This is a genomic window from Exiguobacterium sp. Leaf187, assembly GCF_001423925.1.
GTDB lineage: Bacteria > Bacillota > Bacilli > Exiguobacteriales > Exiguobacteriaceae > Exiguobacterium_A > Exiguobacterium_A indicum.
The window spans coordinates 346-58,016 of record NZ_LMPR01000014.1 but is presented as its reverse complement, the minus strand read 5'-3'; the positions used below and the strand labels follow the sequence as shown (position 1 = coordinate 58,016).

At 48.0% G+C, this 57,671-nt stretch carries 57 protein-coding genes and 1 pseudogene (1 of these 58 running past the window's edge); 13 read left to right on the top strand and 45 right to left on the bottom strand.

The window, feature by feature from the left end; genetic code table 11:
• The 9 genes from ASF99_RS16675 to ASF99_RS16635 all read right to left on the bottom strand — a co-directional run.
• Window positions 1–851: the 5' portion of a 3-hydroxyacyl-CoA dehydrogenase gene (locus tag ASF99_RS16675; RefSeq protein WP_055970167.1), read on the bottom strand. The gene continues 16 nt to the left of window position 1, outside the view; 851 of the gene's 867 nt are visible here — the first part of the coding sequence; it begins with the start codon at window positions 849–851; the stop codon falls past the left edge of the window.
• A 75-nt stretch (window positions 852–926) separates the two neighbouring features.
• Window positions 927–2,435, bottom strand: a complete 1,509-nt coding sequence (locus ASF99_RS16670) for an aldehyde dehydrogenase family protein (RefSeq protein WP_055970164.1) — start codon at window positions 2,433–2,435, stop codon at window positions 927–929.
• 5 nt (window positions 2,436–2,440) lie between these two features.
• Window positions 2,441–3,220, bottom strand: a complete 780-nt coding sequence (locus ASF99_RS16665) for an enoyl-CoA hydratase/isomerase family protein (RefSeq protein WP_023466997.1) — start codon at window positions 3,218–3,220, stop codon at window positions 2,441–2,443.
• Complete coding sequence (locus tag ASF99_RS16660) at window positions 3,198–3,521, bottom strand: EthD family reductase (RefSeq protein ID WP_023466996.1); 324 nt, start codon at window positions 3,519–3,521, stop codon at window positions 3,198–3,200. Before ASF99_RS16660 ends, ASF99_RS16665 begins: the two co-directional genes overlap by 23 nt.
• A 15-nt stretch (window positions 3,522–3,536) precedes the next feature.
• On the bottom strand, window positions 3,537–4,031 hold the full coding sequence (paaD, locus tag ASF99_RS16655) for a 1,2-phenylacetyl-CoA epoxidase subunit PaaD (RefSeq protein WP_035399031.1): 495 nt from the start codon (window positions 4,029–4,031) through the stop codon (window positions 3,537–3,539).
• Window positions 4,032–4,045: 14 nt separating this feature from the next.
• Window positions 4,046–4,831 (bottom strand): 1,2-phenylacetyl-CoA epoxidase subunit PaaC, encoded by a 786-nt coding sequence (gene paaC / locus ASF99_RS16650; RefSeq protein ID WP_055970161.1) that lies wholly within the window; start codon window positions 4,829–4,831, stop codon window positions 4,046–4,048.
• Complete coding sequence (gene paaB / locus ASF99_RS16645; protein ID WP_023466991.1) at window positions 4,828–5,172, bottom strand: 1,2-phenylacetyl-CoA epoxidase subunit PaaB; 345 nt, start codon at window positions 5,170–5,172, stop codon at window positions 4,828–4,830. Before paaB ends, paaC begins: the two co-directional genes overlap by 4 nt.
• Window positions 5,173–5,186: 14 nt before the next feature.
• Complete coding sequence (gene paaA, locus ASF99_RS16640; protein WP_023466990.1) at window positions 5,187–6,158, bottom strand: 1,2-phenylacetyl-CoA epoxidase subunit PaaA; 972 nt, start codon at window positions 6,156–6,158, stop codon at window positions 5,187–5,189.
• An 18-nt stretch (window positions 6,159–6,176) separates the two neighbouring features.
• Window positions 6,177–7,454 carry a phenylacetate--CoA ligase family protein gene (locus tag ASF99_RS16635; protein ID WP_055970158.1) on the bottom strand — a complete coding sequence of 426 codons (1,278 nt, stop codon included), beginning with the start codon at window positions 7,452–7,454 and terminating at the stop codon, window positions 6,177–6,179.
• 331 nt (window positions 7,455–7,785) lie between these two features.
• Between ASF99_RS16635 and ASF99_RS16630 the strand changes: the two genes are divergently transcribed.
• The 7 genes from ASF99_RS16630 to ASF99_RS16600 all read left to right on the top strand — a co-directional run bounded on the left by ASF99_RS16630 (window position 7,786) and on the right by ASF99_RS16600 (window position 14,639).
• A complete protein-coding gene (locus tag ASF99_RS16630) occupies window positions 7,786–8,187 on the top strand; it encodes a thioesterase family protein (protein ID WP_023466986.1) in 402 nt (133 codons plus the stop codon).
• A 37-nt stretch (window positions 8,188–8,224) separates the two neighbouring features.
• The gene (locus ASF99_RS16625; protein WP_055970155.1) at window positions 8,225–9,367 is read left to right on the top strand and encodes a Glu/Leu/Phe/Val family dehydrogenase; all 1,143 of its coding nucleotides are present in this window, start codon (window positions 8,225–8,227) and stop codon (window positions 9,365–9,367) included.
• Between the two features lie 13 nt (window positions 9,368–9,380).
• Window positions 9,381–10,430 carry a pyruvate dehydrogenase (acetyl-transferring) E1 component subunit alpha gene (gene pdhA / locus ASF99_RS16620; RefSeq protein ID WP_055970153.1) on the top strand — a complete coding sequence of 350 codons (1,050 nt, stop codon included), beginning with the start codon at window positions 9,381–9,383 and terminating at the stop codon, window positions 10,428–10,430.
• Between the two features lies 1 nt (window position 10,431).
• Window positions 10,432–11,430 carry an alpha-ketoacid dehydrogenase subunit beta gene (locus tag ASF99_RS16615; RefSeq protein ID WP_055970149.1) on the top strand — a complete coding sequence of 333 codons (999 nt, stop codon included), beginning with the start codon at window positions 10,432–10,434 and terminating at the stop codon, window positions 11,428–11,430.
• A gap of 13 nt (window positions 11,431–11,443) precedes the next feature.
• The gene (locus tag ASF99_RS16610; RefSeq protein WP_200934670.1) at window positions 11,444–12,661 is read left to right on the top strand and encodes a dihydrolipoamide acetyltransferase family protein; all 1,218 of its coding nucleotides are present in this window, start codon (window positions 11,444–11,446) and stop codon (window positions 12,659–12,661) included.
• Between the two features lies 1 nt (window position 12,662).
• Window positions 12,663–14,060: a dihydrolipoyl dehydrogenase family protein gene (locus ASF99_RS16605; RefSeq protein ID WP_055970146.1), complete on the top strand. Its 1,398-nt coding sequence runs from the start codon at window positions 12,663–12,665 to the stop codon at window positions 14,058–14,060.
• A gap of 78 nt (window positions 14,061–14,138) precedes the next feature.
• Complete coding sequence (locus ASF99_RS16600; protein WP_055970144.1) at window positions 14,139–14,639, top strand: methylated-DNA--[protein]-cysteine S-methyltransferase; 501 nt, start codon at window positions 14,139–14,141, stop codon at window positions 14,637–14,639.
• On the opposite strand, the gene ASF99_RS16595 is transcribed toward ASF99_RS16600, so the two are convergent.
• From ASF99_RS16595 to ASF99_RS16520, 17 genes are all read right to left on the bottom strand, one after another.
• Window positions 14,613–15,023 (bottom strand): VOC family protein, encoded by a 411-nt coding sequence (locus tag ASF99_RS16595; RefSeq protein ID WP_055970142.1) that lies wholly within the window; start codon window positions 15,021–15,023, stop codon window positions 14,613–14,615. The genes ASF99_RS16600 and ASF99_RS16595 overlap by 27 nt on opposite strands.
• 130 nt (window positions 15,024–15,153) lie before the next feature.
• A complete protein-coding gene (locus tag ASF99_RS16590; RefSeq protein WP_055970140.1) occupies window positions 15,154–16,158 on the bottom strand; it encodes an aldose epimerase family protein in 1,005 nt (334 codons plus the stop codon).
• Window positions 16,155–17,651 (bottom strand): UDP-glucose--hexose-1-phosphate uridylyltransferase, encoded by a 1,497-nt coding sequence (locus tag ASF99_RS16585; RefSeq protein WP_055970138.1) that lies wholly within the window; start codon window positions 17,649–17,651, stop codon window positions 16,155–16,157. Before ASF99_RS16585 ends, ASF99_RS16590 begins: the two co-directional genes overlap by 4 nt.
• A 30-nt stretch (window positions 17,652–17,681) precedes the next feature.
• Entirely contained in the window at window positions 17,682–18,680 is a 999-nt protein-coding gene (gene galE, locus ASF99_RS16580) for a UDP-glucose 4-epimerase GalE (protein ID WP_055970135.1), read from the bottom strand.
• Entirely contained in the window at window positions 18,681–19,853 is a 1,173-nt protein-coding gene (locus ASF99_RS16575; protein ID WP_055970133.1) for a galactokinase, read from the bottom strand.
• Window positions 19,850–21,973, bottom strand: a complete 2,124-nt coding sequence (locus ASF99_RS16570; RefSeq protein ID WP_055970131.1) for an alpha-galactosidase — start codon at window positions 21,971–21,973, stop codon at window positions 19,850–19,852. Before ASF99_RS16570 ends, ASF99_RS16575 begins: the two co-directional genes overlap by 4 nt.
• 14 nt (window positions 21,974–21,987) lie before the next feature.
• Complete coding sequence (locus ASF99_RS16565) at window positions 21,988–23,982, bottom strand: beta-galactosidase (protein WP_055970129.1); 1,995 nt, start codon at window positions 23,980–23,982, stop codon at window positions 21,988–21,990.
• Between the two features lie 25 nt (window positions 23,983–24,007).
• On the bottom strand, window positions 24,008–24,793 hold the full coding sequence (locus ASF99_RS16560; protein ID WP_023466970.1) for a carbohydrate ABC transporter permease: 786 nt from the start codon (window positions 24,791–24,793) through the stop codon (window positions 24,008–24,010).
• 13 nt (window positions 24,794–24,806) lie between these two features.
• Complete coding sequence (locus ASF99_RS16555; protein ID WP_055970127.1) at window positions 24,807–25,769, bottom strand: carbohydrate ABC transporter permease; 963 nt, start codon at window positions 25,767–25,769, stop codon at window positions 24,807–24,809.
• 72 nt (window positions 25,770–25,841) lie between these two features.
• Window positions 25,842–27,152, bottom strand: a complete 1,311-nt coding sequence (locus ASF99_RS16550) for an ABC transporter substrate-binding protein (protein WP_035399053.1) — start codon at window positions 27,150–27,152, stop codon at window positions 25,842–25,844.
• Between the two features lie 29 nt (window positions 27,153–27,181).
• Window positions 27,182–27,664, bottom strand: coding sequence for a hypothetical protein (locus ASF99_RS16545; protein WP_055970124.1), 483 nt, complete (start codon window positions 27,662–27,664; stop codon window positions 27,182–27,184).
• Between the two features lie 221 nt (window positions 27,665–27,885).
• Complete coding sequence (locus tag ASF99_RS16540; RefSeq protein WP_023466966.1) at window positions 27,886–29,046, bottom strand: ROK family transcriptional regulator; 1,161 nt, start codon at window positions 29,044–29,046, stop codon at window positions 27,886–27,888.
• A 110-nt stretch (window positions 29,047–29,156) separates the two neighbouring features.
• Window positions 29,157–29,861, bottom strand: a complete 705-nt coding sequence (locus tag ASF99_RS16535) for a hypothetical protein (protein ID WP_035399056.1) — start codon at window positions 29,859–29,861, stop codon at window positions 29,157–29,159.
• A 110-nt stretch (window positions 29,862–29,971) separates the two neighbouring features.
• A complete protein-coding gene (locus tag ASF99_RS17730) occupies window positions 29,972–30,097 on the bottom strand; it encodes a hypothetical protein (protein WP_268761044.1) in 126 nt (41 codons plus the stop codon).
• A gap of 77 nt (window positions 30,098–30,174) precedes the next feature.
• Window positions 30,175–31,023 carry an MBL fold metallo-hydrolase gene (locus ASF99_RS16530; RefSeq protein ID WP_055970121.1) on the bottom strand — a complete coding sequence of 283 codons (849 nt, stop codon included), beginning with the start codon at window positions 31,021–31,023 and terminating at the stop codon, window positions 30,175–30,177.
• 84 nt (window positions 31,024–31,107) lie between these two features.
• Window positions 31,108–33,774 (bottom strand): MMPL family transporter, encoded by a 2,667-nt coding sequence (locus tag ASF99_RS16525; RefSeq protein WP_055970118.1) that lies wholly within the window; start codon window positions 33,772–33,774, stop codon window positions 31,108–31,110.
• Window positions 33,775–33,805: 31 nt separating this feature from the next.
• On the bottom strand, window positions 33,806–34,249 hold the full coding sequence (locus tag ASF99_RS16520; protein WP_023466958.1) for a MarR family winged helix-turn-helix transcriptional regulator: 444 nt from the start codon (window positions 34,247–34,249) through the stop codon (window positions 33,806–33,808).
• Between the two features lie 128 nt (window positions 34,250–34,377).
• On the opposite strand from ASF99_RS16520, the gene ASF99_RS16515 reads away from it, so the two are divergent.
• Window positions 34,378–34,575, top strand: a complete 198-nt coding sequence (locus ASF99_RS16515) for a hypothetical protein (protein ID WP_023466956.1) — start codon at window positions 34,378–34,380, stop codon at window positions 34,573–34,575.
• Window positions 34,576–34,615: 40 nt separating this feature from the next.
• Here ASF99_RS16515 and ASF99_RS16510 read toward each other — a convergent pair whose 3' ends face one another.
• The 3 genes from ASF99_RS16510 to ASF99_RS16500 all read right to left on the bottom strand — a co-directional run bounded on the left by ASF99_RS16510 (window position 34,616) and on the right by ASF99_RS16500 (window position 36,342).
• Window positions 34,616–35,065 (bottom strand): universal stress protein, encoded by a 450-nt coding sequence (locus ASF99_RS16510; protein ID WP_023466954.1) that lies wholly within the window; start codon window positions 35,063–35,065, stop codon window positions 34,616–34,618.
• Window positions 35,066–35,093: 28 nt separating this feature from the next.
• Window positions 35,094–35,543, bottom strand: coding sequence for a general stress protein (locus ASF99_RS16505; protein ID WP_023466953.1), 450 nt, complete (start codon window positions 35,541–35,543; stop codon window positions 35,094–35,096).
• A 64-nt stretch (window positions 35,544–35,607) separates the two neighbouring features.
• The gene (locus ASF99_RS16500) at window positions 35,608–36,342 is read right to left on the bottom strand and encodes a hypothetical protein (protein WP_023466952.1); all 735 of its coding nucleotides are present in this window, start codon (window positions 36,340–36,342) and stop codon (window positions 35,608–35,610) included.
• A 123-nt stretch (window positions 36,343–36,465) separates the two neighbouring features.
• On the opposite strand from ASF99_RS16500, the gene ASF99_RS16495 reads away from it, so the two are divergent.
• Window positions 36,466–37,104, top strand: coding sequence for a FusB/FusC family EF-G-binding protein (locus tag ASF99_RS16495; RefSeq protein ID WP_023466951.1), 639 nt, complete (start codon window positions 36,466–36,468; stop codon window positions 37,102–37,104).
• A gap of 78 nt (window positions 37,105–37,182) precedes the next feature.
• On the opposite strand, the gene ASF99_RS16490 is transcribed toward ASF99_RS16495, so the two are convergent.
• The 12 genes from ASF99_RS16490 to ASF99_RS16435 form a co-directional block, all read right to left on the bottom strand.
• Entirely contained in the window at window positions 37,183–38,721 is a 1,539-nt protein-coding gene (locus ASF99_RS16490) for a GGDEF domain-containing protein (protein WP_055970116.1), read from the bottom strand.
• 192 nt (window positions 38,722–38,913) lie between these two features.
• Window positions 38,914–41,484, bottom strand: coding sequence for a HAMP domain-containing sensor histidine kinase (locus ASF99_RS16485; protein ID WP_055970112.1), 2,571 nt, complete (start codon window positions 41,482–41,484; stop codon window positions 38,914–38,916).
• A gap of 145 nt (window positions 41,485–41,629) precedes the next feature.
• The gene (locus ASF99_RS16480) at window positions 41,630–44,476 is read right to left on the bottom strand and encodes a S8 family peptidase (RefSeq protein WP_055970109.1); all 2,847 of its coding nucleotides are present in this window, start codon (window positions 44,474–44,476) and stop codon (window positions 41,630–41,632) included.
• A 145-nt stretch (window positions 44,477–44,621) separates the two neighbouring features.
• Window positions 44,622–45,722, bottom strand: coding sequence for a peptide-methionine (R)-S-oxide reductase MsrB (gene msrB, locus ASF99_RS16475; protein WP_023466947.1), 1,101 nt, complete (start codon window positions 45,720–45,722; stop codon window positions 44,622–44,624).
• Window positions 45,723–45,908: 186 nt separating this feature from the next.
• Window positions 45,909–46,136 carry a sulfurtransferase TusA family protein gene (locus tag ASF99_RS16470; RefSeq protein WP_023466945.1) on the bottom strand — a complete coding sequence of 76 codons (228 nt, stop codon included), beginning with the start codon at window positions 46,134–46,136 and terminating at the stop codon, window positions 45,909–45,911.
• Between the two features lie 43 nt (window positions 46,137–46,179).
• Window positions 46,180–47,316: an MBL fold metallo-hydrolase gene (locus ASF99_RS16465; protein ID WP_055970106.1), complete on the bottom strand. Its 1,137-nt coding sequence runs from the start codon at window positions 47,314–47,316 to the stop codon at window positions 46,180–46,182.
• 35 nt (window positions 47,317–47,351) lie between these two features.
• Window positions 47,352–47,927 carry a sulfurtransferase TusA family protein gene (locus tag ASF99_RS16460; protein ID WP_055970103.1) on the bottom strand — a complete coding sequence of 192 codons (576 nt, stop codon included), beginning with the start codon at window positions 47,925–47,927 and terminating at the stop codon, window positions 47,352–47,354.
• 28 nt (window positions 47,928–47,955) lie between these two features.
• Complete coding sequence (locus ASF99_RS16455) at window positions 47,956–48,252, bottom strand: rhodanese-like domain-containing protein (RefSeq protein WP_023466941.1); 297 nt, start codon at window positions 48,250–48,252, stop codon at window positions 47,956–47,958.
• A gap of 25 nt (window positions 48,253–48,277) precedes the next feature.
• A complete protein-coding gene (locus ASF99_RS16450; protein ID WP_055970100.1) occupies window positions 48,278–48,637 on the bottom strand; it encodes a rhodanese-like domain-containing protein in 360 nt (119 codons plus the stop codon).
• Between the two features lie 22 nt (window positions 48,638–48,659).
• The gene (locus ASF99_RS16445; RefSeq protein WP_055970097.1) at window positions 48,660–49,139 is read right to left on the bottom strand and encodes a DsrE/DsrF/DrsH-like family protein; all 480 of its coding nucleotides are present in this window, start codon (window positions 49,137–49,139) and stop codon (window positions 48,660–48,662) included.
• Between the two features lie 56 nt (window positions 49,140–49,195).
• Window positions 49,196–49,459, bottom strand: coding sequence for a metal-sensitive transcriptional regulator (locus ASF99_RS16440; protein WP_023466936.1), 264 nt, complete (start codon window positions 49,457–49,459; stop codon window positions 49,196–49,198).
• A gap of 144 nt (window positions 49,460–49,603) precedes the next feature.
• The gene (locus ASF99_RS16435; RefSeq protein WP_035399074.1) at window positions 49,604–50,452 is read right to left on the bottom strand and encodes a LysR family transcriptional regulator; all 849 of its coding nucleotides are present in this window, start codon (window positions 50,450–50,452) and stop codon (window positions 49,604–49,606) included.
• Window positions 50,453–50,567: 115 nt separating this feature from the next.
• On the opposite strand from ASF99_RS16435, the gene ASF99_RS16430 reads away from it, so the two are divergent.
• A complete protein-coding gene (locus ASF99_RS16430; protein WP_035399075.1) occupies window positions 50,568–51,416 on the top strand; it encodes a sulfite exporter TauE/SafE family protein in 849 nt (282 codons plus the stop codon).
• A 50-nt stretch (window positions 51,417–51,466) separates the two neighbouring features.
• On the opposite strand, the gene ASF99_RS16425 is transcribed toward ASF99_RS16430, so the two are convergent.
• Window positions 51,467–52,324 (bottom strand): YihY/virulence factor BrkB family protein, encoded by an 858-nt coding sequence (locus tag ASF99_RS16425; RefSeq protein WP_023466934.1) that lies wholly within the window; start codon window positions 52,322–52,324, stop codon window positions 51,467–51,469.
• A 187-nt stretch (window positions 52,325–52,511) separates the two neighbouring features.
• Between ASF99_RS16425 and ASF99_RS16420 the strand changes: the two genes are divergently transcribed.
• The 3 genes from ASF99_RS16420 (at window position 52,512) to ASF99_RS16410 (ending at window position 54,796) form a co-directional block, all read left to right on the top strand.
• Complete coding sequence (locus ASF99_RS16420) at window positions 52,512–53,606, top strand: nitric oxide synthase oxygenase (protein WP_055970227.1); 1,095 nt, start codon at window positions 52,512–52,514, stop codon at window positions 53,604–53,606.
• Window positions 53,603–54,049 carry an NUDIX hydrolase gene (locus tag ASF99_RS16415; RefSeq protein ID WP_055970095.1) on the top strand — a complete coding sequence of 149 codons (447 nt, stop codon included), beginning with the start codon at window positions 53,603–53,605 and terminating at the stop codon, window positions 54,047–54,049. The genes ASF99_RS16420 and ASF99_RS16415 overlap by 4 nt, the downstream gene beginning before the upstream one ends.
• Before the next feature lie 66 nt (window positions 54,050–54,115).
• The gene (locus ASF99_RS16410; protein WP_055970092.1) at window positions 54,116–54,796 is read left to right on the top strand and encodes a hypothetical protein; all 681 of its coding nucleotides are present in this window, start codon (window positions 54,116–54,118) and stop codon (window positions 54,794–54,796) included.
• A 94-nt stretch (window positions 54,797–54,890) separates the two neighbouring features.
• Here ASF99_RS16410 and ASF99_RS16405 read toward each other — a convergent pair whose 3' ends face one another.
• From ASF99_RS16405 to ASF99_RS17690, 3 genes and pseudogenes are all read right to left on the bottom strand, one after another.
• Entirely contained in the window at window positions 54,891–55,673 is a 783-nt protein-coding gene (locus ASF99_RS16405) for a GNAT family N-acetyltransferase (protein WP_162236816.1), read from the bottom strand.
• Between the two features lie 93 nt (window positions 55,674–55,766).
• Window positions 55,767–57,155: an amino acid permease gene (locus ASF99_RS16400; protein ID WP_055970087.1), complete on the bottom strand. Its 1,389-nt coding sequence runs from the start codon at window positions 57,153–57,155 to the stop codon at window positions 55,767–55,769.
• Between the two features lie 216 nt (window positions 57,156–57,371).
• Window positions 57,372–57,671 (bottom strand): annotated as a pseudogene (locus tag ASF99_RS17690) (mechanosensitive ion channel); the annotation flags it as partial.

Below are 57,671 nucleotides of genomic sequence, written 5' to 3'. Positions count from 1 at the left end.
CGATTCGTATAGTCATAGACGCCACGACCGGTTTTACGTCCGAGTCGTCCGGCTTTGACATACTGTTCGAGCAGTGGTGCCGGACGGTATTTTTCGCCGAGCTTCTCATGCAGATACTTTAAGTTATGGAGCCGAGTATCGAGTCCGACTAAGTCCCCGAGTTCGAATGGTCCCATTGGATAGTTTAAGCCGAGTTTGATTGCTTTATCGATCTCTTCTGCTGTCCCGAGTCCTTCTTGTAACATGTAGAACGCTTCGTTTCCGACGAGCGCACTGATCCGCGAAGTCACGAACCCCGGAAACTCGCGGATGACGACCGTTTCCTTCTGCATCTGACGCGCCACCTGCTCAAGAGCTGCGACCGTCTCATCCGACGTCTCAAGACCACGAACGAGCTCGATCAGTGGCATCAGATGGACCGGATTGAAGAAATGCATCGCCATGACCCGGTCTGCCCGGTTCGTAAAGGACGCAATTTCCGTTGGACTCATCGTCGACGTGTTCGTCGCGAAATAACAGTCCGGACGTGCATTCGCTTCTAGCGTTTCAAAGACTTGCTGTTTGATGCTAAGTTGTTCCGGTACTGCTTCAATGACCAGATCCGCTTGTTGTGCCGCCTCAGCTAGGTCGGTCGACAGATGCAGTCGATCGAACAATCCCTCGACCTCATTCGCGGACATCTTCCCTCGCGTGATTCCTTTCTCTGCGATGCGCTCGAGTTCTCGATAGGCACTTTCGACATATTCTTCTTTAATATCAACGAGTGTCACCTGAAATCCGCGGTGTGCGGCAACGTACGCAATGCCACGTCCCATGACACCGGATCCGACGACGACGATTTGTTCTACCATCTGAATTCCCCCTTATCCCCTGTGCTGTTAAAAAAAGGCTGGACTTCCCGACGGAACTCCAGCCTTCCCTCTTGCTTATAGTCCGAACGGATTGAGTGGACGACTGCCGTAGTACGACAAGATACTTTTTGTTTCCGTGTACAGATCAAGCGTCTCGATACAGAGTTCTCGACCGAAGCCCGATTGTTTATAGCCACCAAACGGTGTACCCGGGAAGGCAGAGAACGGACAGTTGACCATGACGATGCCGGCTTTGATTTGATTTGCGACACGTGTCGCTTTCGCGCCGTCTTTTGTCCAAACGGCTGATCCGAGTCCAAACGATGTATCGTTTGCTAGACGAACTGCTTCTTTTTCATCTTTGAACGGCATGACGACGACAACCGGTCCAAAGATTTCTTCATTGACCGCTTTCATCTCGTGTGTGACGTCCGTGATGATCGTCGGTGCGTACCAAAATCCTTTTTCGTATCCTTCTGGTGCTGTCGCGTGACCTCCTGTGACGATCGTTGCGCCATCCGCTTTCGCCGACTGGACATATCCATCGATGACGTCGACTTGTTGTTGGTCGATGATCGCTCCAACGTGTGTTCCTTTATCGAATGGGTTACCGAGGACGAGTTGTTTTGTCTTCGCGACGAACTGTTCCATGAACGCTTCGTAGATCTCTTCGTGGACATACAGGCGCGAGCGCGCTTCACACGATTGACCGCTGTTATAGAAGATCCCGAATAACGAACCATCAACGGCTGCTGTCACATCCGCGTCTTCAAAGACGATGTTCGGTGATTTCCCACCGAGTTCGAGTGTGACTCGTTTTAGCGTCTCGGACGCACGTCCCATGATGTCTTTACCGACTGGCGTCGAGCCCGTAAAGGCGACTTTATCGACGTGAGGATGCTCGACGAGATGGTTGCCGATTTCGCGTCCGGATCCCGGGATGACGTTGACGACACCTGCTGGTACACCAGCTTCTAGACAAATCTCACCGAGAATGATCGCTGTCAACGGTGTCAATGTCGCTGGTTTGACGACGACCGAGCAACCGACTGCGATTGCTGGTGCGACTTTCCAAGCTGCCATCATTAACGGATAGTTCCACGGAATGATTTGTGCACAGACACCGACCGCTTCTTTTTCCGTGTAGTTATGGAATTGTCCCGGTACGTTATTGACGACACCACGGTGACCGACGATCGCACCCGCATAGAACTCAAAGTCTTCAATCGCTTGCGTGACTTGTCCTTGCGCCGCTGCCAGTGATTTCCCTGTATCAAGAATCTCCAGTTCGACGATTTCGTTGAAGCGGGAACGCATGATGCTCGCAACCTTATTCAAGACTTGTGCCCGACGCCCGACCGGCCACATCTTCCACTTCCCGTGATCAAACGCATCGCGTGCCGCTTGAACGGCGCGATCGGCGTCTTCTTTCGATGCTTTTGCGACTTCCGCGATCACTTCGCCTGTTGCCGGATTGTATGTTTTGAACGTCTCGCCTGTTGCACCCTCGACTTGTTCGCCGTTGATGAGCAAATGATAGACGGACCGTTTCATTTCAAGTGTTTTTTCATGTACTGTCGACATTGTATTCACTCCTGTTCCTGTTGATTGAAAATCGGTGATCGTTTTTCGAGAAATGCTTGCATGCCTTCTGTTTGATCGGCTGTCGCGAACAAGAGATAGAAGTTACGGCGTTCGTGCTCCATCCCATCCTGTAACGATAAATCAACGGCTTTGTTTGCTGCGTCCTTGATCAGTCGCAACGCCATGCTCGGTTGATTCGATAACCGCTCTGCCATCGCCAGCACCGTCGCTTCGACATCAGCCGTCACCCGGTTGATGATACCGAGTCGTTCCGCTTCCTCTGCCTTCATCCGGTCTCCGGTGAAGAGCCACTCGAGCGCTCGCGTCCGACCGATGCATTTCGTCAAGCGCTGCGTCCCGCCTGCTCCTGGCATGACGCCGAGTCCGACTTCCGGAAATCCGAACTGTGTCTCGGGATCGGCGTAGATTAAATCACAAGCGAGTGCCAGTTCAAAGCCGCCGCCAAGGACGAAACCGTGGACACCCGCGATGATCGGCTTTTTGATTCGACTGATCCGGTCCCAGTCTGCGAACGGATCGAGGAGTTCCATCGAGATCGGTGTCGCCTCGAGCATCTCCTCGATATCGGCGCCCGCTGAGAACGATTTTCCGTTTCCGGTCAAGACGATGACCGTCACCCGTTCGTCTCGGTCGAATGTCTCCATCGCCTCGACGATTTCCCGGACCATCGTTCGGTTCAGCGCATTGTATCGTGCCGTTCGGTCGAGTCGAATCCGACCGATCCGATCGACCATTTCCGTCTTAACGTACTGTTGTGTCGGCATGGACATCTTCACCAATCATCAATGTGACGAGATCCCCCGCAAAGCTCATCAAGTCTTTCCCGGACGCTTTTCCTTCGAGCGAACGCATGCCTGCTTGCATCGCTTCCTGACTTTCATAGACCATCTCGCACATCAAGTAATACTTTCCGTCCCCGCCCATCGGTGAGCCGACGATTTTCGTGACATTCATTTCTTGTAGTCCTGGAATTTTTGCTGTCAATGGACCATGGACCTCAAAGTAGTGCTGATCGAATGCTTCCTTGTTTTCTGGGTGTTTGTACAGTGCGATTAATTTTGCCATCTTGATTACCTTCCTTCACATGAGAGTAGAGACGGGTTTCATCGCCTCGAATGGATTTTTACACGATTTACAGTAGAGAATACTTCGACATGCTGTCGGTCCGAATAAGTTTTCCATCGTCACATACGTCGATCCACAATACGGACAGTCAATCTCCCACTTCCCTTGCTCAAACCGAGGAGGAGCGATACCGAATTCCTTCAATCCTTGCATGCCTTGTTCCGTGATCCGGTCTGATGTCCACGGTGGATCAAACCGGAACTGGACGTCGACCTGTTCGACATTTGGAATCACCTGCAAGGCAGATTCGGTGTTTTTTTTAATGATTTCAAGCGCCGGGCAACCGAGGAACGTCGGGAGAAGCGTGACGCGCACCAGGTAACCATGCTCCGTCGCTTCCGCGTCCATCGTCTCGACCATACCAAGATCTAAAATACTGACGCTATCAATTTCCGGATCCTTCACCCCGTTCAGGGCTTCCCGGATTGCATCCTGGAGTGTCGTCGTCATGCTTCCCTCTCCTTTCACCACGTCGCGGTCTGATCAATCAAGTAAACTTCTCCGAGTGTCGCAAGCGCGTCATTCAAATCTTCCGTATGATCGCCGTCCCGCCCGTTACGCGTCATCTGCATTTCCGGAAGCGTCACGTTCAATTCGACGAGTAACGGTGTGATCGTCTGATACCAACGATCGAGTAAAATACCTTGCCCTTCGATCAACCGCATCTCTTCGATCAATTGACCGTGTTCGCCATAATCGAACATGTCACCGAAGTCATAGAGGACTTTTTCTAAGGCTGCATCCATCTTCTGTCGCGCCGTCTCCGTCGATTGATAAAGCTGGGTAAACCACGTTTGCCAGTGCAGCAAATGATAGTACAGCTCCATGTTGATCTTGATGGCAGCCGTAGCGAGTGGCTCATAACTGCTCGACTTCAAAGCATCAATCCGGATCTTTTTCGCGACCGTGTAGCAATAGTTCCGTACGACGGCGAATGCCCAGTCATATTCAGGCTTCTCCATGTAGTAGCCAGGTCCGTTGACACGTTCGACGAGAATCGAATTCTTTCGTTCATGCGCCAGTCGGACATGAGCTAATGCATCAGCATTTCCTTCGCCAAGTTCTTCGAGAAGTTGGTAATACATCGCCGCGTGTCCCATCGAATCTTGCGCAATCGACGACGAAGCGACGTCCTCTTCGATATGCGGTGCGAGTCCGAGCCATTCCGAACCACGATACGCGTAAAGGAAATCATCATCCGCGAGTTGATAGAGTAAGGAAGCGAGTACCGTCCGTTCTTGTTCAGTCATTTGGAATCGCCTCCTTGCCAAGACATGATCTCTTTTTCATCGAGCATCTGTTGCTCGTAATGACGCCATTTTTTCTTCAAGTAGCCGTACCCTTTCGTCGTCCGGTAGTCCTTATTATCAAGGCGTTGTAACATCTGCTTCTCATCGGGTGATAAACCACGGATATCTTCGCGTTTAACGACCCAGATGTCGACGACCGGTTCCCGGCGCATGAAGTTTTCTTGCGCCATCAACAGTGCCATCTCCTTGTTCGGAGCGAGCAAGCTGAATTGATGGGTGAACGCCGCGTTCGGCGTCCGTTTGCTAAAGACTTCGAATTCGTGATAAAACGTCTCGTTCATCGTGCTTTCCCCTCTCATGCCTTCGTTTCAGCGAGTGCATCCCGTACCCAGGCGTTATTTTCATAAGATGTCCGGCGCAGATCCAGTCGCTCTTTCGAACGTGGTCCTCCCCCTTGGATGATTGTCTTGAATTTTGTCCAGTCTGGCTGCGCATATTCCCATTGCCCTGTCTCTTCATCAAAACGTAACGTCGGGTCTGGAATGACGAGTCCGAGTGAACGAATCCGTGGCACGTACTTCGTAAAGAAGTTTTGTCGGAGCTCTTCATTCGTTTTCGTCCGAATCTTATAAGCGATCGTCACGTCCTGTTTTGATGTCCCGGTCGTCTCTTTCGAGGCTGGTCCAAAGAACATCAACAAGGATTCCCACCACTCATCCAGTGATTCCTGAATCATCGCCCGCTGTTCCGGTGTTCCTTCCGCGAGTGCCATGATGATCGACTCTCCGTGTTGCGCATGGAAGACCTCTTCCGCACAGATTCGTTGCAAAGCCCGTGCGTAAGGACCGTACGAAGCCCCGAGCATGTTTGTCTGCGTGATGATCGCCGCACCATCGACGAGCCAACCGATCATCCCGGCATCGGCCCATGATCGCGTCGGCATGTGGAAGACGTTGTGGAACTTCAATCGTCCTGTGAACAAATCATCCATCAAATCCCCGCGTGTCTTGCCATACGGTTTCATCAAATCCTCGACGACACGAAGCAACAGTTGTCCATGCCCCATCTCATCCTGGACCTTCGCCATGATGCCGAGCTTCCGGCGAAGTGATGGTGCTTTTGGAACCCATTCTTTTTCCGGAAGCGCACCCATGATTTCACTGATACCATGCATCGAAATCAATTTAATTAGCGTGTCCCGGTAAAAATCAGGCATCCAGTCATCGGCTTCGATCTTTTCACCTTGCTCGATTCGTTCCTTAAAGCGTGCTAATTTTTCTTCTTCCGTCAGTTGGACGGGTTCGAACAGTTGTGTTGCATCATACATGCTAGTTCCTCCTTTGAATCAGACGAGTGATGTCGAGCGTCGATCAACGATCCGAACGGCTTTCCCTTCCGATCGTGGTAACCCTTGGTGCGGGTGACAGACGAGATCAATGGAAATGAGGCATTCCGACTTGATGGCGTCACATATCGAACGCATTTGTCGCTCCGAGATGTTTTCGAATTCGATATGTAGCTCAACGGCATCGAGTCCTGCTTTACGCACGAGATGAATTTGATAATGCGGTGTCACGTCCGGCTGTTGGAGTAAAACCCGCTCGATTTCTGACGGGAAGACGTTGACCCCTCGGATAATCAGCATGTCGTCCGTTCGCCCTTTGACACGTGACATCCGTGTCGTCGTCCGACCACAAGCACACGCTTCGTGCGTGATCGATGCTAAGTCACCTGTCCGGTAACGAATGATTGGAAGCGCTTTCTTTTTCAAGCTTGTAAAAACGAGTTCCCCGACCATGCCATCTGGTACCGGTTCCCCCGTAACGGGATCGACGACTTCCGTAATGAATAAGTCATCCATGATATGCAGACCTGCCTGCTCCTGACATTCCATCGCGACACCTGGTCCCATGATTTCACTGAGTCCATAAATATCGAATGCCTGTAGATCAAAGGTCTGTTCGAGTGTCTGACGCATCTCTTCCGACCATGGTTCAGCTCCGAAGATGCCGTAACGCATGCTTGTCTTTCGTGGATCGATGCCCCGTTCGATCATGCGCTCTGCTAATCGCAAGATATAAGAAGGTGTCCCACAGATGCCATCCGGTCGGAAATCCTCGATCAATGTGATTTGGCGATCCGTATTACCGCCGGAAATCGGCAAGATTGTCATACCTAGTTTTTCAGCACCTGCATGAAGACCGAGTCCACCTGTGAACAGTCCGTAGCCGTATGCATTGTGCAACAAGTCGGCTGATGATCCACCGGCTAAGACTAAGCTACGTGCCACGGCACCTGCCCAGTCGTCTAAATCTTCTTGCGTATACCCGACGACGGTCGGTTTACCACTCGTACCAGACGAGGCGTGAATTCGGGTGACCTGTTCTCGTTCGACGGCAAATAGCCCGAACGGATAATGATCGCGTAAATCTTGCTTGCATGTGAACGGAAATTTTCGTAGATCTTCGATCGTTTGAAAATCATGTGCCGTCATCTGCAATGTCTGCAGACGTTCTTGATAGAACGGGACGCGCGTGACGTGTTCCATCGTTTGACGTAATTGCTCCATCTGCAGCTGCTCCCGCGTTTGCGCATTCATCGTTTCGTGATGTTGATCGTACATACCTGCACCTCCTCATCATGTATACAATAATTAAACGGTCGTTTATTTTTAGTTATACGTTTAACGTACGATACGTTCACAATGTTGTCAATCTTGTTTTGTTAAATGCCCCCAAACGATTCTCACTTTATCACTTCAACGCACTTTATCAGTAAATCAATTGGCTTATAAAGCTATTTTTCATGATCGAGAGTCTTTTTTTGGAAAATATTTCTGAAATGATTTGCTCATTTTGTAACGGGTTGATAAAATATCGTGTGACAAGTGTTATACTATTTTTGGTAAGACCACTTGATTGAATAAAGATTCGGTGTTGTGAAAGGGGATCACGATGAAACTAGGATTAGCTGTCGGGGATACAGCAGAGATTCAAGCGGTCGTCTCAGAAGATATGTTTGCACGATTTGAAGGTCAGCTCGTTCATCCTGCATACTCCACCGTTTCGATGGTTTATCACATGGAATGGGCAGCACGTCAACTGATTTTGCCTTACTTAGAAGCTGGTGAAGAAGGTGTCGGGGGTGCAGTTTCACTGAAGCATCTTGGTATGGCAGCTGAAGGAACACGATTGATCGTTACCGCTACAGTAACTGCGATGACATCACGTCGCGTTGATGCTAGCATCGAAGTCCGAGACGGACAAACGATCATCGGTACAGGGGAAGTCACACAATTCATTTTAGAAAAAAGCCGGATTCAAGAAAAATTACAAAATAACGTTCCAACAAAATGAAAGCGCTTACTTATATTTGATAGAGGAGGACTCTACTATGAACATGTTAAATCCATCTACAAATCCAACGCTCTCGATCATGGAAAAAATCGCGGGTCACGAACAAGTCGTCTTTTGCAACGATCCTGTCTCGGGGTTACAAGCCATCATCGCGATTCACGATACGACGCTCGGTCCTGCTCTCGGCGGATGTCGAATGGCGCCTTACGCTTCTGTTGATGAAGCACTCGACGATGTGCTGCGTTTGTCACGCGGTATGACGTATAAATGCGCTGCCGCTGACGTTGATTTCGGTGGTGGTAAAGCTGTCATCATCGGTAATCCAGCGACGGATAAATCACCGGAGCTTTTCCGTGCTTTCGGTCGCTTCGTCGATTCGCTTGGTGGTCGGTTCTACACGGGAACAGACATGGGCACGACGATGGATGATTTCGTCCATGCTAGCCGAGAAACATCACGGATCGTCGGCATTCCGGAAGCATTTGGTGGTAGTGGTGATTCATCGATTCCGACGGCTGAAGGTGTCGTTTACGGGCTTCGAGCGACGATCGAGACGCTCTTCGGTTCAGACGACTTAAGTCGGGCAACCTATGCGATCCAAGGACTCGGAAAAGTCGGCTTTAAGGTCGCAGAACAACTGTTGCTCGCAGGGGCGACGATTTATGTCTCTGACGTCAATGAAGCCGCACTCGCAGCAATCGTAACCCAAGCTGAAATGGCTTCTGGCACGGTTCGCGTCGTCTCGCCTCACGAAATCCATCTGACGGATGCTGATATTTTTGTTCCGTGTGCATACGGTGGTGTCATTCACGCCCAAAATATTGCTCTCTTACCGTGCAAAGCCATCTGTGGTTCGGCGAACAACCAACTCGCGGAAGAACAACTTGCTCACGTCTTGATGGATCGCGGCATCTTATATGCCCCAGACTATATCGTCAATGGTGGTGGTCTGATCCAAGTAGCAGACGAACTCTATGGAGCGAATCATGAACGGGTTCTCTTAAAGACACGCCACATCTACGACGCAGTGCTCGAAGTCTTCAAGGAGTCGCAAGCAGAAAACATCACAACGGTCGAAGCGGCGAACCGGATGTGTGAAAAACGGATGCAGATCCGAGCGAAGCATAACAACATTTTCACGAACACGACAAAACCAAAATGGGATATCCGTAACCACTGAAGGAGGGACTGACATGGAGCAACATTTTCCGATTCAACGCATCATCGATGAAGAAGGTCGTCTCATCGACGCATCAAAAGAACACGATCTGACAAAAGAGCTCGCCCTCACCCTGTATGAACAGATGCACCGAATTCGGACGTTCGACCGGAAAGCGATTAACCTACAACGTCAAGGTCGCCTCGGCACTTATGCACCGTTCGAAGGACAAGAAGCCGCTCAAGTCGGTAGTGCACTCGCGTTGTCCGATCAAGACTGGTTATTTCCGACGTACCGGGATCATGGTGCGACATTGACGTTTGGCGCTGACATGGTTCGGACGCTGCTCTACTGGAACGGTCGTGTCGAAGGTTGCGTGCCATCTGAGAAACACATCTTCCCTCCTGCCGTTCCGATTGCGACGCAAATTCCGCATGCCGTCGGCGCCGCGTGGGCGGAAAAACGAAAAGGTACGACGAACGTTGCGGTCGCCTACTTTGGTGACGGGGCGACGTCTGAAGGTGACTTCCACGAAGGGATGAACTTCGCCAGTGTCTTCCAAGCACCGGTTATCCTCTTCAACCAAAACAATCAATTCGCGATTTCTGTTCCGATCGAAAAACAGATGCATTCCGAGACGATTGCACAAAAAGCGATCGCCTACGGGATGCCAAGCGTCCGGATCGATGGGAACGATGCATTTGCCGTCTATTTCACGATGCAAGCAGCCGTTGCGCGTGCCCGTTCTGGCGGTGGACCAACATTGATTGAAGCCGTCACATGGCGATTTGGTGCGCATACGACAGCAGACGATCCAACGAAATACCGGGATCAAGCTCGCTCGCGTGACCGGGTCGATCCGCTCGATCGACTTGAACAGTTCTTAAAACATCAAGGCTACTTTGACGAAACCTGGATGCAACAGCTACAGGAACGGCACCAGGCAGAAGTCGAAGCGGCAGTAACTGCGATGGAGCAATTCAAGGCACCAGACGTCAATGATCTGTTCGACCATACGTACGCGACCTTACCGGTTGATGTCCAGCAACAAAAAGAAGCGTATCTGCTAGCAAGGGGGAAATGAGATGGCAACACCAATCAATCGTCAAACAGAGATGACACTCGTTCAAGCTGTCACGGATGCCCTGCGGACAAAATTGTCGGAGGATGAGACGACACTCGTCCTTGGAGAAGACGTCGGAAAAAACGGTGGTGTCTTCCGAGCGACGGACGGCTTACAGGAAGAGTTTGGGGAAGACCGGATCGTTGATACACCGCTCAGTGAAGCCGGCATCGTCGGTACGTCGATCGGTCTTGCCATCAATGGCTTTAAACCAATCGTCGAGATTCAATTTCTTGGCTTCATCTACCCTGCCTATGAACAAATCATGACGCACGTCTCCCGGATCCGGATGCGGACGATGGGACGGTACAGTGTACCGATGGTCATTCGTGCGCCTTATGGTGCCGGCATCCGGGCACCGGAAATCCATTCCGACAGCACGGAAGCACTCTTTACATCGATGCCTGGTCTCAAGGTCGTCTGTCCGGCGACGCCATACGATGCAAAAGGGTTATTGATTGCTGCGATTGAAGATCCAGATCCCGTGTTGTTCCTTGAGTCGATGCGCAGTTATCGCTCATTCAAAGAAGTCGTACCGAGCGAATCGTATACCGTTGAGATTGGAAAAGCACGCTACGTCAGCGAAGGAACAGACGTGACGTTGATCGCCTGGGGGGCAATGGTTCAAGTAGCTCAAAAGGCAGCAACGGCTGCACAGGAACGCGGCATCTCTTGCGAAGTCCTCGACTTACGGACGCTCTATCCGCTCGACCGGGAAACGATCGCTACTTCCGTTCAAAAGACAGGTCGTGCCGTCATCGTGCATGAAGCCGCAGCGATGGGTGGTCTCGGTAATGATCTCGTGACGTTGATCAACGATACGGCGTTTCTTTATTTACGGGCACCGATTGCCCGCGTGACCGGTTTTGATGTTCCGGTCCCGCTGTTCGCCCTCGAAGACCATTACATTCCGACGCCAGAACGTGTCCTTGCGACGATTCAGCGTACGGTCGAGTTTTAAGGAGCTGAATGCCATGATCGAAGTTAAATTACATGATGTCGGTGAAGGAATGACAGAAGGTGAAATCGCCCATTACCTCGTTCAAGTCGGAGACCATGTCACGACGGATCAACCGGTCGTCGAGGTCGCGACCGATAAGATGGTCGCCGAACTACCGGCTCCCGTCTCCGGAATCGTCAAGGAAATCATCATCCCGGTCGGTCAGACGGTGCAAGTCGGTACGACGTTATTGCACATCGAAGCAAGTAACGCTTCCGACATGCCAGTCGCGGTAACACCTGAAGCGTCGCCCGCTCCCGAACCAGCATCGGTTGCTGTCACCGCCCCACCTGTTCAAGTTTCTCCAGCAAAACGGGTCCTTGCGACACCATATACACGAAAAATCGCTCGTGATCACGGGATTGATATCGAAACTGTCATGGCTTCCGATCCATCAGGTCGCGTCTCCGAGGACGATGTGCTTCGCTTCGTCCAGACTGCTACTGCTCCACAAGAGACAGCTTCGCCGATCATTAAAGAGGTCACGTACCAACAAACCTTACCGGAAACGATTCCGTTCCGCGGCATTCGCAAGCAAATCGCGAAAAAGATGACCCAGTCGCTGTACACGATTCCCCATGTCACTCACTTCGAGGAAGTCGACATGACGCGTTTGCTCGCACTACGTGCCGAATGGAAAACAGCTGGACGAAACATCAACGTCAACGCCTTCTTCATTAAAGCCTTGATTGTTGCCTTAAAAGAGTATCCTGTCTTTCATGCCAAACTCGATGAAGCAAATGCATGTATTCGATTAGAGCAGGATTTCCACTTTGGCATGGCAACCGAAACACCGGACGGGTTGATGGTTCCGGTCATCCGTCATGCCGATCAGCTCTCACTGACGGAACTGCATGAACAATTGGTCGCGTTGCAACAACGTGCTCAAAACGGTGCCTTGCGCGCAGCGGACTTAAAACCAAGCACTTTTACGATGAGTAATGTCGGTCCGCTCGGCAGTACGGGAGCAACACCAATCATCAACTATCCGGAGACAGCACTGATTGCCTTCCATAAGACGAAAAAACGAGCCTGTGTCGATGAGAATGATCAAATCGTCGTTCGCTCGATGATGAATTTGTCGATGTCGTTCGATCATCGTGTCGCAGACGGGGCAACGGCTGTTGCCTTTACGAACCGATTCGTGTCACTGATTGAACATCCGACTACCCTACTTCTGGAGTTGATCTAACATGGTTGTTGGCGAACTTACACAAGAACGGGATCTTCTGATCATCGGTGGAGGTCCCGCAGGTTATACGGCAGCGATCCGTGCTGCACAAGGCGGTCGAAACGTTACATTGATTGAACAAGCTGAACTCGGTGGACTTTGTCTGAACCGAGGCTGTATCCCGTCCAAGGTCTATGCGCATGCGGCAGAAGAGATGTTACGCTTGCCGCATCTTGAAGACCTTGGATTCACCGCCCCTGCTGTCCATGATTTCAGTAAACTGAGTGCTTACCGGAATCGTGTCGTGCAACAATTACGTCAAGGAGTGGTCGCCCTCTGTCAGGCGAACCAGATTGAGCATATCACTGGTGCAGCCTCCTTCCTGTCAGAGGACCGGATCGGCGTCGAGTCGGGACATCAGTTCGATACGTACCGGTTCCAGGACGTCATCATTGCGACCGGCAGTCACAGCATCCAACACGAGGAATCGTGCCGCTTGAATGCCGAACAGCTTTATCAACTCGAGCAACTACCAGAGAGCTTATTGATCATTGGATCTGACACGCTAGCACTCGAAGCGGCCGCCTGTTTCCATGCACTTGGGACAGAGGTGACGTTGTTCGCGGATCAATTGCCACTCGAACCAAGCCTTGAAAAGGAACTGAAGCGGACATTCAAAAAACAAAAAATCCGTCTCGTGTCGGATGTCGTGACACGTATCGAGGCTTCATCGGACGCGACCGTCACCGTCATGAAAAACGGAGAAGAAGTCGCCTATCAGGGTGCCTATCTGTTCCAGTCCCTTTCCCGGATCCCGAACAGTTTGACACTCGGTCTCGAACGGATTGGTGTGACGCTTGCAGAAGACGGGACGATTCTAGTTGACGTAAATGGACGAACGAATCAACCCCACATTTACGCAATCGGTGATGTCACACCGGGTCCACAGCTCGCCATCCGTGCGATTCATGAAGCGAAGCGAACGGCAGCCCACTTGTCTGGTCAAGACGTCGATCCGACGACACCGTATTATCCGACGGTTCTACGAACCTTCCCACCGATTGCTTCGATCGGGATGACGGAACAAGAAGCGGTCGAAGCCGGACATGCTGTTCAGAGCGGACAGTTCCCGCTGAATGCAAACGGAGCGACGACGATCGAAGGTGGTAGTGGATTCGTCAAGGTCATCGCTGACGAGCAAACATCACTGATCCTTGGTATTCACATGATTGGGGACGATGCTCATCGTCTCGTCGGACAATTCACCCAAGCACTGGAACTGACAGCAAAACGGGAAGATCTCCTCTTCCCTGTCATGGCACATCCGAGTCGAAGCGAAGCCTTGACGGAATCGATGGAAGCCTTATTTGGTCAATCGATCCATCTTCCACCACGTCAACAGGTCGGATCGCGCGCGTAATCCAAAAAAGGTGCCTCTGCGTCAGAAGCACCTCTTTTGGATTCATCACTTCATTTCGCGTAGAAAGGAAAACATGTCATGGAACTGTACTTCACTCGTTTGCACTGGAATACGCATACGTTTCCGGTCGCTGCTACAGCAGATGGTCTCTGTTATGTTGGCGCTTGGGATGAACCGGAGGATGTATTCGACGACTGGTCGCGGAAACACTTCCCCCGAGCCGATCGGATTGCTTCTGATACCGCGCTTGCCCCGTATACGGAACAGCTACTGGCTTATCTGAATCAACAGTCGACGACACTGTCCTTTCCAATCGCACCAGTCGGTACCCCGTTCCAACTTGAAGTCTGGCATGCTCTACGCGCGGTACCGTACGGTCAAACCGCCACCTACTCCGATATCGCGGAACGTCTCTTTCGACCGAACGCGACTCGCGCGATTGGCACAGCAATCGGGAAAAATCGATTACTGCTCGCGATTCCGTGTCACCGGATCATTGGCAAAAAAGGCGATCTACTCGGCTATCATGGCGGTCTGAATATGAAGCGGACACTACTCGCGCTCGAGCAACGCCTCTGATTCTCGTCCCTCTTCGCTGAAAGATAGAGCGAACAGAATCCCGAACGGGTCGCGGACTTGCGCATACCAACCTCCAAAGTCTGCTACCGCAAGGGGTGTGACGATTTGACCGTCTGTCGTTAATTGCAGATACACTTGCTCGAGCTCTTCAAGCGACGTAAAAGTCAACAACAGATGGAGCGAAGAAGAGGTATTCGGTGCGTCACTCTCGTCCCAGAGCATCAATTCAAACGCCCCATTGGATAAATGCGCGTGGTAGACGGTATCTCCTGCTTCATCCATTATGATACGCCGACGTGTCATCGCAAATATGTTTTCGTAGTACACGATCGCCTGCTTGGCTTGTCCCGAAAAAACGAGACAAGGAGTAGCGGCATACTGCATGGAAAGCCCTCCTTTCATTATGGTTTAGTATCACCTTTCGCACTTTTCTTCCCGATTTCCTTCTATACACAAAAAGCCCCACTTTCCTGTCCAACCGAACATGGAAAATGGGGCTTCTTCTTCGAATCCATTAAGACACTACACCAAAGCGATAAGCTGTTTTCCAGTGATAGGTCTCACCTGGTGACAACAAGATTGATGGAAAATCAGATTCATGGACTGCATTCGGATGCACTTGTGCTTCAAGGCATAAACCAAGTGATGGTCGAGCAGTAACACCATGAACCGTATAATCGGTCAGCAGTTGCGTTCCGGTATAGAGTACGACTGCAGGTTGATTCGTTGTCACGTCGACGAAACGACCGGATACCGGATCTTCAAGTCGAAGTGTGTCATCCCGCAATACGAAGGGATGATCATAGCCATTTCCAACAGCAATCGTCTCGGGATGATCAAGCGTAATCCCATCACGAATCGACTGACCGTTACGGAAATCAAACGGGGTTCCGGAGACATCCCGTTGTTCCCCTGTCGGTAAGCCGTCTGGCTGGACCGGTAAGTAGCAGTCGCTTGGTAACGTCAAGACGTGATCTAGCACGTCTCGCTTTGCATTTCCCGATAAGTTGAAGTACGTATGGTTCGTTAGATTGAGGGGTGTCGTCTGATCCGTCACGGCTGTCATCTCAAGCGTCAATGTCGTTCCCTCTAATCGATAATGCACGTCGAGTGTGACCGTTCCCGGATACCCTTCTTCTCCATCCGGACTGTTCAAACGCAAATGAAACAATGTATCCGTCGCTTCGATGACATCGAACCATGCTTGATCGAATCCGTGAATCCCCCCATGCAGATGATTCGCACCGTCGTTTGCGACGAGCGGATAGACCTCTTCCGCTACTTCGAAGCGTGCCTGTCCGATTCGACCAGCGACGCGTCCGACGATTGCCCCGAAGTAAGGCGAGTGCTGTTGATACTCTTCTACCGTCTCAAGACCGAGGACGACACTTTCCAAATGACCATCCCGATCGGTCGTCCGGATATTTTGGATGATGCCACCGTAGTTCCAGAGCGTCACTTCGATGCCTTCCTGACGTAACGTATGTCGGATCAATTCTTTCTCAAGTAGTTGTGTCATCGTTGTTCCTCCACCGGTTGGCGCGTCACGAGTTGAACGAATCGTCCGAACGCCGTCTGACCTTCTTCCGTCTGTTTAAAGACGCCACAGTCTTCGAGACCACGTACGAATTTCGCAGCGACTGCTTGCTCGACGTACATTGTGACATCTTGACCGTCATACGCTTGTTTTAGTTCTTGCGCCCAGTCAGCATGAGCGACAGCTACTTCGTCGACTTCACCTGTAATGAACTGTTCGACCTGTTGCAACTCTTGGAGCAGGCGTGCCGGTAAGACCGCCAGTCCCATCACTTCGATCAAACCGATATTTTCCCGCTTGATGTGGTGAATATCGGCATGCGTATGGAAAATACCGTCCGGATGTTCTGCTGACGTCCGGTTGTTCCGTAAGACGAGATCGAGCTCGAATTGTCCATCACGTTGACGGGCAATCGGCGTCACTGTATTGTGTCGCGTCTCACTAGTATGTGAACGGATCTCTTGACTCTCATCCGTATACGTCAACCACGTCTCATAAACGGTCGTCGCAGCATCGAGTAGTGCCGACGCATCTTCACTCTTCAGACGCAACACACTCAGTGGCCAGTGTAAGGTTTCGCCAGTGACTGTCGGCTGATCCGGGAACGTAAAGGATGTTAATGCGTTTGCCCGGTCCATCGCAAACGTATAGCGTCCACCTTGATAATGATCATGCGTCAGAATCGATCCACCGACGATCGGCAGGTCTGCATTCGAACCAGCAAAGTAATGTGGGAACTGCTCAACGAAGGCGAGCAGACGTGCAAACGCATCCCGATTGATGACCATGTCACGATGTTCCTGCGACAAGATGATGCTATGTTCGTTGTAATAGACGTATGGTGAATACTGCAATGCCCACGATTCTTCCGTCAGTGTCAACGGAACAATCCGGTGGTTCGCACGGGCTGGATGATTCGCACGCCCCGCGTAGCCGACGTTTTCGACGCACAACAGGCAGGTCGGATAGTTCGACGTCGTCGGTACCTCCGTCCGAGCTGCCGCAATTTCACGTGGATCTTTTTCCGGCTTCGATAAGTTGATCGTGACATCAATCGTCCCGTAAGCCGTCTCCGCTTGATAACGTTTATTCTTAGCAATTCGTTTTGTTTGGATGTAGTTACTCGCTTGGCTGAGTTGATAAAAGTAATCCGTCGCCGCTACTGGTGATTCAGCGTACAGACGCCGGAATGTCGCTGTCACGTCAGACGGACGGGCGACGAAGACATCCATCACGTCTGCAGCAAACTGTTCTTTATCCTCAAGGCGCGCCGGTAGCTGTCCGCTTGTGATCAACACTTCAATCATCTCATCCAAAATATCCGGAATTGGACGTGATGGTACGTCTGCCTGTTCTTCATAATCGGCTTGACCAATTTGTGCTAGAATTCGATTTCGGGCATAGATCGCATCTTCCGGTTCAATCAAGCGTTCCTGGATTGCTTGCGCTACTAACTGTTGGATGAGTTCATTCATCGCCGTCACTCTCCTCTTTCTGTCTCTCTATTAACGAACGCTCGTCCGGTATCCTTCTGGATGATGTGCATGCCAATTCCAAGCATCACGAATGATTGTTTCGATGTCAGTGCGTTGTGGCGTCCAGCCGAGGACTTCTTTTGCTTTGGCGGATCCAGCGATTAAGATACTCGGATCCCCTGCACGACGTTCAATGATGCGTTCCGGAATCGGGTGTCCCGTCACGCGACGGGCTGCCTCGATGATTTCCCGCACGGAAAACCCTTGGCTTGAACCGAGGTTAAAGACTGCGCTGTCGTTGCCGTCCGCTAAATAATCAAGTGCTCGTACATGGGCATCGATCAAGTCTTCAACATGGATGTAATCACGAATGCATGTGCCATCCGGCGTTGGATAATCATCGCCATAGATCGAAATTTCTGCCCGTTGTCGGTTGGCGACTTCAAGGACGAGCGGAATCAAATGTGTTTCTGGTGTATGGTCTTCCCCGATCTCACCTGTCGCCCGTGCACCGGCGACATTGAAGTAACGTAACGCAACGTAACGTAAGCCATACGCTTGTTCAGACCAGCGCATCATCTTCTCCATCATCAACTTCGTCTCGCCATATGCATTCGTCGGACTCGTTTCCGCTGTTTCGAGAATCGGCATCTGTTCCTGTTCACCGTATGTCGCTGCCGTCGAAGAGAAGACAATTTGTTTGATGTCGTGAGCAATCATCGCTTCGAGCAACACTTGTGTCCCGTAAACGTTGTTATCAAAGTAGCGTAATGGTTCCGTCATCGACTCGCCGACAAGTGAAAAAGCAGCGAAATGAACGACTTGTTCAATCGTCTCTTCCGTAAAGACGCGATCGAGAAAAGCACGATCGCGTATATCTCCTTCATATAAACGTGCTTGCGGGTGAACCGCTTCACGATGACCGGATTGCAGATGGTCGATGACGACGACATCCTTTCCGGCATCAATCAATTGATAGACGGCATGGGAGCCGATATAACCAGCTCCACCTACGACTAACGTTGCCATTTAGATGACCTCCCGTTCGATTTCACGTGCTCCGTCACCGACCGTCGCCGTATAGAACGTCGCCGGGTATCCGATCCGTGCTTCATAGTGTTCGCCGACAGCTTGTTTGAACGCGTCGACTGCCTCGTCTTCAACGATTGCAATCGCACAGCCACCAAAACCAGCACCTGTCATCCGCGCGCCGAGCACGCCCGGTTGTTCCCAAGCGGCTTCGACGAGTGTATCGAGTTCAATCCCTGTCACTTCATAATCTTCCCGTAACGAGACGTGTGAAGCGTTCATCAACTGACCGAACGTCGTCAGTTCTCCCGCTTCAAGTGCTGCTAATGCCTGAAGTGTTCGTTCATTCTCTGAAATCGCATGGCGTGCGCGACGCATCAAGATTTCGTCTTCCCATGCTACTTTTGCGAATTCTGACGTCGTCCATTGTCCGAGTGCTTCCCGTGGCGTGAATTGATTGAGATAAGCGAGTGCTGTCTCACATTCCGCCCGGCGTTCATTGTATTTCGAATCCGCCAGTTCACGGCGTTTGTTCGTATTCATGATGATAATCGTATACCCCGTCAAATCGAGTGGGGCATACGTATAATCGAGCGTCTCACAATCGAGCAACAATCCCGCTCCCGCTTTTCCCATGCCGATCGCAAATTGATCCATGATACCACTGTTGACGCCAATATAACGGTTTTCGACTTGTTGACCGAACCGGACGAGATCAAGACGTGGAATCTCTAATCCGTATAATCGATCGAGCAAGACACCGATGACGAGTTCAAGCGAAGCCGATGATGAAAGACCAGCTCCATTCGGAATGTCACCTTGAATCAGGATGTCACATCCTGAATCGATTCGGTACCCTGCTTCCTGTAAGACCGTGATCATACCCTTCGCATAGTTCGCCCAACCGTGCGTCACGTCATACGCAAGTTCATCGAGCGTGACTTCGATGATGCCGTCCTGCTCGAAATTCAGTGAGTAAAAGCGGAAATGTTGATCGTTTCGTTTTCGTGCGATCGCATGTGTACCGAACGTCAACGCACATGGAAAGACGTGACCGCCATTGTAATCCGTATGTTCGCCGATTAAATTGATCCGTCCTGGTGCAAAGAAGCGATGCGTCGACGGTGAGCCAAACCGCTGTTCAAATTGTGCTTCTAACGTCTGGTCTGTCATACGATCGTCTCCTTTGATTTGAGTAATGAGAGCGCACGGTGGACTGGCTGAATCCGCAAGCAGCGGGCTTCATAGTCCGTCGTGTATGAGAACGTCAAGCCTTGTTGCATCAAGTAAGCGCCGCTTAACGTCCGGTCCTCGACTTGATAACGCATTGCTGGGTCGAGTCCTTTTAGTTTGAAGTGATACTGATGTGTTCCGTACTGTCGAAGTGGCGCGATCGCAAGTAGGACCGTTTCTTCTTCTGATGTATACTGCATGACGCTTGGCGTCTGTTGTGTAAATGCAGATAAGCGATACTGGATACCGCGTTGAATCGTCGGACGAATCGCTTGATATGTCTCAATCCAACCTTTTGCTTCCGCAAGTTCATCCGTTGACCATTCGCTTAAGTTACCACCAATGCCGAGTGTGCCTTGCATCGAGGAGACAAAGCGTGTTGCAAGCGGTACGTTGCGTCCATTTAACCAGTTCGGTCCGTCCGTCACCCAACAGCTCATCATTTTCGCATTGTAAGCATACGAGAAGTCGTACTGAATTTGTAAGCGATCGAGTGGATCGGTGTTATCACTCGTCCAGACTTGTTCCGTCCGTGAGAGGATTCCAAGGTCAATCCGTCCGCCACCACCTGCACAGGCTTCAAAGTCGACCGTCGGATGCAAGCGACGTAATTCATCAAAGATTCGGTACAACGCATCGACGTGACGTTTCCATAATTCCTGTTGGCGATCCGTCTGGTCTTTTGGAACACCTGGTTCTGAAAAGGCGCGGTTCATGTCCCATTTAATGTAGTCGATCGCGTGACGTGTCAGCAAGTCGTCCATCATCTCGAGAATGAATTGCTCGACTTCTGGTAATCCGAGGTTTAAGACGTATTGATTCCGAGACGTCGTCCGGACTGCATCGCGCGCATGGTAAATCCAGTCTGGATGCGCCCGGTATAGATCAGAATCCGGATTGACCATCTCCGGTTCGACCCACAGACCGAATTGTAACCCTTGTTGTTTCACATACGAGATCAAAGGCTGAAGACCGTTCGGGAACTTTTCTCGATTGACATGCCAGTCACCGAGTCCCGCTTGATCGGTATGGCGTTCACCGAACCACCCGTCATCGACGACGAACAGTTCACAGCCGATTCCTGCTGCCAGATCAACGAGTTCACGTTGACCAGATTCCGTGACATCGAAATACGTCGCTTCCCATGAGTTATAAAGAACCGGACGATCGGTCGCACGTGGCATGATGACGTCACGCTGAAAGGCATGCGCATGGGCGCTCATATCCGCGAAACCGTCCGCATAGCCGATGTAGAACGTTGGTGTCGTCAACTGTTGTTGATGTGATAGTTTCCAACTGAAGTCAAACGGATTCATGCCACCTGATAGCTGAACGAAACCGAACGCATCTTGTTCGACGTGAATCGCCCAGTTACCGGAATAAGCAAAATGTCCGTAGACGACTTCACCGCCATCTTCTGTCGCGTCCTGCTCGAGTGCGAACCAAGGGTTCGCTTGGTGACTTGTCACTCCACGTCGACTTTCAATCGTCTGGCGCCCTGGTGTCACTGGTGTGATCTGTTTCTTGAACTCACCTGTCCACATGCCAGCGAAGTGATGCAGTTTTAAATTCGGTTGATGCCAGCGTCCCATCGCAAAGGACTGGGCTGCTGTTAAACGAACAGGTAATCGACCTGTGTTTTCAACGACAATCGAACGACCGATGATGTCGTAATCCGCGAACACTTCGTACTGAACCCCGACACGCATCTCCTGCAAGGGATCAAACAGCCAGAGTGTCAATTTCGTTTCCGTCTGTTCGGAGCGCTCAAACTGGAACTGGTGAATCCGCTGTCCATCCTCTCGTTCCGATTTCAAAGTTGGCTCCGTATACAACATCTCGCCGAATGGTACGAAATCGTACGTCGCGACGCCGTCTGGTGATTCAAACGAACTGTGCGCGACGACTGGACTCGGTAACGCTTTATAATCATCCCGGTATGGTAACTTGGCACCGAAATAGGTGTGAATCAGCTTACCGTTCGCACCGACCGTCACGACGTGAGCGACCCGTTTCCCTTCGACGACGAAACGACGTCCTGCTACTTCAAAGATTGCCATGGTTCTCTTCCTCCTTACGTCGTCAGAATCAGTGTCTCGAGTGGTGCGAGCCGGACCGTTCCACGATATGTCTCTTCATCTGTCAATACTTTATATGTGCCGTCCAAGTTAACGTCCCGTGCTTCTTTCGTGTCATGGTTCATCAAGAAGAGGAAATCGCGTTTTTCGCCGTGACGACGCACGATTTCGACTTGATCCGGCGCCTCGATCATCTCGATGCCGGCCTCCGTGAACGCTTGACGGTAAATCGTATCGATCATCGCGTCATCAATCGATGAGCCGATGTAGGTAATCATTCCTTTATAGGCATTGCGCGTCACAGCCGCTACACCCTCGTAGAACGTATCTTTATAAACAGCGAGCGTCTCCGCTGTCGTTGGTGTGATGAGATCACACCAGAGGCGGGCTGTTGAGGATTGTCCTGCCATCTCGCCGATGCCTGCCACCTGATGTTGCTGAACGGATTGGAGTGACTCGTATTCGTCGATCTCGATGCCCGCATACGGTGCGAACTTACCTGGTAACGTCGTCGGTACGACATGATTCCGTGCATCCTTCACGCCTGTCCGGTACGTGAAGATGACGTGACCACCTTGTTCCATGTACGCAATCAAGGCGTCATCGAATGTTGGGTTCGTCAAGAAATAGAGCGGGACGATGATCAGTTTATAACTAGATAAATCATCACCTGGGAAAACGATGTCGGTTGCGACTTGTTGGCGAACCGCTCCACCATAGAAGCGCACGAACTCTGTTCGGAAATCAAACGCATCACTATGCGGCTGGTGCGTCCACGCCCAGACGTTTTCTTGATCGAAATAGACACCGACTTTCGCGTCATAACGGCTCGCGTTAATCTCATCGCCGTACGTATTCAGCTCCGTCATGATCTGTTTGACTTCTTCGAATTTCCGCTTCGGTTTTCCATCATGATCGATGATGCCGTGACAGAATTCCTCTGTTCCGAAATGAGCAGCGCGGAACCGGAAGTAAACGATCGCTTCCGCTCCCCGAGCGACTGCTTGGTACGTCCAAAGGCGAATATGACCTGGTCGTGGCAAGTAACCGATTTTACTCCAGCCTTGTGCGCCACTCAACTGTTCCATGACCCAGAAGCCTTTTCCTTGCTTCGAAGAGCGGCAAAGATCGTGATCACTTGCCATCTTCTCGAACCGGTTCGGCTCCGGTAGCCCACCCCAGACTGGGTAGTTATCGAACGCGACATAATCGAGGTCCTGCGCCATTTGTTGTTGATTGACCGCCATGTCACTGTAGACCAAGTTATGCGTGATGAAGACGTTCTCTGGAATGTAGCGACGTAAGACATCGACTTGTAATTTGTTGTAGTACGTATAGCCGTCGGCACAGAAGCGATCGAAGTCGACGAGCAAGGATGGGTTGTGTTCCTGATAGACTTTACGCGGTACCGGGATTTGCTCCCACGCCGTGTACGTCTGACTCCAGAAGACGGTTCCCCACGCTTCGTTCAAGGCATCGAGCGTTCCGTAACGGTTCGCTAGCCAACGCTGAAAAGCAGCGCGGTCGACATCGCCGTAAGAACGATCCGATTTCTCATGCCCGTATTCATTATCCGTTTGCCACCCGATGACACGAGGATGTTGACCGTAGCGTTTCGCCATCTCTTCCGTGATCTTGACGGATAGACGCTGGTACGTTTCGCTGTGGACCGTATAATGGCGACGAGCACCAAAGCTGATCGTCACACCGTTCTCATCGACCGGTAAGATTTCTGGATACTTCGTACATAACCAAGCCGGTGGTGTCGCAGTTGGTGTCCCGAGTACGATATCGAATCCTTCCGCACTCAAGCGTTCGATGACGTCATCCCAAAAGCTGAAGTCATAGACGCCTTCTTCCGGCTCCATCATCGACCAAGCGAATTCCGCGAGACGAACGACGTTGACGCCAAGTTCCTTCATCAGTCGGAAGTCTTCCTCCCATAGTGCTCGTGGTGTTTGTTCTGGATAATAATCGACTCCTAAATACATTGTGCTCCCCCTTACGCAAAAACAATTATTTTACTGCACCCGCCGTCATTCCTTTTTGGAAGAAACGTTGGAAGAAGATATAGAAGATCATCGTCGGTAAACTGATCAAAACAAGTGACGCGTAGATTTTTCCTGGATCCCCACCGAGCGCATCTTTGAAGAAACTTGGTGCCATCGTCACTGTCTGATAGGCAGGATCCGTCATGAACGTAAGAACCATCAAGTATTCGTTCCATGAGTTAAGGAACGCATAGATTAAAGCTGTTGCAAGCGCTGGTTTTGCGAGTGGTAGCATGACTTTGAAGAAGACTTCAAGAATCGTCGCTCCATCGATATACGCCGCTTCCATCAGTTCGTTTGGTAGTTCATCGAAGTACCCTTTGATGAGCATCAGACCGAATGGTAAGAAGAATGCGACTTCCGCTCCGATCAGTCCCCAGTGGTTGTTCAGTCCGTCAAACGAACGGAGCGTGAAGAACAATGGAACGATCATCGAAGCGACGGGTAACATCAGACCCGCTAAGACCATGTTGAACAACAGGCGTTTTCCAGCAAACTCAAGTTTCGAGAAGGCGAACGCCGCGAATGCCAGAATCGTGATCGAGATGATGATCATGAAGAAGGCAACGAAGAAACTGTTGAAGACGAACGTTGGGAAGTTCGGGTTTTGCAGTGTCGCGATATAGTTGTCGAATCCATTGATTCGGAGACTCTCTTTGAACATGACGAAAATCGGGAATAACCAGACGATTGATGCCAGCACCAATACAAGGTTGATCATCCAGCGGCTTTTTTTAGATTCTACATCCATGGGTCGTTCCTCCTTAGTTATCCATTTTCTTTTGTACGCGCAATTGGAAGTACGTGATGAGTAAGGCAATCGTCAACAGGATGATGGCAACAGCACTCGAGTAACCGACTTCCTGTTGCAACATCGATTTCCGGAATAGATAAGTCGAAATGAACTCCGTCGACGATCCCGGTCCGCCGGCTGTCGTGATCCAGACTAAGTCAAACGTCTTCAGACCACCGATGACACCGAGGATCGAAAGTGTGAACGTCGTTCCTTTCAAGTTCGGGAAGACGATGCTCCACAGTGTCCGGAAGAATCCAGCTCCATCGATTTTTGCTGCTTCGAAGATTTCCTTCTCAATCGTCAACATCGCCATGTAGTACATGACCATTGAAGAACCCGTCCACTGGAAGATGTTGATTGCAATGACGGAATAAAGCGCGATGTCCGGATCACCGAGCCAGTTCTGTTCGAAGCTACCGAGACCAATCGCACGGAGGAACTCATTGATGTAACCAAACTGGAAATCATAGATTTGTGAGAATGCCGCACCGAGTACGACAGGGCTCAAGACGACCGGGAAGAAGAAGACCGACTTCATCGCCGTCCGCAATGGTCCCGGTGTATGCAGGAAGTACGCCAAGACAAGACCGATACCGGCTTGGATCGTGACTGTTAAAATCGTGAAGATGAACGTATTCTTCAGCGAGAGATAGAAGTCTGGATCTTGGAACATCTCAGCATAGTTGTCGAGTCCGACGAACGCTTTGTCAAACGAGATTCCGTCCCACGAGAAGAACGAGTTATAGGCGTTATAGAAGATCCCATAATAGATGAAGCTGACAACGAACAAGACGATCGGGGCAACGAAAGCCCATCCGACCATGTTCCGCTTCATGTTCTTTTTCTTCTTTGGCGCAGGCGTACGTGTCGCTACCGGCTGGAGCGGTTCTGCTTTTGGTTTAATCGGCAATTCCTGTCGCTCTGTCTGCATATGGATTCCCCACTTTCCTCAAGTCCAAAAATCAGGAAGTGGCACGCAGGCGTACCACTTCACTGTCGAGTCTTATTTCGCTGATTGATCCGCTGCGTCTTGAACGCGTTGTAATGCTTCTTTCGGATCTTGTCCTGTCGCGATGTTTTGAAGTTCCTTACCGAGGATATCGTTTAATTTCGTATCCCGGATACCACGGCTAGCAACCGCTTTTGCTAATGTGTCGTTCAACATCTTGTACGACTCTTTTTCACCTTCCGTTGTGAAGGCAGCATCCGAATCGACTTTGACGTCCTTGATGCCAGGCGCCATCTCGAACTCACCCATGTAGACTTCTTGTCCTTTCCCTTGGCTCATGAAAGCGATGAACTCCGCTGCACCCTCTTGTTGTTTTGACTCTTTGTTGACACCAAGTGCCATATCGATCGATGCGATGACAGGTTGCTCTGTTCCGCCTGCTAAGTTCGGGAGTGGAACGAATCCGAGCTCATCATCGATTTTCCATTTTTCTTTTTTCTCTTTCGTCGTCATCGAGTGTGCTTCCCATGAACCGATGACCCACATCGCTGCTTTTTTATCGAAGAACTGGTTCATTCCATCATTGTATGTCGCTAGACCAAGTGCACCTTCTTGGAAGACTTTATCCTTGAAGAGGTCTTGCCAGATTTGTGCTGTTTTGACCATCTCGTCGTCTGTCCACTTCGCTTCACCCGAAAGAACTTTTTGGATGTAACCTGGCGCCACTTGGTGACTGAGGACGTTGTAGACGTCGATATCGATCCACGCATCTTTTGCTCCGAGCATGAGTGGGATGACTTTATCACCTGAGTCTTTAATCTTCTTGACTGCGCTGACTGTTTCTTTGTAGTTCTTCGGTGGTGTCACGCCGTATTTGTCGAGCATCGTCTTGTTGTACATCAAGTACGCTTGACCTGTGAACCCGATTGGGACCGCGTATTGTTTACCGTCGAGTGTCGTCTGTTCGATTCCAAGCTCGACGAACTTATCTTTCCAGCCTTTGCCGGCTGCTTTATCCATGTACGAATCAACCGGTACGACACGATCCTTGTACTGTTGGATCATCGGTTCTTTTAGACCGATGATGTCTGGACCCTTACCTGACAACATCGCGACTTGTAATTGTTTTTCATAGTCTTCACTGTAGCGTTTGAATTGAACGACGTATTTATCTTGCGATTCGTTGAACGCATCAACAACTGCTTTCCCCGCTTCAGGTTGTGGCGCCCAGCCCCACCATGTGACGATCGTCTTACCGTCTTTCGTTTTCGTTTGTTGCTCGTCTTCGCCACCACAAGCAGCAAGGAATGCGGATAATGTCAGGACAGATGCTGCAGCAACGAGTTTCGTTTTTTTGAATTTCATGTAAGAGCTCCCCTTTTATGTGTAAGTAGTCAAGCGTATCGTCTAGCGTGTTCCCCTTCAATTTGTGCTTGTTTGCACCATTCTTCGATCACCTTCGTCTGAATCGGCATTCCCTGTAGCTGAATCAATACGCGGGCAATCAATCGAAGACGGTACGCCAGCGTATCAACATCCGGTCGGACGAAGAGGTATAACTCTCCACCGAGCGTCAGACAACCGGCAGAGCGCATGTGTTGCATGAGTGCGCGTAATTCAATGTATCCGCTCTCATTTTTTCGAATGTGTAGCTCGGATGAACGGATCGTCAGGACCCCTTGTACCGATGACATCCGGAATTGAAATACACCGTCACGTCGTGGTCGAACGAGCACGATATCCTGCTCGTCTGTCGGGACATCGCCTGGACCCTGTTCTGTCATCTGTTGCGTCGACCGATGAAAATAAAAACCGCGGATTGCTCCGTAACGCCCGAAAGCTTCACGGTACGAAACCCATGGATCGTGTGGTTCCATTGCGCGATGCCTCCCTTTCCTGCTTCAGCTTGATTAGCCCCTGCTAACCTGCATCCACCTCCACTTAGTTGACCATGAACTTAGTAAATTAAATTTATTATCTAACTTTACATCGACTATAGCATATCACTTTTTATTTTGTAAACGGTTTCATTAAAATATTTTTGAATAACAAAACCGATTCCATCTCCTGCTGGTTCGCAAGACATGGAATCGGCTCATTAAATCGTTTGAAATAAACTGTTCGTTGCAAGGGCCGCAGCACTGAGCGCTCCCTGTTTTTCACCCCACGGGACCATCTTGACATCGGTTTCACGTGAAGCAGCGGTCAACGCCGTGTGCTCGACCCGTTCCTTGATTTGATCAACGATCGTAGGTGCGAGCTCGAACATCGGTCCCCCAAGTAAAATCCGGCGTGGATTCAAAAGATGAATCGTATTCAAGACCCCGATTCCGATATATTCCCCCGCTCGTTCATACGCACGAACCGCCTGCTCGTCTCCCTCGTTCAACCGCTTGCGCAAATCAGCAAGCGTCGAGACTTGTGGATCAACGACAGCATAATCCCGTAACAATGCTTTTTCGCCTGCCAACGCTTCAAGACATCCTCGGTTCCCACACGAGCAAATCGGACCATCGAGATCAAGGCGCATATGTCCGACCTCTCCCGTAATATGATGTTGTCCGTCGACAAGCTGTCCGTCGAGCACATAAGCACCCCCGATCCCTTCACCAGCATAGAGATAGAAGAATTGTTCGACCCCGACGCCTTCACCGAACAATAACTCAAACGAAGCGAGTGCCCGGACATCATTTTCGATGAAGACAGGATAGTCAAAACGTGCTTCGAGTTGTACCTTTAACTCAACATCATGCAGATGGAATCGTGGAGCAAAAAGAATGACACCTGTCTCCGGATTGACCATCCCGTGGACAGAGATGCCGATTCCGTGAATCGTTCCCCGTCCTTTTGTCTGTGCAATCAACGTCTCGCATAAGCGACCGATAGCTTCAATCAGTTCTTCATTCGTCTCAAAGCGTCCCACGGCTTCGGACTCATGAATCGTATTGCCACTTAAATCCGCAACGACCCCGATGAATTGGTGACTTGTTGCATCGATGCCGATGACGTATTGCTCTGTTGCGACGAGTTCGAGCATGATCGGTTTTCGTCCCCCGTTTGAAACCCCAAGCTCTCGCTCCGTCACGAGTTGTTCTGCAATCAATTCACTAACGATGTTTGATACCGTCGGCTTCGTCAAGTTCGTCCGTTGTGCTAACTCGACCCGCGAAATCGGTTGATGCATCCGGATCAGTCGCAAAACGAGTGCTCGATTATAAGAACGCATCCATTTAGAATTACGCGGTGTTTCTTTCGCCATGTCCCCCTCAACCCCTTTGGTCTGTCTCTTTACTATCTTCGCATATTTTGTAAGGGATTTCACGGTCTCACACAAAAACCGTTCATCTGCTGAACGGTTTTTGTGCACTTTCATGCTTCGTCGTATGGTTGTTCCAAGATCAAGACACGTGAACCGTCCGGATTCTCGGTCAGTTCGATTTCGACGATAGCTTGACCGACTAACAAGACGATCGGTTGAGACGGATCATTCTCGCGAAAGAAACCGATTTTTCCATGATATGCATCCATATAGTCCGCATATAAAAATGTGCCGTTGACGTGTAACTCATCCTTCATGCGATTAAACGTCAGACGTGGAACACCGTACCAAGCTTCCCCATTCAAATAAAGTAACGGACGCTCGCCGACCGATTCATTCATCGCCCGTCGGACTTCAATCGCCCCCGTCGTATCGTAATACAATCGATCCTGACCACGTGTCGCGATGACGATCGGATGTTTCTGATACAAGACGACTTCTAAAATTTCATCTGCTTGTTCGACGAAATAACCAGTCTCATCCGACTGGGCAAAACTAATCGTATACAGCTGCATCCAGGACACAATGTCCGTCACTTGAACCGGTTTATGAAAAAGCGCAGAAACAAGCAGTGTTTCTTGCGGAGTCACAATCAGATTGACGGAGATATCCGCTAAGCGGATCGTCCGGATTTGTGTCGAAGGATACGTATGGTCATAACTCGGAACAAGCATCGCTTCATAGTGATCATCCTTTTCGACCAGTTCAATCGATGGCATGCGTCGATCAAAATCCGCAATTTGAATTCGTTTCATCCGACATCTCCTCTCACCTTCTCGAACAGCCTCACGCAAGTTATTACCCAATATCTGGTTTTCGTGCACTCCCCTGAATTCAAAAAACCGGAACGCATGCGTCCCGGTCATTATAGATATAAATCATATAGTAGATATAGAATGCCTCCGACGATGATTAAAAATGAGAAGATGCCCGTTTTCCCAAAAAAGACGCGATCGACGGTTTCATCCCGTTCGAATCTTGGCTTCGTCATCTAGTACCGCTCCCTTTAACAAGCTCGTAGTACTTCTCTTTTTCGACGTCTTGTATCCAATCCCTTGTTATGATCTGTCATTTCGTTCCATTTGCGAAATAAATCAATGTTTCGGTCTCATCTTCTGTCAACGGTCGTCCTGTCTCTTCTGCATATAAGGTCCGCATGTCCTTCAGTCGCCCTCCGGTCGCTTCTGTTACGCGAATGGCTCGACGCAACATGTTGATCTCTTCTTCAAATTCCGACTTCGGCATCGCTTCTCCATGCGACCAGATATAATAGTCGGCATCTAAACGATCGAGTGTCGTTAGTAAACGCGTCGTCCGTTCGACCGTATAATTCCACTTCGGTGAAAAGATATCGGCATACATCGCGTCGCCTAAGAACACGACACGTTCTTCCGGAATGTAGACGAGTAGACTTCCCGGGGAATGATCGTTTTCGACTTCAATCAACTGACAGTGTACCCCGCCCAAATCAAGATCCAGTTCTCCTTCAAAGCCGATCGTCGGTAAAACGACTTCGATATCACGTGTCGAACCGAACTCGAGCTTGATCGCGTCCGCACAAAACGGAATCTCGATGCCTTGATCCATTCGTTCTTGTAACGCTCCATCTGTCCAAGCGTATGGTTGCATCTCCTTCATTCGTTCGATCGTTTGCTTGGTCGCGATTGACGGCAGACCGAGATGTTTCATCCCAAAAATATGATCCCAGTGCCAGTGGGTCAATGCCAATAAATCAGGTGATCCAAGATTGTGTTTCTTCATTTCTTCTAAGAATAGTGCTGCATGAGCTGACGAGTTTCCCGCATCGATCATCAATTGATGCTTTTCCCCACGTACGACGGCGAGAATCGGGCGGTCCGTCTCGCTGACCGGTGTCTGATACCAAATCCGTGAAGTTAGTTGTTTGAAGTGTTGCATGCTCTACCTCCTTATCATCTGCTTTTAGTATACGTCATGACAAAACCGGGTTCATCTAGAAGACGAACCCGGTCTGGTTAGTTCTTATTTTTTAGCGTTTGGTCGAAACGGCCACCAGACCCCTTTGCCAAACGATACCGTGATCGCTGGAATCAAGAGCGGTAAGACGATCAATCCATATAAGAGTAGACCTGTGATGACGATCGTCGCGATTTGAACGAGACTCAAGACACCAGACGGCATCATCGCTCCGAACGTTCCTGCGAGGATGATCGCTGCCGTGATGATGACAGATCCCATCTTTTTCATCGATAGGAACATCGCTTCCTTCGTATCGAGTCCCTTGATCGTCTCTTCCCGGAAACGGTCGAGTAGGAAAATCGAGTAGTCGATACCAAGGGCAATCAACATAACGAATCCGAAGAACGGAACGGCCCAACTGATACCGTCATATCCGAGTCCGTTGACGAAGATCAGCTCTGCGATCGACATCGACGTATAATACGTCAGCAATAACGAACCGATCATGAACAACGGCATGATCAACGAACGGAACATGATTGCTAGAATCACGAAGAGACTGATCAGCATGACCGTCACTGTTCGTTTGAAATCGGCTTTCGACGTATCGTTTAAATCACTGTTGACGCTTGAGATACCACCGTATGCAACACTGCTGTCTTCAAACGGTGTACCTTTGATTGTCTTCGCTGTCGTCTCTTTGATCGCAGCGACCGTTTGAATCGCTTCCGGAGAATACGGATCATCTTCGAGGATGACTTCGAACTTCAATCCCGTCTGTTGATCGATCGCGTAACGATCAATTGCTGGTTTAAAGGCTTTATCCGACAGCGTATCTTTTGGAACGAACACACCTGTCCCCCGAATCGATGTCGCTTGTCCCATCTCGGTCAGAAGATCAGAAATGTCTTCAAGACCACTTTCAATTTTCGTCAATCCTGCGTTCGCTTGACCGACACCGTCCGCGAGTTGAGTCAACCCACTTCCAAGTTGACCGGCTTGCGCACCTTGAGACGCAATCCCACTTGCTGCTTGACTGATGCCGGCTTGAACTTGGCTCAATTGACCAGACAAGGCATTCAACGTTCCGACGGTTTGCGGAATGTTTTGGGTCGATTGTAGACCTTGACCGACGAGCGTCAACTGTTGGTTAATTTGCCCAAGTCCGTCTGCTGCTTGTTGCAACTGATTCGCACCTGCTGAAGCCGCGTCTCCTGCTGGTAGCTGTCCTGTAATCCCATTCAAATTATCTTCCACCGTCGTCAGACCAGACTGAACATCCGTGAGGCCGGTGGTAGCTTTCTTCATACCATCAGCAACTTGTTTTAATTGACGATCGACGTAGAAATCATTGATGACTTCGCCTGTCGGACGAGAAATCGAACGAACCGATTTGACCCCATCAATCTTCACCAGTTCGCGACTGAGTTGTTCCGCATAAGGAACTGTTTTTTCAGTAATCAAATCATCGTCACTCTTCAGGATGACGTTGACCGGGAGCGACTCACCTGCACCAAATCCATCCGAGATCGCATTCAGTCCTTTGACCGTCTCATACTTCGCACCAATCTCATCGACGGTATTAAACGAAAGGTCATCATCATACGTAAAGAGTGTCGGGACCGTGATGATCGCAACGATGATCATCGCAAGCAAAGGGCGACGAATCGATAATCCACCATACTGTGCCCACAGTTTACTGTCTTGGTGACTCGCCGCCTTCTTCGATGGCCAGAATAGCTTTTCTTTTAATGTCGCCATGAAGAATGGAACAAGTGTAAACAAGACAAGCAAGAGTACGGCAATCCCGACTGCAACTGCGACCGACGATTTAAAGATCGGGAAGTCCGCAAATCCAATCGCCGAGAAGCCGACGAGAACAGCGAGACCACTGATTAGTAACGTACGCCCTGCTGTCTTATACGTGTTGACGATTGCTGTCTCAACGTCGTGTCCTGCCGTCAACTCTTCCTTATACCGGCTCAGGAGCAAAATACAATAGTCCGTCCCAATCCCGAACAGGATGGCAACGAGGAAGATTTGCGTATAGTTCGATACTGGGAAGCCGAACCAATCGACGAAAAAGGCGACGAGTGATTGGCTGATCAGGTACGTAAACCCAACTGCAACGAGTGGGACGAACGGTGTGACGACTGAACGGAAGACGAGCAGAAGCAGTCCGAAAATCAATCCGACCGTAATCAGTTCCGTCCGCTTCAGTCCCTCTTGCGAGCTCGTATTGACGTCATCATTGATTAACGCTTCACCCGTTAGATAAATCGTTTGATCCTTTGGTAAGAGGTCCGTCCGGATTTGTTTTGCCAGTTTGACGATCTCTTCTTGCGAACCGTCGACCGTGATTGGCACGAGAACTGTCTTTTTGTCTTTTGAGACGAGCTGTCCTTCTGTCTCTTTGTTTTCAAACGGATCGAGCACATCCGTGACCGGACGATCAAGTGCTTCTAAATCCTGAACGATTTGCCCGATCGATGTTCGATCGGCATCGCTGACTTTGTCTTTGAGCGGAATGACGAGAGAAATGGTTTCTTCACTTGCCCCCGCTTTTTCTAAAATGTCAGCTGCCCGTTGTGAATCGGCATCATTTGCAAGCTGAATCGCACCTGCTTCTTCTGCTTGTTTAGCCAAGTTTGGTGCCGTAAATAGTAAACCTACTGTGACGATAAGCAATAATGCAAGAATTGCCCAACGCCATTTGACGATTTGTCGCATATCCGATTCTCCTCTTCCTTCGATTCTGTCTTTAGTCGTTCAACTGCAAAATCTCTTTGATCTTCTTAAAGGTTTCGATGAACTGGATGATTTCTTCTTCCTCGACCTTTCCTTCAATCAAATTCTCCAGATACGTATAGATTTCTTGCTCTGCTTCAGTTGCCACTAACCGACCTGCTTCCGTCAACGAGATGTACTTCGTTCGGTGGTCATCTTCTCGACGTTCGACGATGACGAGACCTTTTTCCGTCAACTTTTTCAGCCGATTCGAGATGGCACTTTTGTGAACACCCTGCACTGCCGCGAGACGCCCAGACGAAATCGGTCCATATTTTCCGACGAGCTTCAACACATGAAGTTGTTCCGGTGAATACATTTGCCAAACGGGTGCTTCGACCGACTTCAACACGCGTTCTGTTCCGTGGATCATGACTTCTTCAAACAGGAGGACTGCTTCACGTAAATTGTCTTTCATTTTTAGTTTACCCCCTAAACTTATAAAGTTAGTTTAGCCCCTCAACTAGAAGTCTGTCAACTCTAAACTGTCACAACTTACCGATGCAGAACATGACCAATTTCTGTATGATAAAGGAAGAGAGGAGCATGCTTATGTTGACTTTGTTTTGGATTGCGTTAGTCATCTGTCTCGTAGGTCTTGTCTTTACGTTACGGATTGCCAAGCAACCAGCAGAAGAAAAGTATGACCACAAAACTTCGGCCAAAAACATGTCTTGGATGTATTTCATTTTTCTTCCGATCATTTTGATTTTATTAGGCATCTTCTATTATTTTTTAACATGATATAAAACAGCACACATCAACCGATGTGTGCTGTTTTATATCACTTCAAGGTTTTCGGACGGACGATATAGATATCGCATTTTGCATAACGGGAGATGTTTTCAGAGACACTCCCGATCATGATGCGTTCCATCGCATTCATCCCGACCGCCCCACAGACAATCAACCCAGCACCGACACGTGGTGCGATGACCTTCGGAATCAATGTTTTTGGAGAGCCATTTTCGATGACCAGTTCAACTGTCTCGACGCCTGCTTCTCGTGCCCGCTTCTCGTAACGATCGAGCAGTCCTTGTGCATATTCCGTGACGTTTTGATCAATGAAACGCTTATTGGCACGTACATTAGCAAATGTCTGAATATCGATGACATGGGCGATGACGAGTTTGGCATGATCGAGTTTGGCGAATTTCACTGCCTTTTCAAAGGCAAGATCTGCCGTCTTTGATCCATCGACTGCCACTAAAATCGTATGATACTGGCTCTCCATCAAGAATCATCCTTTCTGCACGACTCTCTTACAGCATCCGGTCATTTTCATTTTCGAGGGCGCGGTTTTCATGATCGAGTTTCCGTTCTGCCTCGATTCCTTCTGGCTCTGTCTCCAAAATACTTTTTGGTTTCGGCGCAGGACGTGTTGCCCCTGCTTCGTCTGCTAACAGGACATACTCACCTTGTTGAACACGTAAGACATGCTGACGAATATCCGACTCCGGTAATCCGAGTTCCGTAAAGGCAGTTTGAATTTCCTCAGCCGAAGCCTGTTTGCCTGTAAATCGCTCAAACAGCGTCCGTTTTCCAGAGACGAGTTGCGCCGCTGATTGTCCGCGTAACATCGCCATATCGGTTTTATCTTGTAACACGACATATAAATCTTCTTCTAGATAACCCGCAAAATGTAGATCCTCAATTTTTCGAATCAAATCCGTTTCATTTTGATAGACACCGATCCATTGTTTTTTTCCCATGTCACACGTCTCCCCCTTTTATAACAACTATATGAGATATACCCCAAATTCATCTAAAACATGACTAGGATGAAGAAGACTTCGGCGATTGCTGTCGAAAAAGACGTTGCCGTTTATAGAAGACGTAATAGCACAAGAGTAAAACACATACGATTCCGACCCCTGTTACGATTTGTTGCAGAAGAAAGAGGCGATCGTTAAAGTACAATCCAATCAAATACCAGACGAGCGCGAGACCAAACACCCAATCGGAATGAATGACGACAAACAATAGTCCTCCGATAATCGCTACGATGAGTGCAATCGTACTCCATTGCTGTTCGGAAAGACCAAATAGCGAAGTGAACTGAAAATCGGATAAGATCCGAAATGGTAAAATCAACAACATCGTACTCATCCAAGCGAGAAGGACTGAAATCGGAGAGCGCATCCAAGGCGATCGTCGCGGATGGTGTTGAATTTTCATATAAACTAAGCACAGACTAATGAATGAAATCGTTGTCCAGACAAGTTCCCACGGTGGTCCGGTCATACTACTGACGCCAAGCGTCACAAGTGATAACGCGAGCCATCCTCCGATATCTTCAATCAGTTCTCGATCTGCAGGAAAGGCACGAATCGGTCGAATACACCAAATTAACAACGTTGTGAACACGACACCTGTAATCGCATCAAAAAAAGGTGCTGGAACAAGAGGTAACGCAGGAATGGTAACCGGATTTGACCAAACGACGCGCGCTAGCAATGCAAAGAGGAATGCTCCTATATTCATGAAGCGTAAAAATGTTAAATACTGCACGCCCCCCTTCACCTCCTCGTTCATTCTGTTATTCAATTCCCGTTGCAAGAGGCAGAAAAACAAAAATGTCGCTTTGTTCTGCTGCCAAATTCCGGTACGATAAAAAGAAAAGGAGGAACGCGAATGGACGCATTTTTATTGCCTTATCAATACAACTTCATTCGGAATCAAGTCGACCTACTGCAACATCAATTCGCTGCCGTTCATGATCCCGATGTTCGTGATGCTGTCCGGTATAGTGCTGCTGAAAAAATATTCGATCTATTGCCCGTACTTACACCGGAACAGGAAGCGCTGTTGACGAACATTCGTGACGCTGAATCCGAACAAGATCTCCTCGCGTATTTAGCACAAGTCGAACCGTTCGTCCAACCGTTTCCGAGCATTTCTGAATCACGGATCCGTCAGCTCTTCAAAAAAACGAAAAAGTTACATGTTCCGCCACTTCACTCCTTTGAATGGGCTCACACGACGTTTTTAAGCTGGAACGATACCGGAAATCGAAAAAAATACTTCGTCTATCCTTTGGACGGTCAATGGATCGGCGTCGAGGGAACCTATCTGCCATCGATCCAAAAAGGGATCTGTGCGATTTGCCATACGTATAGTGACATCACGCTCGTAACCGCAACGACACGTCGTTCAGCTGAACAGCATCAGACGATTGGTCATCATATATGTATCGACAGCGATGCATGTAATCAAGCTGTGACGAATCCAGAAGTCATTGAAACGTTCTTAGCACGCACGCAAAAGAAATGATCGGAATCAAAAAAACACGTTCGTATGACTGATCCGATGAGGTTCAGTATACGAGCGTGTTTTTGCATGTGACGGCGTTCAGGTGTTCGTTATCGCTGGATCATGTAAGCAAAATTGATTCTTCCCGCGACGTTTTGCCTCATACATCGCTAGGTCTGCTTGCTCGATCAAATCTGATCGAGAGGCTGCATGCGCCGGATAGATCGCTCCACCAATGCTTGCCGTTACGGGAAGTGGAATGATGCCATGGTGAAACGGCTTTTTGAACAAGGAAACGAGATGTTCTCCACACTGCACCACTTCTGCTTCTTGTTCAACGTCAAACAATAAGACGACGAACTCATCTCCGCCTTGTCTTGAAATGACTGTATTGGGCGGCAATTTCTTTTGTAAGCGCGTCGTGACATCGACGATGAGTTGATCTCCGACGCGATGACCGTACGTATCGTTAATCTCTTTGAAGTGATCGATATCGATAAAGAATAATCCGACTTGTCCTTCACTCGCTTCCGCCCGGTACAAGGCATCTTGGAACAGTCGCGCAAACAGATACCGATTCGGTAACCCTGTTAAGGCATCGTGGTATGCCATGTGCCGCATCTCCTCCATGGCAGTTGCTAATGCTTCCGTTCGCTCTTCCACCTTCGCTTCGAGATTTTCGCGCAACCGTTGATTGTCAACGACAATCCGGATTTGACGGGAAATCAATAACGGGATCGCAATCATCAAACCAATCGTCAAACCGTTCCAACTAATCGTTTGCCGTGCCATCGTCACGAATAGAATCAATAAGAATAAGTAAGGTGTAATTAAACGTAAGACATCAATCCATCTCCGTGTAACGTCAAGAGGAACGAGAGATTCTTCAGCGTCAAAGCGATATGCGGCAAGCCCGACAATCAGGACAGTCGCTAACCATAACGGATCGAGCCAACTCGAAGGAAATGGATAATCAAATCGTTCTAGGACGACGTATAGGAGGTCGGCAAGTAATTGAAAATGAAATGCGAGTAGAATCAATAATAGCGAGCTTCCATTGCCACGTTTCATCAAACCAAAGAATAAGACAATCATTCCACCGAGCAACAATAAATCACCAATCGGATAACGAAGCCATAAAAGCGTTTCGATCGTCAGCAAGGCATTTCCTTCTAAATAAGGTGTCACTAAATAGTGCCACGAAAGAGATCCTGCAACGACTAAAATGATGAACTCATCAAACAAAAAGACCCGCAAATTAACTTCTTGTCGTCGATTACGCAGGAAATAACCGAAAGCAATGATATAGATCAAGATTTGAAGACTAAAGATCAAGTCGATCCAATCAAACGGTTCCGTTCGTGTACGTCCTTGAAGGAAATAAAGGAGTTGTCCACATTCACCTAGACCGAGCATCGTATTGGCAAACAATAAAAGAAGAAATAAACGAGAGGTAAAAGGACGTCGCATTTGGCGACGTCGTGCCTGCCAAATTAAATAGAGAGAGACCGAGACACCACCAATCGTGAACAGACTATTGACGACTTGTCCGATTACTGTATCCGTCCCAACGTATGTCACCCAACCGATGTGTAAAAGAAGCCAAAAAACAACGACTCCTAACCAATTCTGATACACGACGATCCCCCTCCTTTTTTAATCATAGTCCGTTTGTCCTATAGGTATATCGGTTCATCATTGCATTTTATTCACCTTTTTTTATTTTATTGGAATCTTTTTTTGACAAGATTACTCGTTTTAAACATAAGAAAAAACCGTGATCACACCTAGCGGATTGAACACGGTTTAGTTGGAATGTATTCTAGTTCTTTAAATAGAACGTCGATTTTCTTCTGTCGACTCGATCGATTCGGTCAGACTGAGGGGTAATACGATGATGAAACGACTGCCTTTTCCTACTTCAGATTCCACATGAATAACACCCTCATGCTCTTTGACAATTTCCTTACAAATTGATAACCCGAGTCCCGTTCCACCGATTCGACGTGTATCGGAATTATCGACGCGATAAAATTTATCAAACAAGTGGGCAAAGGCATGATGCGGAATTCCAATTCCTTCATCTTTCACTTCAATGATGGCTTGATCGTCTTTCGTATCAATCCAGACGTCAACACGCCCACCATCCGGAGAGTACTTGATCGCATTGTTGATCAAGTTATTCATCAATTGTTTGATTCGGTCCTCATCTCCTAAAATGAACGGACGATCCGGACTAAGCAATTGCAAATGAAGATCGTGTCGTTCACTTGAAGCGTCGTATAAGGACATCACCTGTTCAGTCAGGCTAAATAAATCGAGATGTGCCATTTGGTATAACTGCCCACCTGACTGCATGCGCTGAACATCTAAAAAGTCCGTGACAAGGTTTGATAACCGTTCCGTCTCGTTATGAATCGTCGCTAGATATTTCTTCTGTTTCGAGTCATCGATTTCTCGATTCAACATCAATTCTGTAAAGCCGTAAATCGAAGAGAGCGGTGTCCGCAACTCATGCGACACGGTTGAGACGAGTTCTGTTTTGAGACGATCGGCTTCTGTTTCCCGGGTAATATCTCGTAAAACAAGAATGATTCCCTTCCATCCACCAACGACATCAATACGTTCCGCGTAGACTTCCAGATGAGCTGTGTTATTTCGAATATCAAATCGGACCTTTTCCGGTGAAATCTCACCGGAACGAATCAAATCTAGATACGTATTAAAAGCCTCGACATCATCCACCAACTGGCGCATCACATCGATGACATACTCACTCGACGGTAACGTCCGATCTACTGTGAATTCCGATTGAAGTTCTGGAATCAATTCAAACAATGGACGGTTGACGTATAACTCTCCATTTCCATCTTCAAGATAAATGATCGCTTCTCGGATGGAGTCTAACACTTGCTCAGTCTTTTCTTTTTCTTGACGCATTCCTTCATACGAACGCGTACGCAGGAGCGATAACGTCATCTGTTGCGCAAACTCGCGAATATCCGTCAACTGTTGCCCTTTATAGGCAGATTTATAACGAACCAGATAAATCGCTGCAATTAGTTCATGCGTTTCCGGATCTTCGATCGGAATCGTCACTTCATACGTGCTAAATGAATACGGATAGTCTTTTTGACGCGTGACTCGTTTTTCCGATTGGATAAATTCCATCTGCCGAACCGATCGATTGATGACGGACATCTCATCTTTCAGGAGAACTTTTAAATAATCCATCGTCATCCCATTCGTTGTCGCACCCATGAACGCTCCTTCTTCATAGAGCAATAGTGCACCGTACTCAGAAGAGGTGATATCGATCATCTTTTGAACGATTGCCGGATACGATTCGACGGTTTCGCGAACAGCAAGCGCCTCTGTCAGTTCGCTACGTAATCGGAGCTTTTCCTCATTCTTTTTCGTCGTTTGATACGCTTCTTCGAGTTCTTCTTGTTGCGCCTGCAATTCTTCTTGTTGCGCGAGCAACTCTTCACTTTGCGCCTGCAACTCTTCATTTTTTCCTTGCATCGCATCCGTATGGGCATTCGTCGTCACGACCATCCGATTAAAGGCTGCGCGCAATAATCCGATTTCGTCTGGTCGCTGCTCGGCAGCTTTATCAATCTTAATCGGTTCTTTTCGAGCAAGTTTTTGATTATCATCAATCAAACGTAACAATTGCCGTGTCATCCGGCGAAGGAACGGGTGCACGAAGAGAAGGATGAAGGCAATGAGCACAACGATACTTGATATCCAAATCCATTGTGACTTTGCGACTTCACTCCGCAGTTCCCCGACAGCCGTTTCTTGTTGTTGGCTGAGATTCGTCCGGTATTCATCAAGTGCTGCAGAGGCTTTTTCAATGTCTGGTGTAATATCAATCGAACCATCGGCAGTTGGCTTTAATCGCCCTTGATCGACAAGACGCTCCGCAATCGGTAAAGAAAACAGACTATCCCCCTGTAAGAAGTCCTCATTGATCCGATTCGCCTTTTTCTCATTGACGTAAGACTGGGTCAACGGGAACAAGGCATCATAGTATAACTCATATAAATTCGTCATTTGCGCTGCGAATTCTTCTTCTTCATCCGTTTTTGCGTTTCGCATGAACCAATCCGTCTCACTTTTGATATCTGTTCGGAGCGCCTGAATCTCATCAAACCGTTCTTGGTTACCAAAAATGACGAATCCTCGCAATCCAAACTGGACGGTTTGCCAATTGTCCCACAAATCATTGGCCCGGCGATTTTGTTCACTGATCGTCTCGAGATTCTGTTTTGATGTTTCGATTCGTCCTTCCATATAGTCATAGACAAAGAACGAAGTAATCGATACTACGATCAGTACCGCATAAAAAACAGTCAGCAACTGCCGACCGATTCGTCGCCGAATCCAATTCACCATGAATGTATCCTCCTCATCATTCATCGAATGATGCTTTTTCATTTGTTTCTTTAAATATAATAGAAACGCTTTCGAAGCAACAGCTAGGATATACAAAAAAAGACCTTTTCTCGGAATGTACCCGAAAAAAGGTCTTTTTATCCGCTTATTTTTTTGCTTTCTTCACTGTCACAGAAGTCACAGGGCTCACTTGACCACGCGTATTCTTAACGTAGACGGAAAGCTTCGCTTTTGCTTTTTGCTTCGGAATTTTGACGGAATAGTTGCCTTTTGCAGAAACCGTTCCTTTTCCGATGACTTTTTTCTTCGCATCTTTTACATAAACACTTAATTTCTTTTCAGCTGTCCCGGTTACTTTCGTTTGTCCGGCATAGACGGATTTCACTTTCGGTGCTGCTGGGGCTGGTAGGACTTTTACGATCGTCGGTTTACTTGTGCGTTTAGCAATATCCGTCACTGTGACGATCAAGCTTGAACCACCGACTTGTTTTGGTAATTTCGCACTGAAGTGACCTTTTGCGTCGACTTTCGCTGTGGCGATTTTCTTTTGTTTTGCATCTTTGACAGTAACCGTACCGCCCGCAAGAGCTGTACCTGTCATTTTTGTTGCACCGGCAAGTACTGGTTTAACTTTTGGAGCTGCTGGCGCTTTTCCAGGAAGGACTTCTGTACGTTCTGACGTGATATCCAGTCCATTTGTGTAACGAATTGTTAGGACCGTACCTTTGTTTTGACGTGGAATCGTCACACTATATTTTCCGGATTTAGCTGTAGTAGAACCCAACTTCTTAGTGGACCATACTTCCACTTTTGTTCCGGTTTTAACCGTTCCTGTGACAGTCAGTTTATTATCATATACGTTGTTGACAGTTCCGTTCAGATTCAATTGCGAAATTGCCCGAGGAATACTAACTTTACCGTATCCTGAAACCGGACTGACATAGGCAGGAAACTTGAATTCAAGCTCTTCTCCCTCTTCTTCCTCAAACCAATCATTCGGATTTTCGAAAGCTAGTGGTTCTGCACTTTTTTGTAGAATTTGTTCGATTTGTTTAGGTGTTAGTTTAGGATTAAGTGACTTCAAGATTCCCGCAACAGCTGCGACGTGTGGTGAAGCCATACTTGTTCCATCCATATACACCGTATTTCCGTCTGGAATCAAACTCGCTACTTTTGAACCCGGTGCAACGACATCAAGGCCGACTCCATAATTCGAGTAATCTGAAACCATACCGAGCGTATTCGTCGCTCCAACAGAAATCGCATATTCTGAGTTTGCTGGGAACCCTACCATCATATCGTAGTCGTTTCCTGAAGCCGCAACGACCGTAACACCATGATCTGCTGCATATTTCATCATATAAGCCATCGTGCGGCTTTCACCGCCACCAAGACTCATATTGATGACTTTCGCTCCATGATCAACAGCATATTTAATTCCAAGTGCAATGGCATCCGTTTCTCCTTCGCCATTTGCATTCAATACTTTAACCGGTAAGATTTGTGCCGACTGATGAATCCCTTGTATCCCGTAATCATTGTTGATTGTCGCTGCGATGACACCTGCCACGTGTGTTCCGTGACCATTATCATCAATCGCGTCGCCATCTCCGTTTACGGAAACATAGTTCTTCTCATTCGCAATATCAACTTTCCCTTGTAAATCCTTTAAGCGATAATCAACACCTGTATCGATGACCGCAATTTTGACAGGTGCTAATTTTTTCCCACTAAATCGTTTTTGGAACTCCTCAAAACCAATTCCAACATTCGGGAACTGTTCGAAGACTGTTTTCTTATTGATGGCCCATTGGTAATCAAAATTGATATCACTTGTTGCTTTGTAAGTTTGAATCTTTTCCACATATTCGACTGCTGATGAGCGACCAATCGATTGCTTTAATGCTGACGCTGATTGTCCCTTCACCGTTGGATCTTCTGTCACTACAATGAAATCACCAGCTTTACCAAGCGGTAAACGCTCAACATCTGCTGATTGAATTCCAGCAATTTTCATCGAACTGACTGTTTTCCCTGGCTTTAACTTAACGATGAATCGCGTAGTTTCTTTTGACTGAATGTTCATCCCTAATGTTCCGAACGTATCGTCTAACGTACTGCCGCTCATCTCAGATATCTTCATTTTTTTGGCATATCCATCGATTTCTTCTGCAATCACAGCAGGCGATGCATCGCGTGATAATGTATAAAGACGGTCAACGGCTTGTTGATCTGTCTTTGTCAGCGTGTACGATGTTCCACGTACGAGTGCCTCCATTGCAGGTTTCAATGTTTTTAAATCTTCGTACGCTTGTTGACGCTTATCTTTATTGAAAAGAAGCGTTTTGACAACGTAAGGCGATGTTTTGTAATAAAGCGACGTCAAGGCACGACCTGCGTCCGATTGACTCAATACCTGTTTTTGGATCGAGTGCATAAGAGCAAGCATTGGTTTTTCTTCTTTTGTTTGTTTTAATGCTTCTTCTGCCATACAGCTAATATCACTGATTGGCTCATATTCGACAGCTAATTTGACGTTATTGTATGTCAGCTTAACGTTTGCTGCTTTTGTCGTTTTCCCCTCTTCGATGTTCGGGTAATATTCGACTTTGACATAATACGGTCCATCCCATGCATATGGAACGGCTAATTTTGTCGTTGCTTTTTCATTCGGTTCTGCTTCTGTCCGGTAACGATCAAATGTATCATCTTCAGCTGCCATCGCTTCGCTCGGGTAAGCTGTCACTTGAACAGGTTGATCCGTATCGATTGATAACTCAAAGTGTGACGCTGTTTTTTCTACACCTGCTTCATGATTGACACGGTACCAATATGTATTTTTTTCTTCCATTCCGGTCTTAAGTGTCGTTTCTTGTCCTGCTTGTAAAAGTGTTGCGCTTGCAAGAGCGGTCTCTGCTTTTGCAGTAGTTGGTCCTACGCCGAGCGTTAAAACTAAACAGCTCAGCATGACCCAAATCATCAGTTTCTTCACACATGCTCCTCCTTCAAAATGGATATACTTTAATTTGATTATAAACAGTATATGGATAAAATGGATAATTAATTTATAGTGAAATCTTACAATTTTGAAAGAAAGACGCATCATGTTCTAAAGAACACGATGCGTCTGACTCCATTCATTTAAAATCTGCTACATATTCACCGTATCCTTCTTGTTTCAAGTCCTCTTTCGGAATGAAACGTAAGGCGGCTGAGTTCATACAATACCGAAGGCCTGTTGGCTCTGGACCATCCGAGAAGACATGTCCGAGATGGGCATTTCCATGTCGACTCCGGACTTCCATCCGTTTCATGCCGATTGAAAAATCACTTTTCTCAATGATATTACCTGGCTCAAGTGGTTTCGTAAAACTCGGCCATCCTGTCTTCGAATCATATTTATCGTTTGATGAAAACAATGGTTCTCCAGAAATCAGATCGACATAGATCCCGTCTGCTTTCAAATCGTGATACGGATTATCAAACGCTGGCTCCGTTCCATCCTCTTGTGTCACTTTATACTGGATGGCGGTTAATTTCTTTTTGATTTCTGCGTCTGATAATTTTGGATAGGTTGGAAGATCGAGTTTGGGTTGATCATTCCAGTAGCGATCGATGAAGTCGTCGCGTCCAGAAGCTGCCCGGTAAAACTTATACTTTTTCTCACTCTTCAAATAGTAATCCTGATGATATGCTTCCGCTTCATAAAAAGGACCGGCCGCAATCAACGGTGTGACGATTTTATCATCGAAGATCTGTTGTTTCTCTAAATCCTGTTTCGATTGTGCTGCGATTTCTTTTTGTTTCTCATTCGTATAGAAAATCGCCGTTGTATAAGACTCACCACGATCGACGAATTGACCATCTGCATCCGTCGGATCAATCTGGCGCCAGTAGACATCTAATAATTGCTTGTACGAGATGACGTTCGGATCAAACGTGATCAATACCGCTTCCCGATGACCTGTCGTCTCCGCTGACACTTGATTATACGTCGGATTTTCAACATCACCGCCTGTATAACCAGAAATGACGGACTTGACTCCTTTTAATTCTTCGAACGGGGGCTCCATACACCAGAAGCATCCTCCAGCTAAAATCGCTGTCTCTTCCGGTTGATAACTCAATTCCTTACTGCCACTTGATTTTGCTTGCTGTTGCTGGAACACGAAGTATCCCCCGACCATGATGACGATGAGACCGATGACTGATAAAATCGTCCACATTCGTTTCTTCATCTCCCTTCGCCTCCTTTATTTAGCTTACGTCGCATGACGTCGATTGGATGTTCTCTTACTTAAACTTTACAACGCTAATGCTAGCTTGTCGTAGCATGTGCTCAAAAGAAGCACATTCAATACTATGTAGAGTTCTTGTGTGTTTCTCCACAAAAAAAAGAGCCTCATATCGACTCTTTTCGAAAATTAACCTTTTTGAATCCAGAATTTTAGGACGCTTGCTTCTTCTTCATGTTTGACGAGTGCATGACCACCTGATGTCGCCCACGCCTGAAGATCGTTTTTTGCCCCTTTATCCGTTGCATGGACTTCAAGGATTTGACCTGATTCGAGTCCAGCGATGGCTTTTTTTGTTTTTACGATTGGCATCGGACAAGCAAGTCCTTTTGCGTCGAGTACGAGTTCTGATTTCATGTTGTATTCCTCCTGAATGATTTGATGTTCGTTATGAATCGGCTTAGCGTACCGCACAGCGGTTCGGTCCGACTTCCATTTCCCGTTGTGTCTCAAGATCGGGTGTCTGTTTCCCCATGTTCGTTTCACGGATATCTTGATACGCGTTCGGTTGTGGCGGCAGGTTCTCTGTGACCATTTTCCGAAATGTTGCTTCATCGTCGATGTTGAGACCATGATTGTTCGCAAGCAAGATGCTTAATTTTTCCGCTACACTACCATCCGTGTTCAATTCTTCAATGATCATGAAATGTGCCGGTAAGACGATGAGTTCTGGTGAAAGATCACGATACGTGTTGTAGAGCGAATCGCGTAAGTCACCGACCCAGTCTTCCGCGAGACCGGCTAAATCCGGACGACCAATCGAGTCGATGAACAAGATATCACCTGTCAATAAATAACGCTGATCGACGATGAATGAAGTCGATCCAATCGTATGTCCCGGGGAATAAAGAGCGCGTACTTCAATCGCTGTATCCCCCACTTGAACCGTACTACCGTCTTCAAGTGGTGCATAATCGAATGTGACATCCGACGCATCTTTTGGCGGCAACCAGTATGTCGCGCCTGTTTTTTCGGCGATGTCGCGTCCTCCAGAAATATGATCCGCATGAAGATGTGTATCAAATACATGCTTAATCGTGACGTTGCGTGATGCGGCATAATCCAAATACACATCCGTCATTCGTGTCGCGTCGATGAGTACGGCCTCTCCTTCTGAGATGACCATATACGAGAGACACCCTTTACCGATTCGGACGAACTGAATGACTTCGCCTTGATCAGTTCCTGTTTCGTTCAGCGTTCCGATTGAAATCGGTTCTAGATGTTCACTCCATGCTTTCATGCCGCCTGACAGATACGATACGTCTCGTCCTGCTTCTTCTAGCATATCGGCGACGAAAATCGATGACCCTTCTTTTGCGCAAACGACGAGAACATCCTGATCCGTCGGAAGCTGATCGAGAATCTCCTCGACACCATCCAACAATTCAAAATACGGAATGTTGAGGTACTTGAAGTTCTCTCCTTCGATTTTCCAATCTTGAAACGCATCCTCATTCCGGACATCTAAGATGAACAGAGACTCACGTCCAATGATTTTTTTTGTAACTTGTGCGGCTGTCATTGCTTGTACCATATCTACTCGTTCCTCCTCTACTTTACGCTGTTGTATTATTTCGCTGAAACGAGTGTCGTCGTCTCAGACGCCCATTCCTGCATACCCGGTACGACATTGTGGATCGTATACCCCTTGTCACTGAGCTGTCGGCATGCCATGTCACTTCGGCTACCTGTCCGGCAGATGACATAAATCGTCTGATTTGAATCCAGTTCTGCATGGCGTGTCTCCAGTTCGCCTAACGGAATATTGATGGCTCCCGGTACATGGGCGAAGGCATATTCTGCTTGTTCACGAACATCAAGCACCGTGATCGAATCGTCTTGGCGTGCTGCTTCGACTGTTGCGTTGTCGACGGTTTGAGCGAATGCTGCTGGTTCCGTGACATCACCTGTTGATTTCCGAACGTAATGACGGAGCACTTCGCCTTCTTCAATCGTGCCTAAATAATGATTGCCGGTGCTATTTGCCCAGGCACGGAGATCTGCAGTTGATCCTTTATCCGTCGCCTGGACTTCGATGACTTGTCCCGGTTCTAACGTCTTGATCGTTTTTTTCGTCCGAACGATCGGCATCGGACAAGCGAGACCTTTAGCGTCCAATACGATATCTGATTTAATCCTAGTCATACAATTCGCTCCTTTACGGTGTGGGGTATTATTTCGTTTCGCCTTCGTACGACATCATGCCGCCATCCATGTTCGTCACGTCATATCCTTGTCCTTCGAGATATGTCGTTGCGCGACCACTGCGCGCACCAGAACGGCATACCATGACATACTCTTTTTTCTTGTCGAGTTCGTTCATCTTGAATTCGATCAATCCGAGTGGAATATGGATTGCTCCCGGAATCATTCCTTCTTTGACTTCATCGACTTCCCGGACATCAATGACGTTCAGTTGTTCACCACGTTCGATTTTTTCCTGTACTTCGGTTGCTGTCATGCGTTTCATGTTCAATTCCTCCTCTTGATTCGATTTAGCGCCAGGCATTCATTCCGCCACGGACTTCCGTGACATTTGGATAACCGGCTTTTTTTAGTACTTTGACGGCTTGTTTGCTTCGCATCCCGCTTTGACAGATGACGATCACTTCTTTGTCTTTCGGGATTTGATTCAGTTGACTGTTTAGCGTTTGTAATGGAATGTTCTTAAATCCTTTGATGTGATTGCCTTTGAATTCTGCCGGTGTCCGAACATCGAGATAAAATCGTTTGCGGTCGTTTAGTAACGGCTTCAGTTCCGTGGTCGACACTTGCTTGACGCCTTTTGTTGGGGCGAACATCTTATAAGCGAGATAGCCGACGACGAGCAACAAGATAATCGATCGTACATCCATGCGTCATTCCTCCTTCAGATCATTAGATGAATAGATTGACGTTTCCGTTCTCCGCATCGGCGAGGTAGGCGGCAACACCTGCATACTCAATCCCATCGTGTAATTCTTCCTGTTTCAAACCGAGTAAATCCATCGTCATCGTACAGGCGACGAGTTTGACATCCTGTTCTTTCGATAATTCGATTAAGTCTGGAAGTGGCATCGCATTGTGCTTCTTCATGACGTTTTTAATCATTTTTTGACCTGCACCACCGAAGTTCATTTTCGAGAGTGGCATCTTATCAGCACCGCGTGGCATGAACTTACCGAACATCTTCTCAAGGAATGTTTTATCCGGCTGAATCGGTTCATCCTTACGCATCGCATTCAAACCCCAGAAGGTATGAAAAATCGTGACTTCGTGATCGTATGCGGCTGCACCGTTGGCAATGATATAAGCTGCCATGACTTTGTCGTACTCTCCACTAAATAAAACGATGGTTGTTTTTTTCGTATCTGACATGAACGTAATTCCTCCAAGCACTTACCCTAAGGGGTATATTAATTCGTAAATTTTTTTTATCTGCTTTTCATTAAGAGTTGAACAGCCTCTGCAACGGCTTGTTCATGATTTTCCGTCGCATCATCCTGACGGACACAGTCGATCAAGTTCTCACTGACGACAAGACCAATGACACGATCGATTGCACTACGTGTCGCACTCAGTTGTGTGACGACATCCTTACAGGACGCCTCTTCTTTCATCATTCGAACGATACCGTGGATTTGTCCTTCAATCCGATTCATCCGATGAATGATGCGATCTTCATAACCGTTTTCCATATGAAGTTCATCTCCTTTTTTGAATGTGACATACGTCATATCTCGTTGGTACATTTCATACAATAATACCTATAGGGGTATAAGTCAACGAAAAAGATTTCCGATTTTGTCGCCATTGTAGAACGTCCGGAAATCTTTTTGCATTTAACCTTTCCAATTCGCCTGTAAAAAAGTGATCCAATGTTCTGCTAGGCGAGTCGGCATCTTCTCTGGTAACAGATAACGAAACGTTCGTTTAGAAATCCCTTTCGCATGAAGCGTAAAGGACTCGGACGGGAAAGACGTGACGAGTCGTTCCGACAATGCTGCAATGCCACTCCCATTAAAAACAAGTTGACGCACTAAATAGTTGGCATCGACTGTAATCTTTCGTGCGGGAACGATCGACGAAGCATCTAGCCAACGATCGAGCGCATAGCGGGATGCAGATCCTTCTTCGCGAACGATCCACGTTGCATCGTTTAACGAAAGGTGGGACGCACCCATGATGTGCAGTTGATCTTTTGCAAAGACGATTTGTTTGACCCCATCAAGTGTCAGTTCTCCTTCGATCATCCCGAGATCAATATCACGATGTCTTAAGGCTGCTGCCACTTGATCGTGATTCATTAATTGGATATCTAGTGATACCTCGGGATGAGCGCTTGAAAACAGATGAATCATGTCATCGAGCAACATTTCGTGAATCGTATGCGTTGCTCCTATCCGTAAGGTTCCGCGGAAGACACCTTCCGATTCATCCAGCTGGGACTGCATCTGTTCGAGTTGGAATAGAATTTCTTTTGCATGGCGATAGACAATCCAGCCCATTTCCGATACCTCGACCCCTATTGTGAATGAATCACGTATTAACAATGAATGTCCGATCTCTTCTTCTAGTCGTTTGACGTGAACACTGACCGTCGGTTGCGACAGAAATAACTGTTCCGCTGTTTTCGTAAAGTGACGTGTTTCAACGAGTGTGGCGAACGTTCTGAGTTCAGTTAATTTCAACAATACCCCTCCTTATTACATTTCATAATCATTTATATATAATTAATTCATTTTTATAATCTTGTATTCCTCTTTCATACTCAAGGTATCACGTATTAGAAAGAAGGACTGTTTCATGATGTATATCTCATTTATTTTGTTAGGAGCAACCATCGGTATACTCTCCGGCTTTTTCGGAATCGGTGGCGGCATTATCCTGACCCCACTTTTATTGATTCTCGGCTATGAAGCCAGCACCGCGATCGTCCTCAGTCTGTTGCTGACACTCGGATCGACTGTGACCGGCACGCTTTCACATCTTCGATTAAAAACATTCCGTTTTCGTGATGCCGGGATTATTGGTCTGTCCGGCATCATCGGTTCTGCATTGATCACACCAATTGTCTTTTGGCTCGAGCGTCATGCTGGTGCTGATGTCGTATTATCGAGTCTCTACATCGTTTTACTGATTGGTTTTTCGATTCAGTTCCTTCGTCCCCGTTCCAAGGAACGTCCGTCTTTTCCGGTCTATGATGCTTCGATCGTAAAGCTCGCCGTCATCGGACTTGCTGCCGGAATCCTCTCGTCATTGATGGGGGTCAGCGGTGGATTCTTGTTGACGCCTCTCTTGCTCGGATGGGTTCGTTTTCCGCTCAAACAAGCAATCGGAACGAGTATCGCCTCTGCGACATTGATCGTTCTTGGAGGAGTGACGAGTTATATTGCTTCCGGAACCAGCGCTCCGTTATCACTCGGGATTGCTTTAATCATCGGTGCGTTCATCGGCTCACCACTCGGTGCTTCACTTTTGCATCGCTTCAATGAACCGTTCGTTCAAAAGACGTTAGGAATCTTTTATGGCGTCGTCGCCTTAAGCGTCATCGTCAAAGTGTTCGGTCTTCCCTATCTGTCACTCGTCTTACTCGCTTTGTTCACACTCAGCCTGTTAAGCGTCTTCGGTTACCGGATTCTTAAAACGGTCTAAATGAAAAAGCAGCTGACACATCGTCAGCTGCTTTTGTGCGTGCTCAATGATTAACGTACGCTTTCTTCTTTGATTTTTTGTGGTTTCATGATTTTTGCTTCTTTTTTCTGACGCATGCGTTCTGCATTCATTAGTCCCCCTAACATCAGGACGACAGCAGATAAATAGAACCATGTCATCAAGACGATGATTCCGGCAAGCTGACCGTAAAGACGATCGTAACTCCCGAACTCGGCATAGTAAGAGAAGAATTCCGAAACGACTTGCCAAGCGATCGTCGCAAAAATAGCTCCAGGGAGTACTTGACGAACCGTCAGTCGGACACTCGGTAAAATCCGATACAATAAGATGAAAAAGACAAGTAAGAACAACGTCCCGAGTCCCCAGCGGAATAAGAACCAAATCCACGAATAGTTCGTCACGAAATCAGCGACGATTGCAAAGTGGTTGATGAAACGCCGCGTTAACTTTTCTGAAATCGGAACAATCAATGAGATCGGTAAGATGATCATCATCCCGATCGTAAAAGCGAAGTCTTGCAACAGTCCGCGCCAAAATGGCGCTTTTCGCGTCACTTCGAGCGCATCGTTCAGCGAGCGGACAAGTGACTGGACCGACATCGAAGCAAGCCAAAAGGCGGCAAGGAAACTGATCGAGGCAAGTTTAAAGCCGCCTTGATCAAAGATTCCAACGACGTTCCGCTGAATCAAATCGTACGTTTCTGCCGGAGCAAACGGTCGAATTAAATCCAGCACGTTATCGGACGTAAACGGTAAGAACGAGACGATCCCAACTACGAATAATAAGAACGGGAATAAGGACAACATCAAATAATAGGCGAGCTGAGCCGATTTATCAAAAAAGGCTTCACCAAAAAAACGGGCAAATACAGGTTTGATTAAAGACATACAAATTTCCTCACTTTCAACTAATTCTCTACACTATCCCCCATTTCATACCTCCTTTAAACTTTTGGAAGTCTTTTGAACTTATAACAACCTTATACATCATTCAAGTTTGGCGCTTCGGTTCTGCGCGGGGTACACTAGGAACAGAGATTGTATCGTGCTTGTTTTTCAGAAAGGATTTCGATTCGTGTACTCACTCATTCAAATCGAAGCAGAACGCTTCTTTACTTCTTATATAGAGCAATACCCCGAAATGGCCGGACGTCAGCAAGAAGTCATCCGGTCGATTGAAACGACAGGAACGTACGAACAGACGGCTTCCGAGCTCGCGTTCGGCGCGAAGCTCGCTTGGCGGAACAGTAACCGATGTGTCGGACGTCTCTTTTGGGAACAACTCCATGTCTTTGACGCGCGGGATGCATTGACCGTTGAAGCGGTCCGCGACGCGTTATTTGAGCATATCCGGTTCGCGACGAACGAGGGACGAATTCGCTCGACGATCACGATTTTCCATCCGACACGTGTCCGGCTACATAATCACCAACTGATCCGCTACGCTGGTTACGAAACCGCAGCAGGAATCATCGGTGATCCGGCTTCGATCCAACTGACGCGACAATGTGAAGCACTTGGCTGGACCGGAGCGCGTACACCCTTTGATATCCTGCCCCTCTTGATTGAACTCGATGGACAAGTCAGCCTGCATCCGATTCCAGATGAGCTCGTGCTCGAAGTCAGCATCACACATCCTGACTTTGACCTGTTCGGTGGTCGCGAAGTCCGCTGGTATGCTGTGCCGATGATTGCCGATATGCAGCTTGAGATCGGTGGCATCGTCTATCCGTGTGCTCCGTTCAACGGATGGTACATGGGAACAGAGATCGGTGCCCGTAACCTCGCTGATACGGATCGTTACGATCTGTTACCGCTCGTCGCGACACAACTCGGTCTGAATACCTCGCGTGAACGTTCGCTTTGGAAAGACCGAGCGCTCGTCGAACTGAACGTTGCCGTACTCGAATCGTTCGAACGTGCCGGTGTTACGATTGTCGATCACCATACGGCTGCGAAACAATTCGCTCGTTTTGAAAAAAACGAAGCCGCGTGTGGTCGTGATGTCACCGGGGAATGGTCCTGGCTCGTGCCACCGATGAGTGGGGCAACGACGCATATGTTCCATAAGGATTACGACCCAGAAATCAAACGACCGAACTTCTTTCCAAAATCAACACAGACGGCACCTGTGACCGGCTGTCCGTTTCACCAAGGAGCCCTGAAATGAATTATGTCGAACAGTTACGTCAAAAAATCGGTCATGACCCAGTCATTCTCGTCGGCTCCGTCGTCCTCGTCGTACAAAATGAACACATTTTGCTCGAACAACGGAACGAAGCACAAGCTCGCTTTGGTTTACCAGGCGGATTGATGGAATGGGCGGAATCACCGGAAGAGACCGCGCGTCGAGAGCTTAAAGAAGAGACTGGCTTAGAGGTGGAACGATTAACGTTACTCAATGTCTACTCCGGTCCGCAATACGTGACGACGTTAGCGAACGGAGACGTCTTTCAAAGTGTCACCCTCGCCTATATCGGTGAACATCCGATTGGAATGTTAAAACAAAGTGATGAGAGTATCAAGCTCCAGTTTGTTCCGCTTGATGACTTACCTGATCATTTGGTCGGTTCTCACGCTCGAATGATTGAAGACTACAAAAACCGCCGCTGAAGTATAGCGGCAGTTTTTTATTTGTTATAAAATGGAACTAATTCATTATTAAAAAGGAGTTTTCTAATGAAACCACTTTTAATCGTAGGCATGTCTACTCTCCTTAGTCTTTCATTGATCTCTTCGACAGAAGCTGCTGCTAAATCTGTCAAACAGACGTATACGATTGTCGATGCAAAAAACAAAAAGTACACCGTGTCTGTTCAATCTAAAGCAGCAACTTGCCGCAAAGCGACGGCAGACGACTTTTGGTGGGTGAAGGGAAAGGATACGTTGTGTACTGGGAAGTTCTCTCTATACTTAAACAATAAATCAACATCGTATCACTATACATTCTCTAAGGATAATCCGTATGTGATGGCTACTCACGATTTTCGTACAAGCGGGAAATTGAAAAATGTATCAGGTAATCCGACTGTCTTTTCCCTCTCTTCCCGCGAAACATCATCTTACATGAGTTTAACTACATTCTCGATTCAGAACGGAAAATTAATTCGTCATCCAGGAACATTCATGTCTTACGGTATGCGACCGAAGATGAAAAGTGACTTATTACAAGTTCCAATCTACTCTAACGCTGGAGACGAAGTAGGCTTTTTGTTCCAAGATAAAAAATTATCTAAAGGAAAATGGGTAAAAGGCAAAGAATATTCATTCTTATCCTCCAGTTTTAATAGCAAAACATATAAAAAAGGAGTTCAAGAATGGAACGCCTACAGCTCTAAGACGAGTTATTTCGTAAAGTAACGATAGCCTATGTAAAAAAAGCCCTTATATTTTTATGCATCCTATTGGCATACATAAAAATATAAGGGCTTTCGTAGTCAAAATCAGTCACTTCCTATTTTAGCGACTGACGCATGATGTATTGTTTCAAATCCCGCTGAGTCCACCCTTCAAAACGTAACGCCTCCCAGATCTGCACATCTGTTGATTGATAATGGTAGGTCGTGCCCGGTAAACGACGCACGACTTCTGTTGCGTGTCGTGCTTTTTGTTCTGCTGGACCGACGACTGACAAGAGGGATGATCCGGCTACTGCTACTACACTTGCTTCTAATTGATAATAATCCGTTTGTAATTGCTGCATGACATGAGGATCTTGCTGCCAGATGTACTCCCCTTGTCCATGGTATTGTTTCAAAAACTCCACTTCTTCGATCGTCGGCAGAGCGGCTTCTTGGCGTTCATCTGTTAAATGAAAATATCCGATTTCTCCAACGATCGTGTAATGAAGCGATTCATACAATCGAATCGCTGGGTCGTTCCCTTGAATGACTTCAAGCATCAGACCATCCATTCCGATTTCTTTGGCATGACTCAGTTGTGCTTGATATAAGGCTTTCGCAATCCCAAGACGACGATACTGTGGTGAGATCCCCAGTCCCCCACACCGCATGATACGTTGACCCTCGATCTCCTTCCAACCGTTCAGCCAGAGACCGACCGGTATTTCTCCATGATAGGCAACGAATGAATGCTCCAATTGGTTCCCGTCTCGTTCGATGATGCGCTCTTGGAATTCTGCTTCCGATAAGTGCAGTGGAATCAAATAATCTTGGAATCCATCCTGCATCGCTTTGTACGCCGTTTTTACGCCAGGTGCGCGTTGAATATGAATCATCGAAAAACCTCCTTTTCCACTGAGCTGTTTCGCTTTCGTTCGCCTCATTTCCTGCATACAAAAACACCCTTGTCGCCAAGGGTGTTAGTCGATTCATTGATGGAGTTTCGAACGCTTGCGTCCATATCCGAAGTACAACAGTAATCCAATGGCTGTCCAGACAAAGAAGGCAATCCACGTGAATGGTTGTAAGTTGAACATGAGCATGATACAAGCAAGGACTGACAAAATCGGTAAGACTGGGACGAACGGAACCTTAAAGGCGCGCTTCAAATCGGGACGCGTCCGGCGTAGGACGATGACCGCGATCGAGATGAGCGAGAAGGCTGCCAGTGTTCCGATGTTGATCAATTCAGCAAGTGTACCAAGCGGCACGAATCCAGCGATTAAACCAGCAGTCGTTCCGAGAATCCAAGTCGCTTTAACTGGTGTGTGTGACTTTTCATTGACGTCTGAGAAGACTTTCGGTAATAATCCGTCACGGCTCATCGCGAACAAGAGACGGACGAGACCAAATGTCATGACGAGGATGACCGTCGTCATACCAACGATGGCTCCTAAGTCAACGAATCCAGCGACCCAGTCTTGGCCAGCCACTTTTAAGGCAAGGGATACTGGGCTATCAACACCTTCAAACTGTTTGAATGGAACGATTCCGACCATGATAGCAGAGACCACGACGTACAAAACGGTAACGATCGCAAGCGATCCTAGAATCCCAATCGGTAAGTTACGTCCCGGGTTTTTGACTTCTTCTGCTGCCGATGTGACGGCATCAAATCCAAGATAAGCGAAGAAGGCAATCGCTGATGCTTGCAGGACACCGCTCATACCGAACGGCGCAAACGGCTTGTAGTTGCCTGGTTCGATATACCAGATCCCGACGACGATGAACAAGACGACGACGGCAACTTTGACGAGTACCATGATGTTGTTGACGCGTTTTGTCTCTTTAATCCCAAGCGAAAGCAAGAGCGTGATGACCATCAGAATCAAGAATGCTGGTAAGTTAAAGAACGTTTCGCTTCCTGGTACAGCACCTGGAGCAGCTGTTAAAGCTGTCGGTAAATGGAGACCAAAGCCTGCTAACAGTGACTGGAAGTACCCTGACCAGCCGGTCGCAACGGCACTCGAAGCGAGTCCGTATTCTAAAATGAGACACCAGCCGATGATCCAAGCTACGACTTCCCCAATCGTTGCGTATGTATACGTATATACACTACCTGAGACGGGAATCATCGACGAGAATTCAGCATAACAAAGGGCTGCGAGCGCACAGACGATAGCGGAAATAATAAATGAGATCGGTAAAGCAGTTCCTGCATAAAGAGCGCCCGTTCCTGTCAGAACGAAAATCCCGGTACCGATGATGGCACCGATTCCAAGTAAAATAAGGTCAAACCCTGATAAGTGACGTGCCAGTTTGGAATGTTGTTTCATGTCCATCATCACACTGACATCTTTCTTGCGAAGCAAACTCATGTTTCATCCTCCGAACTTTTCTCTTTTTTCTGAATATTCAAATCATTGAGGTAATTGACTTTCTTATCATAACAAACGATGTCAGGTTCGATAAGTCTTTTTTTCTGTATTTTTTCACAAAGTGGTCAAACCACTTTTGTGAAAATGCGACAACGCTTTGATGCGTCAACGCAAAAACACCCTTTCCTCAAAATGAGAGGAAAGGATGTACTCGTATTACGGACGATCGTTTGGATGATCGAGGTTAGGACCTTTATGATCATCTGGATCGATCGGGTAATCATCTTGCTGTGCTAAATCGTTTTCTGGCAACGCACCTTTTGGTGTACCATGTGTCGTCTCATCTGTTGAAGATGAACGCGCTGAACGTGGTGCACGATCTGGTGTGACATCATCAGCTGCTTGCGAAGCTGCACCTTTTGCTGCATCTTTTAAGCTCGGTGATGATGAAGTCGATGCTGATTTACTTGGAAGGTTCGATGTGTCGACTTCCGTGTTCTCTGCTTTCTTTTGTAA

Coding starts and splice junctions, on each gene's coding strand:
- ASF99_RS16670 (WP_055970164.1), bottom strand. CDS start 2,435: ATGTCGACAGTACATGAAAAAACACTTGAAATGAAACGGTCCGTCTAT.
- ASF99_RS16665 (WP_023466997.1), bottom strand. CDS start 3,220: ATGCCGACACAACAGTACGTTAAGACGGAAATGGTCGATCGGATCGGT.
- ASF99_RS16660 (WP_023466996.1), bottom strand. CDS start 3,521: ATGGCAAAATTAATCGCACTGTACAAACACCCAGAAAACAAGGAAGCA.
- paaD (WP_035399031.1), bottom strand. CDS start 4,031: ATGACGACGACACTCCAGGATGCAATCCGGGAAGCCCTGAACGGGGTG.
- paaC (WP_055970161.1), bottom strand. CDS start 4,831: ATGACTGAACAAGAACGGACGGTACTCGCTTCCTTACTCTATCAACTC.
- paaB (WP_023466991.1), bottom strand. CDS start 5,172: ATGAACGAGACGTTTTATCACGAATTCGAAGTCTTTAGCAAACGGACG.
- paaA (WP_023466990.1), bottom strand. CDS start 6,158: ATGTATGATGCAACACAACTGTTCGAACCCGTCCAACTGACGGAAGAA.
- ASF99_RS16635 (WP_055970158.1), bottom strand. CDS start 7,454: ATGTACGATCAACATCACGAAACGATGAATGCGCAAACGCGGGAGCAG.
- ASF99_RS16630 (WP_023466986.1), top strand. CDS start 7,786: ATGAAACTAGGATTAGCTGTCGGGGATACAGCAGAGATTCAAGCGGTC.
- ASF99_RS16625 (WP_055970155.1), top strand. CDS start 8,225: ATGAACATGTTAAATCCATCTACAAATCCAACGCTCTCGATCATGGAA.
- pdhA (WP_055970153.1), top strand. CDS start 9,381: ATGGAGCAACATTTTCCGATTCAACGCATCATCGATGAAGAAGGTCGT.
- ASF99_RS16615 (WP_055970149.1), top strand. CDS start 10,432: ATGGCAACACCAATCAATCGTCAAACAGAGATGACACTCGTTCAAGCT.
- ASF99_RS16610 (WP_200934670.1), top strand. CDS start 11,444: ATGATCGAAGTTAAATTACATGATGTCGGTGAAGGAATGACAGAAGGT.
- ASF99_RS16605 (WP_055970146.1), top strand. CDS start 12,663: ATGGTTGTTGGCGAACTTACACAAGAACGGGATCTTCTGATCATCGGT.
- ASF99_RS16600 (WP_055970144.1), top strand. CDS start 14,139: ATGGAACTGTACTTCACTCGTTTGCACTGGAATACGCATACGTTTCCG.
- ASF99_RS16595 (WP_055970142.1), bottom strand. CDS start 15,023: ATGCAGTATGCCGCTACTCCTTGTCTCGTTTTTTCGGGACAAGCCAAG.
- ASF99_RS16590 (WP_055970140.1), bottom strand. CDS start 16,158: ATGACACAACTACTTGAGAAAGAATTGATCCGACATACGTTACGTCAG.
- ASF99_RS16585 (WP_055970138.1), bottom strand. CDS start 17,651: ATGAATGAACTCATCCAACAGTTAGTAGCGCAAGCAATCCAGGAACGC.
- galE (WP_055970135.1), bottom strand. CDS start 18,680: ATGGCAACGTTAGTCGTAGGTGGAGCTGGTTATATCGGCTCCCATGCC.
- ASF99_RS16575 (WP_055970133.1), bottom strand. CDS start 19,853: ATGACAGACCAGACGTTAGAAGCACAATTTGAACAGCGGTTTGGCTCA.
- ASF99_RS16570 (WP_055970131.1), bottom strand. CDS start 21,973: ATGGCAATCTTTGAAGTAGCAGGACGTCGTTTCGTCGTCGAAGGGAAA.
- ASF99_RS16565 (WP_055970129.1), bottom strand. CDS start 23,982: ATGTATTTAGGAGTCGATTATTATCCAGAACAAACACCACGAGCACTA.
- ASF99_RS16560 (WP_023466970.1), bottom strand. CDS start 24,793: ATGGATGTAGAATCTAAAAAAAGCCGCTGGATGATCAACCTTGTATTG.
- ASF99_RS16555 (WP_055970127.1), bottom strand. CDS start 25,769: ATGCAGACAGAGCGACAGGAATTGCCGATTAAACCAAAAGCAGAACCG.
- ASF99_RS16550 (WP_035399053.1), bottom strand. CDS start 27,152: ATGAAATTCAAAAAAACGAAACTCGTTGCTGCAGCATCTGTCCTGACA.
- ASF99_RS16545 (WP_055970124.1), bottom strand. CDS start 27,664: ATGGAACCACACGATCCATGGGTTTCGTACCGTGAAGCTTTCGGGCGT.
- ASF99_RS16540 (WP_023466966.1), bottom strand. CDS start 29,046: ATGGCGAAAGAAACACCGCGTAATTCTAAATGGATGCGTTCTTATAAT.
- ASF99_RS16535 (WP_035399056.1), bottom strand. CDS start 29,861: ATGAAACGAATTCAAATTGCGGATTTTGATCGACGCATGCCATCGATT.
- ASF99_RS17730 (WP_268761044.1), bottom strand. CDS start 30,097: ATGACGAAGCCAAGATTCGAACGGGATGAAACCGTCGATCGCGTCTTT.
- ASF99_RS16530 (WP_055970121.1), bottom strand. CDS start 31,023: ATGCAACACTTCAAACAACTAACTTCACGGATTTGGTATCAGACACCG.
- ASF99_RS16525 (WP_055970118.1), bottom strand. CDS start 33,774: ATGCGACAAATCGTCAAATGGCGTTGGGCAATTCTTGCATTATTGCTT.
- ASF99_RS16520 (WP_023466958.1), bottom strand. CDS start 34,249: ATGAAAGACAATTTACGTGAAGCAGTCCTCCTGTTTGAAGAAGTCATG.
- ASF99_RS16515 (WP_023466956.1), top strand. CDS start 34,378: ATGCTTATGTTGACTTTGTTTTGGATTGCGTTAGTCATCTGTCTCGTA.
- ASF99_RS16510 (WP_023466954.1), bottom strand. CDS start 35,065: ATGGAGAGCCAGTATCATACGATTTTAGTGGCAGTCGATGGATCAAAG.
- ASF99_RS16505 (WP_023466953.1), bottom strand. CDS start 35,543: ATGGGAAAAAAACAATGGATCGGTGTCTATCAAAATGAAACGGATTTG.
- ASF99_RS16495 (WP_023466951.1), top strand. CDS start 36,466: ATGGACGCATTTTTATTGCCTTATCAATACAACTTCATTCGGAATCAA.
- ASF99_RS16485 (WP_055970112.1), bottom strand. CDS start 41,484: ATGGTGAATTGGATTCGGCGACGAATCGGTCGGCAGTTGCTGACTGTT.
- msrB (WP_023466947.1), bottom strand. CDS start 45,722: ATGAAGAAACGAATGTGGACGATTTTATCAGTCATCGGTCTCATCGTC.
- ASF99_RS16470 (WP_023466945.1), bottom strand. CDS start 46,136: ATGAAATCAGAACTCGTACTCGACGCAAAAGGACTTGCTTGTCCGATG.
- ASF99_RS16465 (WP_055970106.1), bottom strand. CDS start 47,316: ATGGTACAAGCAATGACAGCCGCACAAGTTACAAAAAAAATCATTGGA.
- ASF99_RS16460 (WP_055970103.1), bottom strand. CDS start 47,927: ATGACTAGGATTAAATCAGATATCGTATTGGACGCTAAAGGTCTCGCT.
- ASF99_RS16455 (WP_023466941.1), bottom strand. CDS start 48,252: ATGAAACGCATGACAGCAACCGAAGTACAGGAAAAAATCGAACGTGGT.
- ASF99_RS16450 (WP_055970100.1), bottom strand. CDS start 48,637: ATGGATGTACGATCGATTATCTTGTTGCTCGTCGTCGGCTATCTCGCT.
- ASF99_RS16445 (WP_055970097.1), bottom strand. CDS start 49,139: ATGTCAGATACGAAAAAAACAACCATCGTTTTATTTAGTGGAGAGTAC.
- ASF99_RS16440 (WP_023466936.1), bottom strand. CDS start 49,459: ATGGAAAACGGTTATGAAGATCGCATCATTCATCGGATGAATCGGATT.
- ASF99_RS16430 (WP_035399075.1), top strand. CDS start 50,568: ATGATGTATATCTCATTTATTTTGTTAGGAGCAACCATCGGTATACTC.
- ASF99_RS16425 (WP_023466934.1), bottom strand. CDS start 52,324: ATGTCTTTAATCAAACCTGTATTTGCCCGTTTTTTTGGTGAAGCCTTT.
- ASF99_RS16415 (WP_055970095.1), top strand. CDS start 53,603: ATGAATTATGTCGAACAGTTACGTCAAAAAATCGGTCATGACCCAGTC.
- ASF99_RS16410 (WP_055970092.1), top strand. CDS start 54,116: ATGAAACCACTTTTAATCGTAGGCATGTCTACTCTCCTTAGTCTTTCA.
- ASF99_RS16405 (WP_162236816.1), bottom strand. CDS start 55,673: ATGATTCATATTCAACGCGCACCTGGCGTAAAAACGGCGTACAAAGCG.
- ASF99_RS16400 (WP_055970087.1), bottom strand. CDS start 57,155: ATGAGTTTGCTTCGCAAGAAAGATGTCAGTGTGATGATGGACATGAAA.